Raw genomic sequence first — 55,579 nt, 5'->3', positions numbered from 1 at the left:
TATGGAAGTTGGTGGCCTGGCTGTACTGGTAGAAGATCGACCAGGCCTGGTGGCTGATGTGTTCTTTGCCGATGGTGGTCTGCTCGACGTATTTCGGCGGGCGGATGCCATAGCGTTCTAGGTCCTTGAACAACGCGCCGCCAGCCTGTTCGAAGTACACCTCCCAGGCCTCGGCCCACGACATCACTTTGTTCGGCAGCATGTAGTCCATCATCATCCCGACCAGGGTCAGCAGCCGGTAGCCACGCCAGAACCATTTGTCGATCCAGCGCTGGACGATCGGCACGTTGTCCTCGTGCTGCTCGAGCAAAAACTTGATCACCTCAAGGCCCAGGGTCATGTGCCGGGCTTCGTCCGACTGCGCCGAGAAGCCGAAGGTGACGGTGGCCATGTCGCCGTTGAACGCGGCGCCGGACATGAACGGCACGAACAGCAGGTTGGTCAGCACGTACTCGAAGGAGAACGAGATGGCCGTGAGGAACTCGAACGGGCCAGCCGTGCGGGCGTCCTCGAAAAACGACTTGGGCACCGAGAGGAACCACACCCGGTCGTGCATGTGGGCAAAGTCATGCAGGCCGTTGAAGTGCTTGTTGTAGTGGCTCATCGCATGCACTTGGGTCTGCACGTGGCGCAGTTCGTCTATCGCCTGCATCTGGCAGGCCACCCGCGCACCGGCACCGCCAAAATGCCGGCCGACGCGGGCGAAGCCTTGGTAGGCCTGGTATTCCAGGGGCGTGACACCACTCAAAAACAGCTTCAACGCGTTGACGTAACGGGCATCGGAGATGTTCTGGTGGCCATTGTTCTGGGCGAAGGCGTCGAAGATCGCGTACAGCTTTTTCTCTTTTTCGGCCTGGTATTTCCAGTAGGCGTCCATGGTCAGGCGGAAGGGGTCTTCCCACTTGTCCCAGTCGGTGATCTTGATGCCCTCGAAGCGTTCGTAGGGGTAGATCGCGTCCTTGCTCTGGTAGCTCGGTTCCCAGCCCAGGTCACGGGTCAGGCAACGGTATTTGTCTTTCTGGTTGAGGCGCTTGGCGGCCATGGTGGCTCTCCGAATGCTGGTCGTTGGGTGGGTCAGTTCCAGTGCAGGGCGAAGCAGTCTTCGTCTTCCTCGACGTTGCCGCCGAGGGTGATGACGTCGATCAGCATTTCCTGCACGTCCCATTCACGGCCGGTCTTTTCCTCCACTGTGGCGCGGTGAATCTCCAGGCGCCCTTCGGCCTGCACGCGGATCATCGCGGGCTGGTGCTGGACGACTGCGTGCGGGTTGTCCTGGGTGATTGCCTCGACGATGTAGCGGGCGCTGTCGTTGTCCTGGAAGGCGATGTAGACGAGGGAAGTCATGCGGCGTCTCCACTGAGGCCGAGTTTTTTCAGGCGTGCGCCAAAGGCGCTGTCGATGGCATCGAGGGCTTCGCGCCCAGGGCCGACCTCGGCCAGCGGCAGCAGCGCCTCCCGTGCGCGCACGCGCCACTGGGCCACCCAGCCGTCGACCAGCTGGCGGTTGTGTGCGCTCTCCCCGACCACGGTCTTGACCAGCGCATCGACCCACCGCTGGCTCTCGGCAAACCACAAGCGCATGAACTCGGTGAGCATGCCGACCTGCCCTGCCCCGTCCGCCACCAGTTGTGCATCGAAGTGCTCGAACAGCAGCGGGTACAACAGCCCATCACTGACCAGGTTTTGCGCCAGGGTCAGCTCGAACCAGTCCTGCACCACCAGGCTGTCTTCGACATAGCGGCGCAGCCCTTGCCAGGCCGGTTCGTCCAGCCAGCGCTGCTTGGCTTCGGCCAGCAATGCCAGGCCGTCGTCTTCGAGTAGCAGGCCGATGCGCGACAGGTACTGGGCAATGGCCAGGCGGTCCATGGCCTGGAACATGTGCATCTGGGTGACGCTGGTACCGAAGGCGTCCGCGGCAATGCCGCTGTTGTTCATGTTGGCGCCCAGTTCGGCATGGCGTAGCGGCAGCAGTACGCGGGCGATCAGGGCACGGGTTGCGACGGGCAGGCTGGCCAGCAGTTCGCGCTTTTCGCAGAAGGCGAAGCTGTGCTCGGCGTTTTCCTGCATGCGTGCCCGGGCCTGCACGTAGGTGCCGTAGTAGTACTGGCGCGGGTCGCTGACGGCGTACCAGTCGGCCATGCACACGGCGGTGCGGCTGGGGTCGTTGAGCAGCTTGTCGGGCTGCCACAGCGGGCGGTAGTGGAAGTTGCTGGCGGCTTCGATGTCGAAGCTGGCTTCCTGGTAGCGGCTGGCAGGTTTATCGCCGAACCGCCGGCGGGTGTGGCTGAAGGTCTGGCGGATCGGCTCGACCGTGGCCGTCTTGATCTCGATACTCATGCAAGGCGTCCTGTACTTGTTGTTGTGGGGAAGCAATGCGCCGGCAAACGGCGCGTCAGTCGTTGTCGTCGTGGCGCTCGCCGTAACGCCACTTCTGCATGTCGGCATCGACGGCAGCGGCCATTGCGGCGTCCATGTGAAGCACCCGGTTGCTTTCGCAGAAGCGCGCGAAAGCAGCGCGTGGCAAAACCAGTTCGACGAACAGGTCCGGGTAGGCGATGGCAAAGTCGAACTCGACAAAGGCGGCGTCCGGCGCGCTGCGTACTCGGACGTAGCGCGGCATCTGCTCGAAGGGCGTGGTGGTTGGGGTCATCGGTTGTGCTCCGGTAAGGCTTGCAAGGGCTAGAGCAACCGCTGTGCCAGGCCTGCTTCCAGAGCAGTAAAAACAATTCAATCCATTGATTTAAAATGACTTTTGCACCAATCAAAGATAAGCCGAGACGCGATCAAGCGGCCGCCGCAGCCCGCCCGATTGATCATTTGCTCAATCGCGCAACGGCACTTCGAGCAAATGACCAACGCGTGCTGCGATTGACTTTTGCGCAGGTTTCAGGCGGTTTAGAAAGAAGAGATGACCCGAGCCTTGCCTGAGCCGCCGAGGTCGTCCCGGCGCGACCAACCACCCGCCCATGCCTGAGCGGAACGCGCCGATTCCCCATACAACTACAAGCAAGGGGCGCACGCGAATGATTACCCAGTACAGGGCGCCGGAACCTGCGCCGGCGCTGAAGGACCTCACCGAACGGGTGCGTTTCCTCGGCACCGAAGGCAAGATCTGGCTCGACGAACAACGCATGCTGCTGGTGCAGGCGGCGATGATGGCCGGCATGCGCCGCGAGCTGATCGAAATGCTCGGCGTCGAACGCGCCAAGGGGTTTTTCCTGCGCCTGGGCTACCAGTCCGGCCTCAAGGATGCCGAGCTCGCCCGCAAACTGCGCCCCAACGGCAACCCGGTGGAGATGTTTTTCATCGGCCCCCAGTTGCACTCGCTCAAAGGCATGGTCAAGGTCCGCCCGCTGCAGCTGGAGATCGACCTCGACAACGGCCATTTCTACGCCGACATCGAATGGCAAGACTCTTTCGAGGTGGAAAACTGCCAGCAAGAAAACCTTCAGTCCGAGCAGCCAATCTGCTGGATGCTGCTGGGCTACGCGATCAGTTACAGCTCGTTCTTCCTCGGCCGCCAGGTGCTGTACAAAGAGGTCAGCTGCCGCGGTTGTGGCGGCAGCGAATGCCGCATCATCGGCAAGCCGGTGGAGCAATGGGAAGACGCCGAAACGTTCATGCGCTACTTCCAGAGCGACCCGGTGATCGACGAGTTGCAGTCCTTGCAAGTGCAGGTGGCCAACCTGCGCCAGCGCCTGCAGTACGAATCGGGGCAGTTCTACGGCATCGGCCAGTCGGCGGTGTACCGGCGCTGCTGCGCGCTCACCGACAAAGTCGCCTCGGGCAAGGCCTCGGTGTTGCTGCTGGGTGAAACCGGCGTCGGCAAAGAAGTCATCGCCCGCAGCCTGCACCTGCGCAGCGAGCGCGCCGGCGCGGCGTTCGTCGCCCTGAACTGCGCGACGATACCGCCCGACCTGATCGAGGCCGAACTGTTCGGTGTCGAGAAAGGCGCCTACACCGGCGCCCAGCAGGCCCGCATGGGCCGTTTCGAGCGGGCCAATGGCGGCACCCTGTTCCTCGACGAAATCGTCGAGCTTACGCCACGCGCCCAGGCCAGCCTGCTGCGGGTGTTGCAGGAAGGCGAACTGGAGCGGGTGGGCGACAGCCGCACACGCCAGGTGGATGTGCGGGTGATCGCTGCCACCCATGAAGACCTGGAGCAGGCTGTCAAGGACGGGCGTTTTCGCGCCGACCTGTTCTACCGGCTGAACGTGTTCCCGGTACGCATCCCCGCACTGCGCGAGCGCCGCGAGGACATCCCGCTGCTGATCGAGCACTTCCTCGGGCGCCTGCATGAAAGCTACGGCAAGAAAACCCGCGGCCTCAGCGACCGGGCCATGGAGGTGTGCCTGCATTACGACTGGCCGGGCAACATCCGCGAGCTGGAAAACCTCATGGAGCGCGGCGTGATCATCACCGACGAAAACCAGAGTATCGGCCTGGATGCGTTGTTCCCGCATGCACCGCCCGCCATCGACAGCATCGGCCTTGGCAGCGATGGCCGGCTGGTGGCCGACAGCGACCTGCAAACGCCGGGCTGGGTGGCGCAGATCTTCGACAGCGGCACCGGCCTGGATGCCGTCGAGGAGGCGCTCATGCAAGAGGCCATGGCACGCTGCCGGCAAAACGTTTCGGAAGCGGCGCGGCTGCTCGGCATGACCCGCCCTGCCCTGGCCTATCGGCTGAAAAAGGCACCCGGCGAGAGCGTGGCCGGTAAGCCTTGAGCATTTGGGGCTGCTTTGCAGCCCATCGCGACGCAAGGCCGCTCCTACAACAGAACGCATCCCCCTGTAGGAGCGGCCTTGCGTCGCGATGGGCCGCAAAGCGGCCCCACCATTTCAGCGCCCACGCAAATACCGCAAGCGCATTGGCGCCATTCGCTGCCCTGCACTAGCGTTGTGCTATCCAGCCAGCCACTTGCCGTTCATGCGGAGCGAACACACAACATGCCGGATCTGCGCCCGAACCCGACGCTGAGCCTTGATTACCGTGCCGAACAGCCGATTTTCCAGGCCTTTGTGGAGCAGGCGAGTCGCTCGCCCGAGGCAACCGCGATCATTGCCCACGAAGCCACCTGCAGCTATCGACAACTTGAGCAGATCAGCCAGGGTATCGCCACGTACCTGCTCGAAAATGGCGCCATCGGTGCCGATCGGGTAGTGATTGTCGCAAGCCGCGGCGCGGCGCTGGTCTATGCCATGCTCGGCGCCTTGCGCGCCGGGCTGACCTTCACCGTCGCCGACGCCGCGTACCCGGCTGCGCGTATCGGCCAGATCATCCGCACACTCGAACCTGCCTTTGTAGTGCGCTGTGGCGACGCCGAGGTCGAACCTGGCCGTGCGCACTGCGTGAACGTGCCGCACGCCCCCGCCGATGCCCTGCAACACTTCGCCAGCCAGCCAGCGCCCCTGCCCGCAGTCAGCCCTGCTCAGCCGGCCTACATTACCTTCACCTCGGGCAGCACTGGCGAACCGAAGGGCATCGTCACCCATCATGCGCCGCTGGTGCACTTCGTCGACTGGCACGTGCAGCAGCATGGTTTTACCCAGGATGACCGCTTTTCGCTGCTATCCGGCTTGGGCCACGACCCGGTTTACCGCGATGTGTTCACGCCGCTGTCGATTGGCGCCACCATCCTCTGCCCGGCCCAGTCCACCCTGACTGACCCGTCGCGCCTGGCTGCGTGGATACACGACCACGGCGTGTCCGTCATCCACCTGACGCCGCCTTTGGGCAAACTGATCGAAACCGGCGCACGGATGAACGGGCTGCTGTTCGAACGCCTGCGTTACCTGTTCTGGGGCGGCGATGCGCTCAGCCCTACGCTGTACCAGCAGATGTGTGCGATTGCGCCACACGCCACCAGCGTGAACTTCTACGGCACCACCGAAACGCCACAGGCCATGGCCTTCCACGTGCTTGACCCGCACGCAGACAACAGCAAAATCCCGTTGGGCAAAGGCATAGGCGGCGCGCAACTGTTGCTCGTCAACGAGGCCAACCACCTGGTCGAAGCCGGCGAAGTCGGGGAAATCCTGATCCGCAGCCCCTACCTGTCGCTGGGGTATTGGGGCGACCCGGCTCTGACCCAGGAAAAGTTCGTGGTAAACCCGTTCACCGGCGCCCCGGCCGACCGCTGCTACCGCACCGGCGACCTGGGCACGTACCTGGCCGATGGCAGCGCCACTTTTCTGGGGCGCGGCGACAGCCAGGTGAAAATCCGCGGCCATCGCATCGAACTGGCGGAGATCGAAAACGCCATCACTCGACTGCCGCGCATCAAGCAATGCGTGGTGCTGGCCAACCATGACAACGCAAGTGTCAGGCTGGTCGCCTATTGCGTCGCCGATCAGCCCATAGCGACCGCTGAACTGCGCCAGGCCATCGCAGGCATGCTGCCAGACTACATGGTGCCGGCGATGTTCCTGTTCGTGCCGAGCATTCCACTCACGCCCAACGGCAAGATCGACAAGCGCGCCTTGCCTGCGGCTTTCGATGACAGCGCCTCCAGCACCCCACAGGCGCTGTCACCGCTGGCGTTGAAACTGACCGAGGCCTGGGCGCAGATACTGCAGGCTCCGCACATCGATGCCCGCCTCACCTTCGTGGAGCTCGGCGGCGACTCGCTGTCCTTCGTCCGCGCCTCGATGGTGCTCGAAGCGCTGATTGGCCACTTGCCGGATCGCTGGGAAATGATCCCGGTACAGGACCTGGCCGACCTGGCCGAACCAGGCACCCCGGCCAACACCTGGTCGATGCGGGTCATGGAAGTGCCGGTGTTCCTGCGCATGGTCGCCATTTTGCTGATTGTCGTCGGGCATTTGAATGTGTTCTCGGAATGGCGCATTGCTGGCGAGACGTCGGTGCTGTTCCTGATCTCCGGCATCAGCCTGGCCAGGTTCCAGTTCAAGGCCATCGATGAGCGCGGCGATGCGCGCATGCTGCTCAAGTCGCTAGCCGCCATCGCGGTGCCGACGATTCTGTACACAGTACTGGTGCAGGCGGTGTTCGACCGAGTCCACTGGCAATCACTGCTGTTGATCTCCAACTGGTTCCCGCCCGACAAGGTCGGCGTGTTCAATTACTGGTACATCGAAGTGCTGGTGCAGATGCTGCTGATCCTCGGTGTCGTGTTGTCGATCAAGCGTGTGCGCAAGGCGATCATCGCCAACCCGTTCCCCTGCCTCATCCTTGCCTCGTGCGCACTGGTGGTGGCCGATGTGCTGCTCAGCCGCTTCGTGTTCGACACCACAGCCCTGCTCAACCGGGTACCTCAGCATTACTTGGCCGTGATGGTACTGGGCATGGCCATTCACTACGCCGATACGTCGCTGCGCAAAGCGGTCGCCAGTGCGGTGGCGCTGCTGCTGATTGCCGAGCTCGACCTGGTGGCCCTTGCCGGCCTCGGCTGGCAGGCGTTTGCCCGTTACATCGATATCGCCCTGCCGGCGATGCTGGCCTTGATCTGGTTCCGGTCCGTGCCCGTGCCGGGCGTGGTCGCCAGAGCGGGCGCGATGATCGCCTCGTCCACCTTGTTCATCTACCTGACGCACTTCCAGTTCCAGTCGCTGGCACGGCGCATCGTCGATCAGCCGTTGTTCGCGGTGGCCCTGGCCCTTGTTGGTGGCGTGCTGGTGACGTACTGCTGGAACACGCTGACCCGGCGAGTCATTACACGCGTTAGCGGGCGGCGCAAGACGCGTGGGACACAGGCCGTGGAACGCGCGACCTCCCCTTGAAGCGGTAACGCTGTCGGCCCGCTGGTCATTGCCAAGCCTGAAACAGTTTGCATAAAATGCGAACCATTAACATTTGCAACTCTTTCAGGCGGCATGGATGAGCACCCCGGACGTAGCCTTCAATACCCAAGTCACCCAGCTCTACCGCGCGCAGAGCAAGTGGCTGCACGGTTGGCTGACGCCCCGGGTCAACTGCACCCACCTGGCCGCGGACCTGGTGCAGGACGTGTTCGTTCGGGTGATGTCGGCCGCCGACGCTGCGGCCAAGCTCGAAGCGGTACGTGAGCCCAAGGGCTACTTGGCCACCATCGCCCGTCGCCTGATGATCGACCACCTGCGCCGCGTGCACCTGGAACGGGCCTGGTTGCAGGTACTGGCCGAGCAACCCGAAGCGTTGGACATCTCGGCAGAACAGCGTGTTGCCCTGCTGCAGACCTTGTTCGAGCTCGATGCGATGCTGGCAGCGCTTGGCACCAAGGTGCGTGAGGCGTTCTTGCTTTCGCAGGTCGATGGCCTGCCCTATAAACACATCGCCACCCAGTTGGGCATCTCTGAAGTGACGGTGCGCCGCTACGTTGCCAAGGCGGCCGAGCACTGCATGATCTACAGCCTGACGCACGGCCAGTGAGCATGGCGCTGAGTACCGAGCAACTCGCGGCCCTGCGCCAGGCCGCGCACTGGTACAGCCAGCTCAACAGCGGTGAAGCGCAGCCCAGCGAGTACAGTGCCTGGCAGGCGTGGCTGAACGCTACCCCGGTCAATGCCTGGGCCTGGCAGCAAGCCGAGCGCTTGCAGACACGCATGAGCACCCCCCATGCCCCGGCAACCACGCGGGTGTTGGCCGTGGCCGCACACGGCCGCCACGCCTCCCGCCGCCGTGTGGTCAAAGCCGGCCTGGTGTTGCTTGGGGGCAGTGCCCTGGGCTTGGGCAGCAATCGCGAAATGCAGCACGCGCCGCTGTTGCCAGACGTGCGCAGTGGCGTGGGCGAACAGCGCTGGCTGACCTTGAAAAACGGCAGCACGGTGCTGCTCAACACCGCCTCCTCCGTTGACATCGACGAGACCCGCGAACAGCCGTCGGTGCGGCTGCGCCAAGGCGAAATCATGGTCGAGGTGCCCGCGCAGCAACGCTGCAGCGTGGTGACCCGGCACGGCAGCGTAGAGGCTGGCCACAGCCGCTTTTCCGTGCGGCTGCTGGACGACGCCGGCAAGCTCGAGGTGTTTGGCCAACAAGCACGCGTGGCGCTTGCCTCTGGCCAGGCGATGTCGCTGAACAGCGGCCAGGGCTGCCAGTTCAATGGCCAGGGCTTTTCTGCCGTGCAGGCCTTGGCCAGTGCCGCAGACGCCTGGAGCCGCGGCTTGCTGATCGTGAACGACCAGCGCCTCGACACCTTCATCAACGACCTCGCGCGCTATCGGCCCGGTTGGCTGCGCTGCGCGCCCTCGGTGGCCGGCCTGCGCATCAGCGGCACCTACCGGCTCAATGACACCGATCAGATACTGCGGGCGCTGACCACGTCCCTGCCGGTGCAGGTGCAGGCCCGCACCCGCTACTGGGTCACCGTCACCGCCGCATAAAAAAATGGCCAAGGCCTGATCACTTTGCTGCGGCTCATCCGACTCATAGGTAACCCCAGCCCTGGCTGACTCTTTACCTTTCAGAGAACAACGACGATGACCTGCCGCTTCACTCTCAGGCCGTTCAGCGCGCCAGACCTGCGCACCTGCCTGTTGCTGACTGCATTGCTCGGTGGGCCAGGCGCAGCCTGTGCCGCGCAAGTGCATGACTACCACCTGCCGCAGGGCGACCTGGGCGAGACACTGACCCGGTTTGCCGCAGCGTCTGGCATCGTCTTGTCGTTCGACACCCAATGGACGCGCGGCAAACGCTCCCCCGCCTTGAATGGCCAGTACCCGGTGGACCAGGCTCTGCAGATGCTGCTGAGCGGCACCGGCCTGCAGGCCGTACAGGAAAGCGACGGCCGCTACTCGCTGCTGCAAACCCACCAACAGGGTGACGTGGTGGAGCTGGCCCCCAGCCGCATCGACGGCCAGGGCCTGGGCAACATCACCGAAGGCACTGGCGCCTACACCACCGGCGGTTCGACCACCGCGACCAAGCTGCCGCTGACCCTGCGCGAAACGCCGCAGTCCGTCAGCGTGATCACCCGCCAGGCGATCGACGATCACGGCTCGCAAGACATCGGCGAAGTGCTGCGCAATACGCCCGGGGTGTCGGTGCAGGCATATGACAGCGAACGCATGGAATACTCCGCACGCGGCTTTGCCATCACCAACTACCAGTACGATGGCGTCAACACCATCTATGACGGGGTCTATGACGAAGGTGCGACCCACGTCGACATGGCCGCCTACGACCGCGTCGAGGTCATCAAGGGCGCGACCGGGCTAATGACCGGCTCCGGTGACCCCTCCGCCACGGTCAACTTGATACGCAAGAAGCCCACCCACGACTTCAAGGCCTCGATCACCGCCAGCGCCGGTTCCTGGGACAACTACCGCACCGAAGGTGATATCGCCGGCCCGCTCAACGCCAGCGGCAGCGTGCGCGGCCGCTTGGTCGGCGCGTACCAGGACCGCAAGTCTTACCTGGATCACTACAAACAGAAGAAGGACGTCTACTACGGCATTCTCGAAGCCGACCTGACGCCCGACACCCTGCTGACCTTCGGCATCGACAACCAGACCACCACGCCGCGTGGCGCTTCCTGGACTGGCAACCCGACCTACTTTGCCGACGGCAGCCGCACCGACTTTTCGCGGTCGCACAACCCAGGTGCCGACTGGAGCCGCCGCGACTTTCAGTCCACCACCTACTTCGGCTCGCTGGAGCAGGCCCTGGCCAATGACTGGAAGGTCAAGCTCAGCCTCAACCACATGATCAGCGACCATGACACCCGCCTGGCCTCGGCCAGCGGCGGCAACCCCAACCCTACAACCGGCGAAGACATGTTCTTCTACTGGGGGCGCTGGGAAGGCCACCGTGTGCAGAACACAGCCGACCTGAATGTGTCCGGGCCCTTCACCCTGTTCGGCCGCCAGAATGACCTGGTCGCAGGCTTCATGACCTCGCATTCGCGCCAGACCGGCGACACCTTCGACGGCAGTGCCTTCGCCCAGGTACCGGGCTCGATCTTCGACTGGAACGGTAAGATTGCGGTACAGGACTTCCCGAAAAACGGCGACTACACCACCACCCAGAGCCAGAACGGCGCTTACGTGGCCACGCGCCTGAGGCCAACTGACAACCTGTCGCTGATCCTCGGTACCCGGGTCAGCACCTTCAAATACAACGACGACCAGGATTACTACCCGACCTCGTCCCTGGATGACACCCACGCCAGCTACAAGCAACACGGCGTCGTCACCCCGTATGCCGGCGTGGTCTATGACCTGGACGATACTTACTCGGTGTACGCCAGCTACACCTCGATCTACCAGCCGCAGGTGTACAAGGACGTCAATGGCGCCACCCTCGACCCGGTGGAAGGCGATGGTTATGAAGCGGGCCTGAAGGCGGCCTATTTCGATGGTCGGCTCAACGCTACCCTGGCGTTTTTCCGGATCGAACAAGACAACGTCGCCTCCTCCGTCGGCACCAACCCGGTCACCAACGAGGGCATCTACAAAGCGATCGACGGCGCCACGACCCAGGGCGTCGAACTGGAGCTGGCCGGTGAACTGGCCCCAGGCTGGAACATCACCGCCGGCTACACCTACGCCCGTACCCGCGACGCCGACGACAACCGCCTGTTCGGCTTCCCGCTGGCGACCACCAAGCCTGAGCATGTGGCGCGGCTGTTCAACACCTACCGGCTGCCCGGCGCGCTGGACCGTGTCACCGTCGGTGGTGGGCTACGTTGGCAGAGCGCGTTCTACGGCACTATCTACAGCCCGACGGCTGGCGACTACACGCGCATCAAGCAAGGGGGTTACACCTTGGTGGACCTGATGACCCGCTACCAGTACAGCGAGCACCTGAGCTTCACGGTCAATGCCAACAACGTGTTCGACAAGGTGTACCTGACCGGGCTGGGCAACTTCGACACCACCTACTACGGCGAGCCACGCAACTTGATGGTCACGACCCGCTGGGATTTCTGAGGCTGCTGGTGGTGTAGGAGCAGCCTTGTGCTGCGAAGAGGCCGGTGCATAAGGCCTAGATGTGAGGGGCCTGCACCGGCCTCTTCGCAGCGCAAGGCTGCTCCTACAAACAGCCCTAGGCCTGTCAGTTAGGGCCTAGGCCTGGGTGCTGACCATCCCACCCGCGCTGCTGCCACCGCTCTCTTGAAGCGCTTCGAGCAGTTGCGCGGTCGCCTGCATGATTTGCCCAGTCAGGGTGGCGATGCTGGCCTGCTTAGCGCTCACCGCAGCGGCCTTGGCAGTCTCTTCCATCTTCGATGCCATCAATGCGGCCAACTGCTTCTGCTCTTCAGCCAGCTGCTTTTGCAGTTCCTTGATCATCTGCCGCAACTGCTGCACCGCTGCCGACTCGTCGCTGCTCTCGCTGCCTTGGGCCGACTCCGCCTGGCCACCGCCACCCACCTTCAAGGTGTCGCCACTGATGCTCAAAGGCCCGCCTTTTTCGCTCTGCGCGGCCTGCTTGGCCTGCTCGCGCTCGGCGGCCGCCGCGGCGCTCATCGCCTGGGCGGAAACACCGTTGATGTGGAGGTTACTCAAAGATATTGCTGTCATGCCGATTCCCTGCCTTCAGGTGAGTCCTTGCCTTGACCCCCTATCGGCCGCCGGACGCAGTTCTTTAGCCAGCGGTGACAAAACCCTGTAACCCCACCAGTAAATTCCCCCTCGTGTGGCTCGTTCCAACACATGTACTTGCGCAGGAGCCGGAGCCCCGGCGGGCGTCCACATTCGACCATTCAGGGAATCGCAGCCATGAGCCAGTCCTCACAGCAGGAAACAATCAAAGATCTGATCGGCGTGGGCTTCGGCCCTTCCAACCTGGCCTTGGCCATCGCCCTGGAGGAGCTCGCTCAGTCCCAGGGCCATGCCCTGGACGCGCTGTTCATCGACAAGCAAAAAGACTACCGCTGGCACGGCGAGACCCTGGCGACCCAAAGCGAGCTGCAGATTTCGTTCCTCAAGGACCTGGTCTCGCTGCGCAACCCCACCAGCCCTTACAGCTTCGTCAATTACCTGCACCAGAAGCAGCGCCTGGCCGACTTCATCAACCTCGGCACCTTCTACCCCTGCCGCCTGGAGTACAACGATTACCTGCGCTGGGCTGCCGAGCACTTCGCCACCCAAGCCGTGTACGGCGAAGAAGTGGTGCGCATCGAGCCCGAAGTGACGGCCGGCCGGGTCGAGCACCTGCGCTTGGTCTCGCGTGACCAACAAGGCCGCGAATACAGCCGCCGCACGCGCTCGGTAGTGGTCGGCAGCGGCGGTACGCCGAAAATTCCGGAAAAGTTCGGCGCCTTCAAAGATGACCCACGCGTCTTCCACCACTCCCAGTACCTCAGCAGCCTGAACAAACTGCCGTGCACTGAAGGCAAGCCGATGCGCATCGCGGTGATCGGCTCTGGCCAGAGCGCCGCCGAGGCCTTCATCGACCTCAACGACAGCTACCCGTCGGTCAAGGTCGACATGATCCTGCGCGGCTCGGCACTCAAGCCGGCCGACGACAGCCCGTTCGTCAACGAGATCTTCTCCCCAGGCTATACCGACCTGGTCTACAACGAGCCGGCCGACCAACGCAGCAAGCTGCTGGGCGAGTACCACAACACCAACTACTCGGTGGTCGACCTGAACCTGATCGAACGCATCTACGGCATCCTCTACCGCCAGAAGGTCGCCCACCAGTTCCGCCACAACGTGCTGTGCCGGCGCCAGGTGGAAGCGGTGGTGGCCACCCGCGAAGGCCTGGAACTGACCCTGCGCGACCTCGCCACTGGCCAGCACCAGACCCACCGCTACGACGCGGTGATCCTGGCTACCGGCTACGAGCGCCGCTCGCACCGCGACCTGCTGGCACCACTGGCGGGTTACCTGGACGACTTCAGCGTCGACCGCAACTACCGGGTACTGGCCAGCCCAGACCTGCAGGCGTCGGTTTACCTGCAAGGTTTCTGCGAGAACAGCCACGGCCTGAGCGACACCTTGCTCTCGGTGCTGCCCGCCCGCGCCGCCGAGATCGGCCAGGCGCTGTACCAGGACCTGTCGCGCCTCAATGGCCGTTCGCAACCGGCTGTCGCCCTGACCAGCGCCTGATTCCCGCCTTTACTCGCCGGCCTGTCGCCCTGCGCGAAGGCCGGCTTGTGCTTTCTGAAACATTTGCTTGCATTTAAAACGGCAGGATTTCCATTCTCATTCGTCTTTATAAGTGCAGCCCTCTTGGTTGGGCATAAGCTCGACTACACATTTCAGAAGACGATCAGATGGCCAAATCCCCGAAAAAATCCAAATCCAAGTTGTGGTTCCTGGTCCACAGCTGGCTCGCCCTCCCGATCTGGTTCTTCGTGCTGATCGTCTGCTTTACCGGCATGCTCGCCGTGGTCAGCCAGGAGATTGTCTGGCTGGCCAACCCGGACGTGCGCGCCAGCAAGCCTGACGGCGATGCCGAACGCCTGAGTTACCAGCAGGTGCTCGATGCCCTGCACAAGGCCGAGCCGGACATGGCCGTGGAGTCGCTGAGGCAGCCGGATGGCTCGCACTTCGCCCTGACCGCCGATGTGACCTTCCCCGACGGCACCAGCCCAACGCTCTACGTCAACCCGTACACCGGGGCCATCCAGGGCAAGAGCCCGGACTTCAACTTCGAAGGCTTCACCCGCGCCTTGCATGGCTGGTGGCTGGTGCCCTTCACCAATGGCTTCAGCTGGGGTTGGTACCTGGTCTCGATACTCGGCCTGCCGATGCTGGCCTCGCTGGTCACAGGCCTGGTGGTCTACAAGAAATTCTGGAAGGGCTTCTTCAAGCCCGTTCGCACCGGCCATGGCTCACGCATCTTCTGGGGTGACCTGCACCGGCTGGCCGGGGTTTGGTCGATCTGGTTCATCGCGGTCATTTCCATTACCGGTACCTGGTTCCTGATCCAAGCGATTTTGTTCGACAACAACATCAGCATCTCCAGCCGACCTATCGTGCCGGTCATCGCCCGTGAGGATGTGCCGCAGACAGCCGATGGCAGCCAGGCACCGCGCATCGATGTGGATGAAGCGGCGCGCATCGCCGGCTTGGCGATCCCGGGCCTGGAGATCAGCTCCGTCTCACTGCCGGCTACTGCCTACAGCCATGTCACCCTGGGTGGCCGCGGCTGGTACCCGCTGATGTTCCAGTCGGCCGCCGTCAACCCCTACACCAGCAACGTCGACAGCCAGTTCCTGATCAGCGACCGCTCTGCCCTGGAGTTCGTCACCGAGTCCATGCGCCCCCTGCACACCGGCGACTTTGGCGGCCTGGCGATCAAGCTGATCTGGTTCTTCTTTGGCCTGGTCCTCACCCTGATGGTGTTCAGCGGCCTGTTGATCTGGACCAAACGCACCGCCCAGGCGACCGCCGCCGCCCTCAAGCGCAGCGAGCGTGCGCCACGCGCGGCCAGCCGTGAAACCACCGTGGAGATCCGCCCATGAGCCAGGCCAAGACCCTGCCCGCCAGCCCGCTCAAGCAGTGGTGGCTGAAATGGCGCTTCCACCTGAACATCCTGCTGATCCTCATCCCGCTGGGTTTCATGCCCAAGTACTTCGAAAACGCCAGGCTGTTCCGTGGCGACGCCGGGCTGGGGGCGAACGTGATCAGCGACATCCAGGTCGGCCCCTACAGCCTGAACTTGGCCGAACTGCGCGACGAGGCACCACGCGCCGACGGCCCGGCCGGCCATTTCAAGTCGTTCAGCGCCTCGCTGTGCAAGGCCTGCATCAATGACGTCAAGGCCGTCTACCTGCGCATCGGAAAACCGCGCAGCCTGCGCGCTGCTGGCACCATTTTCTTCGGCGCGCCGTACCGCATGGGCACCAACCTGCTGATACCGCCGCGTACCCAGCCTGATGCACAGATCTGGATCACCCTCGAAGGCTGGGACGGCAGCATGCACCAGGCTTCGGTCCCCCTGGCCAAGGCATCGCCCGCCACCGTGGCCTGGCTCGAGAAACAAGGAGGCAAGAAATGAAACACCTGATGCGCAAGCTCGCCCTGCCCTTGCTGGTACTGGCCGCCGGCCCTGCCCTGGCCCACAACCCGATGTGCGAATGCGAAGAAGTGGCCAGCGGCCAGGTCAAATGCACCGGCGGTTTCTCGGATGGCAGCGGCGCCCCTGGGGTGACCCTGGATGTGATCGGCTATGACGAGCAGGTGCTGGTCGGCGGCAAGCTCGGCGACGACTCGACCCTCACCTTCAAACGCCCCGACGGTGAGTTCTACGTGCTGTTCGATGCAGGCCCTGGGCATGTCGTCGAAGTCGACTACGCCGACATTGCCCAACCATGAACAGCCCGGCCATGAATAGCCCAGCCATGAATAGCCCAGCCATGAACCGCGCCCAGGTAGTCCGCCCGGCCGGCGCCGGCCACGAAACCCTGTACGTGCTGCTGGTCAGCCTGCTGATCGTGGTGCTTGCCGCCACGGTGGTGATGCTGCGTGGCGAACGCGAGGACGAACAGACCATCGCCAGCCACCAGATCGACGCCCGCCGCGACCTGACCCCCGCCGAACAAGGCCTGTACACCGACCTGCGCGTGGCCTTCGACGAGATCCAGTTGCTGCGCGAGGAAACCGCCGCCGTGCCCAGCGTACAAGCCCTGGCCGACGACGGCTTGCCACCTTTTGTGGTCGATGCGGGCAGCCAGAGCCGCGGTGGCCACCAGTGGTCGTGGCTGGCAACTGGCGCCTACCTGGGCCGCAGCCAGGCCCCTCAGGTGGCCGGCAGCCTGCTGCTGATTCTGCCTGACGACAGCACTGGCCAGCCGGATGTGTGGCTACGCCGCGACAGCGCCGCCGTTACGCCGGACGACCTGGGCCACGCCGCCCTGATCGCCGCCGGCTGGCAACAGGTGGTCAGCCACTACGACGCCGGGGTCACCCGCGAACACCGTCACTGAACCCAAGGACTCCCCCATGTTCCGCTCCGCCCTCGCCCTGCTCCTGGCCCTTGCCCTGCCGGCACTGGCCCTGGCCGATAACGGCAAGCCACTGCGCATCGGCATTACCCTGCACCCGTACTACAGCTACGTCAGCAACATTGTCGGTGACAAGGCCGAAGTGGTGCCGCTGATCCCGGCGGGCTTCAACCCGCATGCCTACGAGCCGCGCGCGGAGGACATCAAACGCATCGGCACGTTGGACGTGGTGGTGCTCAACGGTGTGGGCCATGACGACTTCGCCGACCGCATGATCGCGGCCAGCGAAAAGCCCGGCATCGCCACCATCGAGGCCAACCAGAATGTGCCGTTGCTAGCCGCCACCGGCATCGCCGCGCGTGGCGCCGGCAAGGTGGTCAACCCGCACACTTTCCTGTCGATCAGCACCACCATCGCCCAGGTCAACAACATTGCCCGCGAACTGGGCAAGCTCGACCCGGACAACGCCAAGTTCTACACGCAAAATGCCCGCGCCTATGCCAAACGCCTGCGCGCCCTGCGCGCCGAGGCCCTGGCCAAGGTCACCGAAGCGCCCAGCGCGACCTTCCGCGTGGCGACCATCCATGCGGCCTACGACTACCTGGTGCGTGACTTTGGCCTGGAGGTCACTGCAGTGGTCGAACCGGCGCACGGCATCGAGCCAAGCCCGGCCCAGCTGAAAAAGACCATCGACCAGCTCAAGGCGCTGGACGTGAAAGTGATCTTCTCGGAGATGGACTTCCCGTCCGCCTACGTCGAGACCATTCAGCGCGAATCGGGCGTGCGCCTGTACCCGCTGACGCACATTTCCTACGGTGACTACACCAAGGAAAAGTACGAAGTGGAGATGAAGCGCAACCTCGATACCGTGGTCCGCGCCATCCAGGAGAACCGCGCATGACCGCCGCCGCCCACCTCGCCGCGGCCAATGGCCCGCGCATCGAGTTTGCCGGCATCGACCTGACCTTGGGCCGCACCCGCATTCTCGAACAGGTCAGCTTCAGCGTGGCGGCCGGCAGCGTGCATGCGATCGTCGGCCCCAACGGCGGCGGCAAAAGCTCGCTGATCAAGACCCTGCTCGGGCAGATGCCGCACCAGGGCCAACTGACCCTGCACTGGCCGAGCCCCCACGAAGTGATCGGCTACGTGCCCCAGGCGCTAGAGTTCGACCGTGGCCTGCCGATGACCGTGGACGACTTCATGGCCGCCATGTGCCAGCGCCGGCCCGCCTTCCTCGGCCTGTCACGCCGCGTGCAACCGGCCATCGATGCCGCGTTGGCCCGGGTCGGCATGCTCGACAAGCGCAAGCGGCGCATGGGCGCGCTGTCCGGCGGTGAACGCCAGCGCGTGCTGCTGGCACAGGGGTTGATTCCCGAGCCGCAACTACTGGTGCTGGATGAACCCATGTCGGCCCTCGACGAAGCGGGCATTCAGGTGTTCGAGCAGCTGCTGCACGGCTGGCGCCAGGCTGGCACCACCGTGTTGTGGATCGAGCACGACCTGGAGGCCGTGCTGCGCCTGGCCGACCGGGTCACTGGCCTGAGCCGCCAGGTGCTGTTCGACGCCCCACCCGCACAGGCCCTGACCCCAGAGCGCCTGCTTGGCCTGTTCTCCGTTCACCCGCGCAGCGAGAGCCTTGCCTCATGAGTTTTGAAGCATTTCGCCAACTGGTCCAGGAATGGGCCAACACCGGCTACCTGCCCGAGGCGCTGGCCTACGGGTTTGTGGTCAATGCCCTGTTGGCCGGCCTGATGATCGGCCCGGTGCTGGGCGGCTTGGGCACCCTGGTGGTGGTCAAGCGCTTTGCCTTCTTCTCCGAGGCGGTCGGCCATGCCGCACTTACGGGGGTTGCCATTGGCATCCTGCTGGGCGAGCCGTATACCGGCCCTTACGGCAGCCTGTTCGGTTACTGCCTGCTGTTCGGCATCTTGCTCAACTTCCTGCGTAACCGCACCGGGTTGTCACCGGATACGCTGATCGGCGTGTTCCTGTCGGTGTCCCTGGCACTGGGTGCGAGCCTGCTGCTGATGCTGGCGGGCAAGATCAACGTGCACATCCTCGAAAACGTGCTGTTCGGCTCGGTACTGACGGTCAGCGCCCAGGACCTGGTGGTGTTGGGTATCGTCGCGGTGCTGGTGCTGGCGCTGGCCTTGCCGCTGTACAACCGCATCATGCTGGCCAGTTTCAACCCGCAACTGGCGGCGGTACGCGGGGTGGCGGTGAAGACCCTGGACTACCTGTTCGTGGTGCTGGTGACCCTGGTCACGGTGGCGTCGGTGAAGGTGATCGGGGCGATTCTGGTCGGTGCGCTGCTGGTGATTCCGGCGGCTGCGGCACGCCTGGTCAGCCAGTCGCTCAAGGGCTTTTTCTTCATTTCGGTGCTGATCGCCACGCTGAGCACCCTGCTCGGCATCTTGTTGCCGATCGTTTGCGACCTGCCGGTACCTTCCGGCGCTGCGATCATTCTGGTCGCCGGCATTTGCTTCGCCTTGGCCGCACTGGCCCGCGCGCTTGTTCCACGCCTGCAAGGAAACCCGGCATGAACCTGAAACAGCTGACCTTGGCACTGACCCTGGCGGGCCTGCCTTCGCTCTCTTTTGCCACGCAAGTGCTCACCACCTTGCCCGTGACTCACAGCCTGGCCACGGCCCTGCTCGACGGCACTTCGGTGCAGCTCAAGCGCGCAGCGCCTGCCAACCTGCCGGCCAGCCGCCAACCTTCGTACTTCAGCAGCCGCGGCGGCGAAAGCCTGGCAAACGCCGCGCAACAGGCCGACGCAGTCATCGGGGTGCGCTCGATCTGGCGTGACGACCCGCTCTACCCGATGGCCCGGCGCAGCAATATCCGCATCGTCGAAATTGATGCAGCGCGCCCGGTGGACGGCGCCTTGCCAGGGATTGCGGTGACCGGCGACGACGCCTACGGCGCCTACCCGTGGCTGAACCCGACCAACCTTGGGCGCATGGCCGATGTGGTGGCCAATGACCTGGAACGGTTGTCGCCGGCCGACAAGGCGAAGATCCAGGGCAACCTGGCCGGCCTCAAGCGCCAGCTGCTGGAGCTGACGGCCAGCAGCCAGACCCAGCTGGCCGAGGTAGACAACTTGACCGTGGTCAGCCTGTCCGAGCGCTTGGGCTACCTGGCCAGCGGGTTGAACCTGGATGTGGTGGAGCAGGCGCTGCCGGCCGAGGGCAAGTGGGATGCGGCGGCGCTCAAGGCGCTGGGGGAAAACCTGAAAAGTCAGGACGTGGCATTGGTGCTGGACCATCGCCAGCCGGAGCCAGCGGTGGCTGAGGTGATCAAGGCTGCAGGGGCTCGGTTGGTGGTGGTGAACAGTGATGCCGATGATGCGGTGGCCGGGTTGAAGGCCAGTGTTGACCAAGTGGTTGGCGCCTTGAGCGAAAGCTGATGCCGCCTGTACTGGCCTCTTCGCGGGTAAACCCGCTCCCACAGGTCTCTGTCGGTGAGGGGCTTGGCCGGGAAGAGGCCTGTACAGGCCATCGACATTCAGCGCTTCATGCACCGCTGATATCGCTCATCCACCCTGCCCGCAAACCACGCGGTGGTGAGCTTGCGGGTAATCTTCGGGCTCTTCAGCTCGATCCCCGGCAAGATCGCACGCGCCACCGGTTTGCCTGCCGCCGCATCCGCCAGCTCGAACACACCGCTGTACAGCTTGCTGTCTTCAAAGGCCAGGCTGTCACCCGACTCCAGCTGGCTGCGAATCTGTGGGTTGCGCAAACCGAGCTTCACCCCCAATTTGCGCGCCGCCAGCTCGGTGGTACCGGGCATGATCGCGCCCGGGGCAATCAGGTCGCCATCCAGCGCCAGGCTGGTGCCCGTCACCTTGCTCAGCGCCGCCTGGAACGCCGCATTGCGGCTGGCGTACCAGCCTGCATTGAAATCAGCGAAGCGGTACAGCTGGCGATCGTAATGCGCCGGGTAGCCTAGCAGGTGAGCAATGCCGAAATACAGGCCGCCACGGCGGCTGAACACTTCCTGGCGGATCGTGCCGTCATAGCTGTAGGGGTAGTCCTTGGCGTGCTTTTCGGCGAAGTCGATGCTGACCTGCATCGGCCCGCCGGTGTGCACCGGGTTGAGCCCGCCCAGCAAGGTCTTACCCAGTGGCAGGCGGGCGATGACTTCGTCGTACAGCGCACTCAGTTGCTTCTCGCTGCGCACGGCCAGCAGCCGCTGCTGGTAGCTCTGGCCGTTGCCGGAAGGCGTCTTTAGCGCGCCATCCACCAGCAGGCGGGGAATGTGCAGGCGCGCGGCGCGGCGGTCGATTTCGTCGCGGGCGATGCGCCCGAGGTTGGGCACCTGTGGGTCGGCGTTGAAGGTCGACTCCTGCTCGGTCACCGCCAGTACCGCGCACAGGTTGCTTTTGCTAGGCGCAATGCGCTGGGCTTCGAAGGCCTGTTGAATGTCCTTGGCCCAGCCTGCACGGTCTTTGGCTTGCGCGGGTAATAAGCGCATCAGTTGGGCGCGCACCTTGGCAGGGTCCGCTTCAGGCTCTTCTTCACGACGCCCCGCGCAGCCTTGCAGCAGCGCCAGGGCCATCAGGGCCGTCGCCAGTAACCGCGCGTTCAGGGCTGCTCACCGACCAGGTAGGTCTTGCTGATATGGCGGAACTGCGGGTGGCTGGCACTGCCCATCAGTTCGAACAGCACCATCTCACGGGTGACGATGTGCGCCCCGGCTGCGCGCATGCGCGCCAGGCCCGCGGCCTTGCTGGCTGCGGTGCGGCTGTCACAGGCATCCTCGACCACGAACACCTGCTTACCCAACGCCAGCAGGCCGAGCACGGTTTGCAGCACACAGACGTGGGTCTCCATACCGCAGACGATCACCTGCTCACGTGCCATCAAACTGGCCGGCAAGCACTCGGCGGCCACACAGGAGAAATGGCTTTTTTCCACTACCTGGGCAGCAGGCGCTGCAGCGGTCAGTTCCGCCACGGTAGGGCCAAGCCCTTTGGGGTACTGTTCGGAAATGACCGTCGGCAGTTCCAGCTCCGCAGTCGCCGCCAGCAACCAGCGCGCTCGCGCCCGAGTGCCTTCGGGGTCGCTCATGGCGCCGATGAGTTTTTCCTGGATGTCGACGACCAGCAGCGTGGCCTTGTGTGGATCGATCAGCATTGTCTGCCCCTTGCCTGGGAAAAGGCCTAGCCTCCCCCAGGCAAGCGGTGACGTCAATCAGGCCGAAAGCCGATGTGGCTCAAGCGACGCGGCCAGCACGCCGAGCACACGGTCTTCGTGTTCGTGGATGAAGAAGTGGCTGCCGGGGAATATTTCCAACGAAAAGTCGCCCAGGGTTTCCTTGCGCCAGGCCAGCAGTTGCTCCTCGCTGGCCCGGTCGTCTTCGCCGCCCAGCACGTGCAGCGGGCATTGCAACGCTGGCCGCTGACGATAGGCATAGCGGCCGCACAGCAAAAAGTCGGCGCGCAGGATCGGCAAGGTCAGGCTCATCAACTCGGCATTGCCCAGCACTTCCTCTGGCGTACCGTTGAGTTCGCGCAATTCGCTGATCAGCTCATCGTCGCGCTTTGGGTCGCGCCAATTCTTACCATCGTAGTCTTCGCGCCGGGTGGGGGCGGCGGTGCCGCAGGCGAACAACGCCAACGGCGGCGCACACCCCAGCGCCTGTAGCTCATGGGCCAGCTCGAAGGCCAGCAGCGCGCCCAGGCTATGACCGAGCAAGGCATACGGCGCGCTGGCGGCCAGGCGTTGCTCGGCCGCCAATTGCCGGGCGAGCGCCTGCATGTCGGTCTGCAGCGGTTCGCCCATGCGCGCACCGCGCCCAGGCAGTTCCACCGGCCGCACCTGCAGCCAGGCCGGCAGCTTGCGCCGCCAGCGGCTGTAAACCATGGCGCTGGCCCCGGAATACGGCAGGCACAGCAGGTTCAGTGAGGTCACTGCGCTGCGGCTTCGGCCATCTTCTGGCGCAGGCTCAGCGGGCGCATGTCGGTCCAGACCTCGTCGATGTAGGCCAGGCAGTCTTTCTTCAGGCCGCTCTTGCCTACTGCTCGCCAGCCATTGGGGATTGCCTTGTAGTCGGGCCAGATCGAGTACTGCTCTTCGTGGTTGACCACTACCTGGAACTGGATATCGTCGCGGTCGAATACGGAAGTCATTGCCTGTCTCCTTGAGTGATAGGTGCCGGTACGCGCTTGGCGTAGGACGGTTCTCAAGTAGACGTAAGGCGGTGCGGGAAAATTAGGGGGTGATTGAAAGGGGCATGGCGTTGTTTTTGCTGCGCCTGGGAGATCGAGCGCCGCCCGCGCGGCGCATCGCGAGCAACGCTCGCTCCTACGTTTGTTTCGGGCCAGTTATTCCTGGGGCAAACGCGCGCGACCGCCTTGGCGCATGACGCGATATCGCGTCGAACAAACAAGGCGGTCGCGCGCGCCTGTCACAGGCGTTATTGGCCAAAAACAAACGTAGGAGCGAGCGTTGCTCGCGATGCGCCGCGCGGGCGGCGCTCGATCTCACAGGCGCCAAAGCAATAAAGACATGCCCTGTAACCCATCCCCTCACGCCCCCCGCAGCAAGTCATGGTCATCCAACAGCCGATAAGCCACCTGCGGATTACGCTCCAACCCCCGCCGAATCGCCGCCGGTATCAACTGCCGGGTCTTGCGGCAAAGCCCCGGTTGTTCATCCAGCTCGATGACGATCCCGCGCATGGTCCGCACCTCATTGAACCCCGGGGCAATGTGCACGCGGATGCCAAGGTTTTCATACATTCGCTGTTGCAGACGCTGCAGGTCTTCCAGGTCCTTGAGGTTCTCCAATCGCTCGAGCAGGCGCTTCTCCTCCTGCCGCGTGAGCAGGAGGATGCGCTGCGCCGCTGACGGCTGCTCGGCCATGTGCTCGCGGCCGCAGTTACAGGCGCCAGGGGGGCACGGTTGGCGAAGGTTGGGTGGTGTGCTCATGGGGCAAGCATAGCCTTCTTCGCCATCAAGCCCCAATTCGAACCTGTTAGGGCCAAAAGGGCCGCTGCGCGCCCCATCGCCGGCAAGCCAGCTCCCACGAGAATGCGCGGTTCTTGTGGGAGCCGGCTTGCCGGCGATGGGCTGCACAGCAGCCCCAGTGCCTCAAAATCCAATTTATTTCCTGCCAGGCAAAAAAATTTCACAAAGCGCTAGACCTGAACCCATCACTTCGCCTATAAATCGCCTAAAGGAAATTTATATTCCTACGAAGAAACACTCTTCGCCATCCCGCGAACCCCTTTGCCCTTGTGCCCGACCTGCCCCACTCCACCACGAGGCCCCGACATGCATCCCGCTCCCGATCATTTCATCCTGCGCGTCAGTTGCCCGGCCGTGTCCGGCATCGTCGCCGCGGTGACCACCTACCTGGCCGAGCAAGGTTGCTACATCAGCGAGATGGCGCAGTTCGACGACGAGGACAATGGCCGCTTCTTCATGCGCGCCGTGTTCCGCTACAACACCGGTGTCAGCGGTGACACGCCGCAACTGGAAGCGGGCTTTGCCGACGTCGCCCAGCGCTTCGACATGCAATGGAGCCTGCACAGCAGCGCCCGGCCAATGCGTGTGTTGCTGATGGTCAGCAAGTTCGACCACTGCCTGTCCGACCTGCTCTACCGCCACGCCAAGGGCGAACTGGACATGCACATCACTGCCGTGGTTTCCAACCACCTGGACCTGCGCCCCATGGCCGAACGCCAGGGCATCCGTTTCGTCTACCTGCCGGTAAGCAAAGAAACCAAGGCCGAGCAGGAGGCCGCACTGATGCGCATCGTCGAGGACACCGGCACCGAGCTGGTGGTGCTGGCGCGCTACATGCAGATCCTCTCCGACGACCTGTGCCGGCAACTGTCGGGCCGGGCGATCAATATTCACCATTCGTTCCTGCCCGGTTTCAAAGGGGCCAAGCCTTACCACCAGGCTTACCAACGCGGGGTCAAGCTGATCGGCGCCACCGCACACTACGTCACCAGCGACCTCGACGAAGGGCCGATCATCGAGCAGGAAGTGCAGCGCGTGGACCACGCCTACGCCCCCGACAACCTGGTAGCCATAGGCCGTGACACCGAGACCATCGCCCTGTCGCGTGCGGTGAAGTACCACCTGGAACACCGGGTGTTCCTCAACCACGACCGCACGGTGATCTTCAAATGAACGCCCTCCCCAGCGTCAAGCTGATCGACGGCAAGGCAACGGCGGCGCGGGTGCTGGCCGAGGTCCGTGAGCAGGTGCACACCCTGCGCCAGGGCGGTGTGCAACCAGGCTTGGCCGTGGTGCTGGTAGGCGCCGACGCCGCCAGCCAGGTGTATGTACGCAACAAGGTGCTGCGCGCCGAGGAAGTGGGCATCCGCTCCCTGGAACATCGCCTGCCGGCAGACACGTCTCAAGCCCACCTGCTGACCCTGATCGACCGGCTCAACCGTGACAACGCGGTCAACGGCATCCTCGTGCAACTGCCCTTGCCGGCACACATCGACGCGCACCGCGTGCTGCAAGCCATCAGCCCGCTCAAGGACGTGGACGGCTTCCACAGCGAGAACGTCGGCGGCCTGGCCCAGGGCCGCGACGTGCTCACCCCCTGCACCCCCAGTGGCTGCATGCGCCTGTTGCGCGATGCTTGCGGTGAGTTGCGCGGCAAGCATGCGGTGGTGGTGGGGCGTTCGAACATTGTCGGCAAACCCATGGCCGCCCTGCTGCTGCAAGCCGACTGCACGGTGACCGTGGTGCACTCGCGCAGCCACGACCTGCCGGCGATGTGCCGCCAGGCCGACATCCTGGTTGCTGCGGTGGGCAAGCCGCGCCTGATCGGCGCCGACTGGCTCAAGCCCGGCGCAGTGGTGATCGACGTCGGCATCAACCGCATCGATGAAGACGGCCGCAGCCGCCTGGTCGGCGATGTCGATTTCGCCGCTGCCCTGCCCCAGGTCGCCGGCATCACCCCAGTGCCCGGTGGCGTCGGCCCGATGACCATCGCCTACCTGATGAAAAACACCCTGCTCGCCCTCGACCTGCAACAACAGGCCGCCCACCAGGAGCGCACCGCATGCCTTTCGCCCTGCTGAAATACGGCCTGAGCGCCGACTACCCGGTGGAGGTCGACCTGCCGCCACCCTGCGAACTCAAACCGCGCTACGACGTAGTGATCATCGGCGGCGGCGGCCACGGCCTGGCCATCGCCTACTACCTGGCCAAGTACCACGGCATCACCAACGTCGCGGTGCTGGAAAAGGCCTACCTGGGTGGCGGTAATACCGCACGCAACACGGCGGTGATTCGCTCCAACTACCTCACCAGTGAAGGCGTGCGCTTTTACGCAGAATCGGTGCGGATGTTCCAGAACCTGTCCAACGAGTTCGACTTCAACATCATGTACTCCGAGCGCGGCCAGCTGACCCTGGCGCACACCGACGCCACCGTGCGCGCCTTCCGCCAGCGTGCCGAGGTCAACAAGCACTTTGGCGGGCGCACCGAGATGATCGACCGCCAGCAGATCCGCGAACTGGTGCCGAGCCTGAACCTCGACCCCGGCCACCTGCCGGTGCTGGCCGGGCTGTGGCACATCGACGGCGCCACCGCACGCCACGACGCGGTGGCCTGGGGCTACGCCAAGCAGGCCGCCAAGCGCGGGGTCGAGATTCATCAACTGACCGAGGTGCAGGACCTGCTGATTCGCAATGGCCGCATCGAAGCGGTGAAGACCAACCGTGGCACGGTGCAGTGCGGCTGCGTGGTGCAGGCCGTGGCCGGGGCCAGTTCGCTGTTGATGGCCAAGGCCGGCATCCGTGCGCCGATCCATACCTACCCGCTGCAGGCCATGGTCACCCAGCCGTTCAAGCCATTTCTCGATCCGCTGGTCAGCTCGTCGGCGCTGCACTGCTACGTGCAGCAGACCAGCCGTGGCGAGATCGTCTTCGGCGGCGGGTCCGACCCGTACCCGCTGTACAACACCCGCTCCACCCTCGATTTGAAGGAAAGCCTGCTGGCCCACGCCATCGAGATGTTCCCGTTCATGGCCAACGCCAAGCTGATGCGCCAATGGGCCGGGATGACCGACATGACGCCGGACTACAGCCCGATCATGGGCCTGTCGCCGGTCGACAACTACTACCTGGACGCCGGCTGGGGTACCTGGGGTTTCAAGGCCACGCCGATTTGCGGCAAAACCATGGCCGAGCTGGTCGCCAGTGGCGGCAAGGTGCCAGAGATGATCGCGCCCTTCGCCCTGGAGCGCTTCAGCCGCTTCCAGCAAGTCAACGAAATGGGCGCGACCGCCGCCAGCCACTAAAAGGAACGCACGATGAAGATCCTGACCTGCCCCTTGAACGGCCCGCGCAACATCAGCGAATTCACCTACGGCGGCGAGTTCAAGCACATGCCCGACCCGGCCGCCTGCAGCGATGCCGAATGGGCCGACTACGTATTCAACAGCGACAACCACGCCGGTGTAGTCATCGAGTGGTGGCTGCACAACGCCTCCAGCTACTGGTTCCTGGCCGAGCGCCACACCGTCAGCGACCAGGTGCTGCGCACCTTCGATCCAAAAGAACTGTTCGACCGCCGCGTCGACTTCACCCCCGCCGCCACCCCGGAGATCGCCGGATGAACAGCCACACTCGCCTCCCCGCGCCCATGGGCCTGCTGATCGACCGCGAGCGGCCCCTGCGTTTCAACTTCGATGGCCAGGCCTGCCAGGGCTTTGCCGGCGACAGCATCGCCAGTGCCCTGCTCGGCAACGGCCGCTGGTTGCTGTCGCGTTCGTTCAAGTACCACCGCCCGCGAGGCCCGCTGAGCCTGGCCGGGCAGGATGCCAACACCTTGGTGCAACTGCCCGACGAACCCAACGTGCTGGCCGACATGGAGGCGGCGCGTGATGGGCAGGTGGTCGAGGGGCAGAACTTCAACGGCAGCCTGGAACACGACCGTGACGCCTACCTGGGCACGTTTTCGCGGTTCATGCCGGTAGGCTTCTATTACCGCTCGTTCTACAAGCCCAAGGGCATGTGGAAGGTCTGGGAGCCGCTGATTCGCAAGAAGGCCGGCCTCGGCGTGCTGGACCTCGGCTTCAAGCCGCAGTACTACGACAAGGCCTATCTGTTCGTCGATGTGGCGGTGATCGGCGGTGGCCCTGCCGGCTTGCGCGCGGCGCTGGACGCGGCCAACGCCGGGGCCAAGGTGCTGCTGATCGAGCAGCAACCGGTGCTGGGAGGCTCGCTGACCTACGCCCGCTTCGACATCGCCGGCACCCGCGCGGCCAGCCTGCGCCAGGAGCTGCTGGCGGCTGTCGAGGGCCACCCGAATATCCACGTGCTGCTCGAGGCCACCTGCAACGGCTGGTTCACCGACAACTACCTGCCGGTGATTCAGCACAAGCGCCTGTATAAGGTACGCGCCACGCGCTGCCTGGTGGCGGCGGGTTCATTCGACCAGCCGGTGGTGTTTCGCAACAACGACTTGCCCGGGGTGATGCTGACCAGCGCCGCGCAACGGCTGATGAAGCTGTACGCGGTCAAGCCGGGGCAACGGGCGGTGATCCTCACCGGCCACGATGACGGCTACCTGGCTGCGCTCGACCTGCAGGAGCAAGGTGTGGCCATTGCCGCCCTGGTGGACATGCGCGCCGCGCCCGCCGATGCCGCGCTGGCTGCAGAATTGAAACGGCGCGATATCCCCATTCATCTGGGCAGCACCGTCTATGAAGCCCTGCACGACAAGGGCATGCGCCATGTGACTGGCGTCGATATCCGCCCGATCACCGGCCAGGGCAAGGTCGGCGACCATGGCCTGCGCCTGGCTTGCGACCTGCTGTGCATGTCGGCCGGCTACATGCCGGTGTACCAACTGCTGTGCCAGGCTGGCGGCAAGCTGGCCTATGACGTCAACCGCGACGAGTTCGCCATCAGCAACCTACCGGCGGGGCTGGATATCGCAGGCTCGGTGAACGGCCGGCATGTGCTGAGCAATGTGCTCACGGACGCCACCCGCGCAGCTAGCGAGGCCCTGGCGGCGCTTGGCCTGGAGGCCCCTGCGCAGGCAAGCTTCGTTGCTGAGGCCAAGGTCAATCATCCGTGGCCGATCTTCCCGCACCCCAAGGGCAAGGATTTCGTCGACTTCGACGAAGACTTGCAGGTGCGCGATATCGTCAACGCCACCCGCAGCGGCTACCGCGACGTGCAACTGGTCAAGCGCTTTTCCACGGTCGGCATGGGCCCATCGCAGGGGCGTCACTCGGCCTTGCCGACGGCTCGGCTCGTAGCGCTGGCGACCGGCCGCAGCATCAGCGAAACCGGCGTGACCACGGCGCGCCCCCCGTTCCAGGCGGAAAAGCTGGCGCATGTCGCCGGCCGCGCTTTCGACCCGTACCGGCAGACACCGATGCACCGCCGCCACCTGCAAGCAGGCGCGAAAATGATGCCTGCTGGCATCTGGCAGCGCCCGGCCTACTACGGCAAGCCCGAGGACCGCGAACGCTGCATGCAGGAAGAAGCGCGGCATGTGCGCGAGAAGGTCGGGCTGATCGACGTCTCCACCCTCGGCGGCCTCGACGTGCGCGGCCCGGACGCGGCAGAGCTGCTCGAGCGCCTGTACACCTTCGGCTTCGCCAAACTGGCGATCGGCCGCACCCGCTATGCACTGATGACCAACGAGCACGGCGTGGTGATCGATGACGGCGTCTGCGCACGGCTGGCCGAGCAGCACTTCTATGTCAGCGCCACCACCAGTGGCGTCGACCGTATCTACCAGCAGATGCTCAAGTGGAACGCGCAGTGGCGCCTGGACGTCGACATCACCAACGTCACCGCCGCCCTGGCCGCCGTCAACCTGGCCGGCCCCTTGTCGCGCCAGGTGCTGGCCACGCTGTGCGAAGGCGTGGAACTGTCGGCCGCGGCCTTCCCTTACCTGGGCGTGCGCCTGGGCAAGGTGGCGGGCATTTCGGCGCGCATCCTGCGGGTCGGTTTCGTCGGCGAGCTGGGCTATGAAATCCATGTGCCGGCACGCCATGCCGAACGCCTGTGGGACGCCTTGATGCAAGCAGGCGCCGGGCTGGGCATTCGCCCGTTCGGTGTCGAGACCCAGCGCCTGCTGCGGCTGGAAAAAGGCCATGTGATCATCAGCCAGGACACCGATGGCATGACCCACCCCGCCGAAATCGACATGCAGTGGGCGATCGGCCGCAAGAAACCGTTCTTCGTCGGCAAGCGCTCGATCGAGATCCTCGAAGCGCAGCCACTCAAGCGCAAGCTGGTTGGGTTCACGCTGCCCAAGGGCAGCCCGCAGCCACTGGAAGGCCACCTGGTGCTGGACGGCCCGGACATCAGCGGCAACGTCACCTCGTGCGAGTACTCGCAAACCCTGGGGCAGATCATCGGCCTGGCTTACGCCGGCGCCCACCAGGCCACCCCCGGCATGCACATCCCGATCCGCGTGGAGGGCGGTGTGATGGTCAATGCCAAGGTGGTGCAACTGCCCTTCCATGATCCCGACAACCTGCGCCAGGAGCTGTGAGCCATGACTAGCCTGAAGACAGAACAGTGCTTCTCTCCCCAGCCACAAGCCGAGCAACTGCTGGCCTGCGCGCTGACCGACCTGACCGACCTGGCGCGGGTGGGTTTTCGTGGCGCCGACAGCGCGGCCTACCTGCACGCCCGCGGCTATCGTTTGCCGCCACAGCCCAACCAGGCGCTGCGCCAGGACGACGGTAGCTGGGTGGCGCGGCTGTCGGCCACCGAATACCTGCTGCTGGGCAGTTTCGCCGACCAAGGGTCGCGGATTGCCGCCGAAGAGGCCGACTGGGTGCAGGACGCACAGCGCAACTACCTGCTGCCGCGCCAGGACAGCCACGCCTGGCTGCAGCTGTCGGGGCAGCATTGCAGCGCGGTGATGGCCAAGCTATGCGGGGTTGACCTGCGTGCCCAGGCGTTCCCGGTCGGGGCCGTGGCGCAGACATCGGCGGCGCGGATCAATGTGATCGTGATGAATGTCGGGCGTGAAGCAGTGCCGGCCTTGCAGCTGCTGTTTGACCGGGCTTCGTGGGCGTATTTTTGCGAAGCGATGCGGGATGCGATGGCGGAATTTGAAGGGGTGGAGATTGCACTGGACGCTGCGTACTAGCGGCAGGCGCGATTGAGGTAGGAGCAGCCTTGTGCTGCGAAGAGGCCCGTACCCGCAGCGAAGATTCACGGTGTTGCCACCGGCCTCTTCGCAGCGCAAGGCTGCTCCTACACCCTTAAAGCGTGGCCAGCGGTGAGGCATGGACGGCCCGCGAGCGCCAGGCAAACAGCAACACCATCACCAGGCCCAACCACGCCATCAACGCACCCGCCAGGGCCGCGCCACCCAGTGCGGCACCGATCGCATTGCCTAGATTGGGCGCCTCCTTGGCGGCCTCCATCACTGGCAGCGCCCCACACCAGCGGCAACGCCTTGCCCGCACACCTTGCGTAATACCAAGGCCAGGCGCGATTGAGGTAGGAGCAGCCTTGTGCTGCGAAGAGGCCCGTACCCGCAGCGAAGATCCACGGTGTTGCCACCGGCCTCTTCGCAGCACAAGGCTGCTCCTACACCCTTAAAGCGTGGCCAGCGGTGAGGCCTGGACGGCCCGCGAGCGCCAGGCAAACAGCAACACCATCACCAGGCCCAACCCCGCCATCAACGCACCCGCCAGGGAAATCGCCGGGTAGCCCAGCCCTGCATTGATCACCGCGCCACCCAGCGCGGCACCGATCGCATTGCCCAGGTTGAACGCCCCGATATTCACCGCAGACGCCAGGTTGGGCGCCTCCTTGGCGGCCTCCATCACGCGCATCTGCAGCGGCGGTACCAGGGCAAAACTGGCAGCGCCCCACACCAGCACCGCCAGTGCGGTAGGCAGTGCCCAGGGCATCAACAGCGGGAACACCAGCAACACGGCAATCAGCACCGCCAACGAGACGATCAGCGTGCGGTCAACCGAACGGTCCGCCGCCTTGCCACCCCACACGTTGCCCAGCGTCAGGCCAATACCGAACAACACCAGCATGGCGGTGATGAACGGTGTGGAGGCCTGGGCTTCACTGTGCAGGATTGGCGCAATGTAGGTAAAGACGGTAAACATCGCACTGGAACCCACCACGGTCAGTGCCAGCGCCGCCAGTACCGGGCCACGGCCTAGCACGCGGATCTCGGCCATCACCCCGTCGCTTTTCGGCAGCGGCACATTAGGCAGTGCGTACCACAGCGTCGTCATCGCAATCAGCCCCAGGCCCGCAATGCCCCAGAAGGCCGTACGCCACCCCAGCAATTCGCCAAACCAGGTGGCCAGCGGCACACCGCCGATGGTCGCCAGCGTCAGCCCCATAAACATGGCCGCCACGGCCCCTGCCCGTTTTTCAGGCGGCACCACGCTGGCCGCGACGATCGAGCCAATGCCAAAGAACGCGCCATGGTTGAGCGAGGTCACCACGCGGGCAACCATCAGGCTGGCGTAGTCAGTCGCCAGGGCCGACATCAGGTTACCCAGGGTGAAAATGGCCATCAGCCCGATCAGCAGGTAACGCCGTGGCACCCTGCCGGTGGCCAAGGTCATCAGCGGGGCGCCGATCAGCACGCCGAGGGCGTAGGCACTGACCAGCAGCCCGGCTGCGGGGATCGACACGCCAAGGTCGGTGGCAATACTGGGCAACATGCCCATGGGGGCGAACTCGGTGACGCCGATGCCAAAGGCACCGATGGCGAGTGCGACGAGGGGTGGATTGATGCGCATGAAACGGCTCCTTATCTGTGCCTGAAATGCTACGATCCGTTTCATGCGGACACTAGACTGCATTTTTGCCAACCACCTTTGCGCACGAGGCACAAATGGACTTCACCGGAAGGTCTGGAGAGATGGAGATTTTTGCCAAGGTGGCGCAAGAAGGCAGCTTGTCTGCGGCGGCACGTGCGCTGGGGCTGACGCCGTCGGCTGTCAGCCGGATCATCGCGCGTACCGAACAGCGCCTGGGTACTCGCCTGCTGTTGCGCACCACGCGCGCCATCACGCTGACTCCAGAGGGCGACGCCTACCTGCGCGGCGCACGGCGCATCCTGGCCGACCTGGATGAGGTCGAGGATGCCATCACCGACCAAGGTGTACCGCGGGGCCGGCTGCGGGTCAGTGCCGCACTGGGCCATGCGCGGCTGACGGTGGTGCCTTTGCTGGCGCAGTTCAGCGCCTTGTACCCGCAAGTGCTGGTCGACCTTACCTTAAGCGACGAAGTGGTCGACATCGCCGGCGGCCAGGCCGATGTCGCGCTGCGTTTCGGCCACCTGCCGGACAGCTCGCTGAGCGCCCGCTACATTGGCGACACCGGTCAAGTGATCGTCGCCTCGCCCGACTACCTGCAACGCTGCGGTACCCCGGTGGAACCTGAAGACCTGGCCCGCCACAACTGTTTGCGCTTCAACTTCCGCCGCGCTGAAGCCGACTGGCCGTTTCGCCGGGACGGGCACGCCTTTGCCCTGAAAGTGACCGGTAACCTGGAGTGCAGCAGCGGCGAGGCACTGGCCCAATTTGCCAGGCTGGGGGCCGGTATCGCGCGCATCGGCACCTTCACAGTGGCCGATGACCTCAACAACGGGCAACTGGTGCCCGTGCTGGAAGCCTACAACCCCGGTGACCGCGAGCCGATACACGCCGTATTCGTCGGTGGCCCGGCGATGCCGGCACGGGTGCGGGTGTTCGTGGACTTCCTGGTCCAGCATCACCAGGGCTGGCCAACCCGCCACGAACCGCCACGATTCACACCCTGAGCGCAATTCATGCGCATATTTCTGCGTTGCACGCGAACACTTAGCAACCCCGCCTGAACGCCTTGCGATAGCATTGGATCCAATCGTTACCCCTGCTCGCCACACACGGCCCGAGGAGATTGGCATGCAAGCTTTGGGAATGGACTACCGACACGGCGAAGTGGTTGCCAGCCACTGCCATGCCGAAGATCAACTGATGTATGCCGCCAACGGCGTGATGCGCGTGTGCAGCGATGGCGGCAACTGGGTGATACCGCGCGGGCAGGCGCTGTGGATACCTGCCGGCATGAGCCACGAAGTGCGCATGCAAGGCGAAGTGTCGATGCGCACCTTGCTGCTGGGGTCGCACGTGACTCGCTGCCATGTGATCGCGGTCTCCGGCCTGCTGCGCGAGTTGATCCTGGCGGGGTCACGGATGTTGCAACGCGACGAGCCGCTGGGCGAGCACGCTCGGGCACTGATCCAGCGTGAACTGGAGACGGCCGAGCGCATCGACGCTTATGTGCCGGTACCGCAGCATGCGCGGCTGCGCGCCTGGTGCGAGGGGTTTCTCGAAGACCCGGCCCAGGACCTGACGCTGGAGCAGTGTGGCGCGCAGTTGAACATGAGTGCCCGCACCCTGGCGCGGTTGTTTCAGCGTGAGGTGGGGATGTCGTATGGCGAGTGGCGGGCCCGCACCCGCATGATCCTCAGCCAGCAGTGCCTGGCCGATGGCAAGCCAATCCTGAACGTGGCGCTGGAGCACGGCTACCAAAGCGCCAGCGCATTCGCCGCAATGTTCAAGCGCATCCTTGGCTACAACCCCAGCGCCTGGCAAATCAGCGTGCTGGGCACCGGCACCGCGCCCACGCACTGACCGCCGAGGCTGAGGTTGTCCCAGTTGCGCGCACGGTTGTCCCGCTTGCGGCAGCGGGGCCGCCCTGCCCCTCGATAAGCTGGCTTCACGACCCCTCATACGACTTTGCGTGATGCCAATACGATCCCTTTCCTGCCCTGCCGGGCGCGCCGCCGCCCTCGGCTTGTTCGGCGTGCTGACGGCTTGCACCGGGCACCCCACAAACGCCGTGCCCCCCACTGTATTCCAGGCAACCCCTGCACTGCACCTGCCTGCCGGCGTCAGCGACCAGGCGCTGCCCGCGCGCTGGTGGGCGCTGTACCACGACCCGCAGCTCAATGCCTGGGTGCTGCAAGCCTTGGCGCACAACCAGGACTTGGCGCAGGCCGAAGCCAACGTGCAGGCCATGCTCGCCGGCATTGGCGAGTTCGATGCCCGGCGCTGGCCGTCCACCTCCATTGGCATGGGCGCGAGCTATGGCAAGAGCGCCGATGACCAGACCCTGGCCGAGGCGACCGACAGCCATGCGCCCTCGCAATGGGCCTTCAACCCGGCCATCGAGCTGGCTTACCAGGTCGATGTCTGGGGCCAGGTGCGCGCCGCCATCGAGCGGGCGCGAGTGCAGGCCGAGGCCAGCCGCGATGCCCTGGACCTGGTGCAGCTGCACGTGGTCAGCCAGACCACCCGGGCCTACATCGACCAGTGCGTGTACAGTGCCCGCATCGCCGCGGCCAGGCAGTCCCTGAGCACCTTGGAGCGCAGTGTGCAGCTCAGCGACCGCCAGCGGCAGGCCGGGATCGCTACGGAGCTCGATAGCGTGCGCCTGCTGGGGTTGCGCGAGCAGGTGCGGGCGCAGCTGCCGATGCTGGAGGCACGCCGGCAGATGGCGCTGTACGAACTGAGCATGCTCAGTGGCCAGGACCCGACAACGCTCACGGACGACACTGACACCTGCCAGCGCATCCCGACCCTCGCCGCGCCGTTGCCCGCTGGCGACGCCTGGCGCCTGCTCGAACGCCGGCCCGACATGCGCAAGGCCGAGCGCGAACTGCAGGCTGCCGCCCTGGAAGTCGATATCGTCAAGGCCGACCTGTATCCGAAAGTCAGCTTCGGTGCCTCGTTGACCTCGTCGGACCACCACCTTGCCAACCTGGGTGACAGCCGCGCGGTGATGTTTGCCATCGGGCCGTTGATCAGCTGGGAATTCCCCAATATCAAAGCCAACCGCGCACGGGTGAACAAGGCCCAGGCCTTGCAAAACGCGCAGGTCGCCCATTACCGCGGGGTAGCGCTGGCGGCACTCAAGGATGTGCGCCAGGCACTGGCGCGCCTTGAGGGTGAGCGCCAACGGGCACTGGCCCTGGGTGCGGCCCTGGCGCAAGGCGAGCGTGGCTTTGCCCTCGCGCAACGCAACTATCAGGCAGGCACCGTTGATGCATTGGCGTTGCTCGACAGCGAGCGCGACCTGATCCAGGTCAGGGCCAGCCACGTCGTGGCCCAAGGCCGCCTGGCGCGTGCCCAGATCAACCTGTTCCGCGCCCTGGGCGGGCGCTGGCAGTCGTCACCAGCACCGGCCCCAAGCCAGGTGCACCGCTCCACCCCCGAGACTGGAAGCCAATCATGAATGTTGCCGTTAGCAAGAACCCGCTGCCCGATGACCAGGCCCAGGCAGTTGCCACCGCCCCCAGGCCTACCCGTCGCCGCCTGGCGCTGTACGCCGGTGGTGGCCTGACGGTGCTGGCAGCGCTGGCATTCAGCGGGTACTGGTTGACCACGGGGCGCTACCTGGAAACAACCGATGACGCTTACGTGCGTGCCGACTGGGTAGCCTTGAGCGCGCGCGTGGCCGGTTATGTGGCCAAAGTGGAAGTAGAGGACGACCAGGCCGTCAAAGCCGGCGATGTGCTGGTACGCCTGCAGCACCGCGACTACCGCGCCCGCCTCGACCAGGCCACTGCCGGCGTGGCCGAAGCGCACGCCGCGTTGGCCGCCGCCCAGGCACGCCAGCAAGTGGCCGCCGAACGCATCAACCAGCAGCAGCAGGCCATCGTCCAGGCTGAAGCGGCCGTGCACAGTGCCAGCGCCGAGCGCCAGCGCAGCGAGCTGGACATGCAGCGCTACCGTGGCTTGGTGCGCGATGACGCAGCCACCGTGCAGCGCCTGGAAGCCGCCCACGCCAACGCCGTGCAAGCCGCTGCCGCGCTGCAAGGCGCGCAGGCACATTTGCGTGAACAGCGCTCGCAGCTGGCGATGGCCAAGGCACAGGCGCTGGCGGCCGATGCCGAGATCAAGCAACGGGCAGCAGGCCTGAGCCGTGCCCAGGCCCGGCAGGCGCTGGCCGACCAGGACGCACAGGACACCGTCCTGCGCGCGCCCATCGACGGCGTGGTCGGCCAGCGCCGTGTGCGCGCCGGGCAGTACGTGGTGCCTGGGCAGCCGCTGCTGGCGGTGGTGCCGTTGCAGCAGACCTACGTGGTTGCCAACTACAAGGAAACCCAGCTGGCACACATGCGCCCAGGGCAACCGGTGCAGGTCCGTGTCGACAGCTTTTCCAGCCAGCCTGTGCAAGGCCACGTGGCCAGCTTCTCGCCGGCGTCCGGTAACGTCTTCGCACTGCTGCCATCGGACAACGCCACTGGCAACTTCACCAAGATCGTCCAGCGTTTTCCGGTGCGCATCGTCCTCGACCGGCCGGCAGACGGCCTGCAGATACTGCCCGGCATGTCGGTGGTGACCACGGTCGACACACGCCCCGTGGAGCCTGCCGATGAGCAATGAGCAACGCGTACCGTTACGCGCCTGGGTGGCCGTATTCGGCGGCCTGCTCGGCTGCTTCATGGCTGGCATGAACGTGCACGTCACCAGCGCGGCGCTGCCCGAGATCCGCGGCTCGCTGGGCGCGAGCTTCGAGGAAGGCTCGTGGATTTCCACCGCCTACCTGGTGGCGGAAATCGTCATGATTCCGCTGACGGCCTGGCTGGTCGAAGTGTTTTCCATGCGCCGGGTGATGTGGACGGGTTCGTTCATCTTCCTGCTGGCGTCGATCGCCTGCTCGTGGGCCCCCAACCTTGAGGCGATGATCACCCTCAGGGTGATTCAGGGCGCTGCCGGCGCCGTGCTGATCCCCCTCTCCTTCCAGCTGATCATCACCGAACTGCCCGCCAGCAAGATGGCCATGGGCATGGCCTTGTTCAGCCTGGCCAACAGCGTGGCCCAGGCGGCCGGACCTTCCATTGGCGGCTGGTTGACCGATGTCTATTCGTGGCGCTGGATCTTCTACCTGCAGCTGTTCCCCGGTATCGCCTTGCTGCTCGCCATCGCCTGGTCGATCGAGGCCAAACCCATGCAACTGACCCTGTTGCGCCGTGGCGACTGGCTGGGCATCACGGCCATGGTCGTTGGCCTGGGCGGGCTGCAGATCGTGCTGGAAGAAGGCGGCCGGCTGGACTGGTTCGGTTCGACATTCATCGTCGGCATGTCAATCATCGCCGGCCTGGCGCTGGCGGTGTTCGTCTACACGCAGCTGTACGGCCAACGCGCGTTCATCAACTTGCGCTTGCTGGGGCGGTACAACTTCGGGGTGGCCAGCGTTGCCATGTTCATCTTTGGCGGGGCTACCTTTGGCCTGGTGTTCCTGGTGCCCAACTACCTCTCCCAACTGCAGGGTTACAGCGCCCGCGACGTGGGGGTGGCGCTGATCGCCTATGGCGTGGTGCAACTGCTGCTGGCGCCATTGATGCCACGGCTGATGGCCTGGACCAGCGCCAAGTTCATGGTGGCCAGCGGTTTTCTGATCATGGCCGCCGGCTGCTGGCTGGGTGCAAGCCTGACAGTCGACAGCGCCGACAACGTCATCATCCCATCCACGGTGGTACGCGGCATTGGCCAGCCGTTCATCATGGTGGCGCTGTCGGTACTGGCGGTGGCGGGGTTGGAAAAGCGAGAAGCGGGCTCCGCTTCGGCGGTGTTTTCCATGCTGCGCAACCTCGGGGGCGCCATCGGCACTGCCGCGCTGACGCAGATCGTGGCCACGCGCGAGCGTTACCACAGCGAGCGCATTCACGAGCATGTCACGGTGTTCGCGCCCAGCGTTCAGGAGCGTATAAGCCAAACTGTGCAGAGCTGGCTGCCGGCCCAGCAGCAGGCGCTGGAGGGGGTGGCGGCGACCATTCGGCGCGAGGCCTACCTGATGGCTTACAGCGATGCGTTCTACCTGGCGTGCCTGGCGCTGATAGGCTGCGCGGTGGCGGCGTTACTGTTGCGGACCCAGCGATCGGCTTGAACCCACCCTGAAAACGGCCCGCACACGCGGGCCGGCTTCACCTGGGCAGGCAGCAGCCTTCAATCGGCGAAGTGGATCACCATGCGGCCTTTGATCTTGCCCGCTTGCATCTCTTCGAAGATGTCATTGATGTCTTCGATCGGGCGCAGGGTCACCTTCGGCACCACCTTGCCTTGGGCAGCAAACTCGAAGGCTTCGTGCAGGTCCTGGCGGGTGCCGACCAGCGAACCGACGACCTCGATACCGTCGAGTACCAGGCGTGGAATATCCAGGCTCATGGCTTCTGGCGGTAGCCCCACAGCGACGAGGCGACCGCCCGCGCGCAGTGCATCCACTGCAGAGTTGAACGCGCTCTTGGCCACTGCCGTGACCATGGCAGCATGGGCGCCCCCGGTCTTGGCCTGGATGACTTTCGCGGCGTCTTCGTCGCGCGGGTTGACCACCAGGTCGGCGCCCATTTCGCGGGCGAAGGCCAGTTGATCATCGTTGACGTCGATGGCAATGACCCGGGCGTTGAAGACGTTTTTAGCGTACTGCAGGGCGAGGTTGCCCAGGCCGCCAAGGCCGTAGATGGCCAGCCATTGCCCAGGGCGGATATTCGATGATTTCACCGCCTTGTAGGTGGTCACGCCGGCGCAGGTGATGCTGCTGGCGGCCGCTGAATCCAGCCCATCCGGCACTTTAACCGCATAGTCGGCCACCACGATGCACGCCTCGGCCATGCCACCGTCGACCGTGTAGCCAGAGTTTTTCACCTCACGGCACAGCGTTTCGTTGCCGCTGTTGCAATATTCGCAGTGCCCGCAGCCCTGGAAGAACCACGCCACACTGGCCCGGTCACCCGGCTTGAGCGACGTGACACCCGGCCCCACTTCCACGACCACGCCAATCCCTTCGTGGCCCAGAATCACACCCGTCTTGTCGCCGAAATCGCCATTCTTGACATGCAGGTCGGTATGGCAAACGCCACAGCACTGCATCTTCAGCAACGCTTCACCGTGCGCCAGCGGCCGCAGTGTTTTCTCCACCACGTCCACGCGACGCCCTTTGGCAACGACAGCAGCTTTCATAAACACCTCCGTGTCTGTCTGAGTGAGCTTGAGAGAATGCCCGGATCAGCATAGTGGCGGATGGAGGAAGAGGCGTTGCTTCAGGTCAGGTTTTGAACGGGGGAGCGGGTTTACCCTAATGCCAGTCAGTTAGGCCCAATGGGTCCGCTGCGCGGCCCATCGCTGGCTTGCCAGCGATGGGCTGCGCAGCAGCCCCAATGAAGGCCGGTAAAGCTTAACCTTTGCCTGTAAACAGCGACGATGGGCCGCAGAGCGGCCCGGTAGGGTCAGTCGACGCGCACGAACACTTGCTTGGCCATGTTGTTGCCACCAATCGACTCAAGACGCTTGCCGCCGTCCAGCACGCGGACGTTGATCAGCGCGACACCGTTGGCATCACGGGCCACTACCACGTCGTCCTTGCGCTCCCACTCGTCGACCTTGATCTTGTTGCCTGCCGCAATGATGTAGTCGCTGGAGAACTCGACCGTCTGCTTGCCTGCGCTGTAGCCCATCACGCTGGTCGTGGCCTCGTAGGTGCCATCCAGCGCGTCGTTGCCGCAGCCAGCCAGTACACAGAACGGCAGTGCTGCCAGCACGTATTTGAAGTGACGCATAGGTAATCCTTGTCTGTAGATCCTGAAAGAAACAATCAACCCTTGGCGGTGCCCACCAGGGAGTCGATCAACATCGCCGAGGCCGTGTCGCCGTTTTCCAGCACCAGCTGGCGAATCGATTTGCCGAACGCCGCCAGCGGCGTGTCGAAGGTGAAGTCGGACTTGCCCTGGTAGCTGGCAGCGAAGCGGATCACGTTCTCGGACCAGCCCACCCGCTGCCCGGCTGCCGCCAGGTTGTAGCTGTTGAAGAAGGCCGCGGCCACCGGCGTGGTGCCATCGACATCGGCTGCATTCAGGTCAGCGCCCGCCGCGACCAGCGCTTCGGCGTAGCTGTGGTTACGCTGGGCCATGCAGGCATGCAAGGCCGTCTCGCCGCCGTAGGCCTTGGCGTTGACGTCGCTGCCCTTGAGCAGTGCCTGGAACAGCGCTTCAGGCTGCTGGCCGGCGCCATGGCGGCGTTGCAGGCTGCCGGCTTTCTGGCAGAACACCGACAGCGCGGTGTCGCCGTAGACGTTGTGCGCCTTCAGGTCTTCCTTGCCCGCCAGGGTGATCATGTGCGCGAAGCTGCACGAGCTGTAGTCGCTGCCCGCCAGGCAGTTCATCAGGCGCGTGTTGCCGTTGATATCCCGCCCCATCGGGTCGGCGCCAACCGAGATCAGGTAGTCGTAGGCGTTATCGGCGACCACGGTGATCAGCGGCTTGTTCTCGTAATGCAGGCGTTGATTGACATTGATGCCGGCGCTTTTCAGCAGGTAGGCGAAGGCGTCGAGGTCCTTGATCTCTTTTGCCCAGTCCGACGTACGCGCCTGGCCCTGGGCGGCGTCCCACAGGCGCATGGCCATGGGCGAGGTGTCTGGCGGGCTGTCGACATCACGTACCTGGGCCGAGCCAGGCTGATAGTTGACCCACACGCCAGCCTGCTTGTCGTCCTTGTAGCTGCCCTTTTCGGAGACCGTGCCAGCAGGCCAGCCGCGAATGAAGTACACCTCGTACAGGCCGTTTTTTTTGCCTGCGCTGTACTCGACCTTTGTGGCCGGCACCGACGTGCCATCCGTGAACGACGTCCAGGTCTCACGCACGCCATCGAGCTCGCCAGCCTTGTAGGTAGCGCGGTCCTTCAATGTGCCCTGGTAGTCATAGTGCTCCACCAGGCCATCGAGCTTGCCGGAGCCATCGCTGGCGAAGGTCTCCAGCAGGGTGAGCTTCTGCTGGCCATCGATCACCTTCCACTCGCGCTGGGTGCCGACACGGATCGCGCGCTTGCGGAAATCAACGGTCGGGATCTCTGTGCTGTCACTGACCTGCAGGCCTGTGGCGCAGTCGTAGTGCTGCTCGCTGCGGCGCCCGCCTTCGAGGGTGATGACGTTGTCCAGGTGCTCGGCGAACTCGCCCTTGCACCAGGTCTTCTTGGGCCCGACAAACGCACCGTCCTGCAACTGGCCTTCTACCAGCAGCTTGCCGTCCTGGTCGAACTCCTTCCATTCGCCGACCACTTTGCCGTCTTCGACCTTGAACGCCTGCAGCACCCGGTCACCCACTTTGTGCACCACGGTGCCGTTCAGCCGCTCGCCCGACTTGCGCTCGAGGTACAGCGCATGCGGCGACCCGACAGTGCCGGTGTAGCTGGTGACTTCGTCGAAGTTGTATTCGGAGTTGCAACCTGCCAAGGCGGAGGCCAGGGCACAGAGAACGAAACGCTTTTTCATGAATATCCTTGTTGAAATGCGTGCAGCCTGTTGCGGGGCATGGCTTCGCCAACGCCCAGCAATGGCCTGGATGCAACGGAGTAAATGCAATGCGTAAAATGGCGGGCAGTGCCGCTGGAGGGCATCGGCTAGAAACGCATCAAGAAACTTGCCTTTCCATGGTTAACCGCTCTGGAATGCGGGTTTCGGCGGGATTATACATAGTAGCCTAACGATGGCAACGCTAATGATCTGTGCCGCGTTTGCCAGCATGCGCCTTCCCTGTGGGCTTGCCCGCGAAGGGGCGCGGAGCGGCCCCAATTAACCATCACCCGCCTGCATACCCGTATACTCGTCACCTGCACCCCTCAAGGAGCACGTTCAATGCCCTACCCCATCGAACACAAGCTGGTCATTGGCGTGGCCTCCAGTGCACTTTTCGACCTCACCGTGTCTGACGACATCTACAAGGCCGACGGCGTCGAGGCTTACCGCCAGCACCAGGAGCAAAACCTGGATGAGCCCTTCCCGAGGGGCGTTGCGTTCCCGTTCATTCGCCGCTTCCTCAGCATCAACCAGGCCTTCCCCGACCAACTCCCCGTGGAAGTGGTGTTGCTCTCGCGCAACTCGCCCGAAACCGGCTTGCGCGTGTTCCGCTCCATCAGCCATTACCAACTGGACATCACCCGCGCCGCCTTCATGTCCGGCCGCTCGCCCCACGAGTACATCCCGGCCTTCAACGCCTCGTTGTTTCTCAGCGCCAACGAAGACGACGTGCAGCGTGCCATCGACGCCAGCTACCCCGCTGGCCTGGTGCTGCCGACGCGCATCTACGACGATGAGATCGACACCGAGCTGCGCGTGGCCTTCGACTTTGACGGCGTGATCGCCGATGACGAAGCGGAAAGCGTGTACAAGCAGAACGACAACCTGGACGACTTCCAGGCCCACGAGCGGGCCCGCAAGGCCATCCCCCACCAGCCCGGGCCACTGGCAGACCTGTACCGCAAGCTCTCCCACATTCGCACGCTCGAAGACCAGAAGCTGGCACAAGACCCGAACTACAAACGCATCTTGCGCATCGCCATCGTGACCGCGCGCAACGCGCCGTCGCACGAGCGGGTGGTGACCACGTTGAAGGATTGGGGCGTGTCGCCGGATGAGTGCTTCTTCCTTGGCGGGATGGAAAAGCCCCGGGTGTTGTCGATTCTCAAACCCCACGTGTTCTTCGATGATCAACGCAGCCACCTGCAATCACCGGCCGGCGACCTGCCGATGGTGCATGTGCCGTTTGGGGTGGCAAACAGAAGTGGGCCGAAGCGATTTTCGAAACAGCCGGTGGAAACACCACAAAGCAACGCACTGGAGAAACTTGATTAGCCCCAGCAGGCAAGCGAGTTGGTAAACTCCAGCGGCAGTATTTGCCGATAACAGGAGTTTACGGATGCCATTTCCACTGACGGAACACACAGCATTGCTGGCCCTCAAGGGCGTAGGGCCAACCGTTATCGCTCGCCTAGAGCAGATGGGGATTGATTCGCTGGCGATGCTTAGCGAAGCGAATGTCGATGACATTTTGGCCCAGGCATCAGCGGCCGTTGGCTCCACATGCTGGAAAAACAGCCCCCAGGCACGGGCTGCGATCAATGCGGCTATTCAGTTGGCGAAGGAAACCCAGTTGAGTGCATCGGGGGCGCGAGAGTGAGTTGCCCTATTCGCTTGGCGAATGCAGACGATGCCGAGGGCATAAGCCGAGTCGTGATAGCGGCCTTACGCGGGTCGAACGCGGCTGACTATGATGCCGAGACTATCTCGCGCATCGAGGCGTCTTTCAGTGCGGCGGCCATTCTTGAGATGCTGACTCGGCGGTTGGTGTTTGTGGCATTGATTGAGGATGAGGTGATTGCCACGGCCAGTCTTGACGGGGATGTGGTCAGAAGTGTGTTTGTCGAACCCCAGCATCAAGGGCTTGGGGTCGGGAAACAGATGCTGGCAGTGATCGAAGAGGAAGCGATTGCGCGTGGGCTGAAGGTGTTGCGTGTGCCCTCCTCCATTACGGCGGAAGGGTTTTATGCAGGGTTGGGCTTTTGCACAGTGCGGGATGCGTTTTATGGGGAGGAGCGGACGGTTGTCATGCAGAAAACGCTTCCAGCCTTTGACCCTTCAGGCGGATCGCGTTTTGTGTGAAATCACCTAGACCTTGCGCTGGTATTTGCCGATCGCAAGCGAGTCATTAACCCTGCCTTTCAGTTAGTCTTGGTGCGGCTGTGATTGGGGCTGCTGTGCAGCCCATCGCAGGGGCCCCTTGGCCATACAGCCACCGTTATCCCTTGACCTGGCAAACACCATTGGCTCTGTTCTTGCCGGTGTACGAGACATCCGCCGAGCCGTCAGGGTTGATGGACAACGAAATGGTCACCCCACTGCCTTTAGCTTCGAAGTAGTTCTCGTTGAACGTCTTCAGCTTTCCTTCCTTGCCATTGATATAAATCGGACCGCCCTTGTCGGCATGGACCTCGATATTACCCGGGCATGTCGCATTCAGTAACGGAATGCCCGCCTGGGCTGCGCCAGATGCTGCCAGTAGTAAAGCCAGAATCACACGCCTCATCACCCGACTCCTGTTCGGTTGTGTTCGGTTTTGCCGGAATAGGCAGTAACTGCCCACTTCAACGACTCTTGTCATTCTAGCAAGTGGGCTGGGTCGCTGATTCATGGCCTCCCGGTGCAATTCGATGACTGAAGCCGGAGACGGGTCGACCCTGTCCTTGAGCCAAGTCAGGCACATCCGCGATAGCGAACAACTATTGCCCCCACCCAGAACATCACATCAAGATCGCTGGGGCTGTCGTCCCTAGAGATGAGCGTCCAGCACCTAATCAACGAATTCGCCCGCCAGTCCGCGGGAGTGAGGCCACATTCCCAGATGCTGCATTTAGTCAACAACGATGATCCACGAAAACAAGGCCAGGTTCTACGGCTTTGTACTGCAAGGTAAAGGAATTCCTGATCGTGAACCCTCGCCTCCACCGGCACTCGCCAACCCTATGGCTTCACTTTCAATCGGTTTATAAACTCCGTACCAAGGTGAACTCTCTTCGTCAGAGCCCTGTGAATAAACAAAACCATTTATGCAAACTACACCACCCCGTAGGCCAGCAACCGACGAAATTTTGAAAGCTGCAGGCTCAGCCGTCTGACCTATAGTTGGGAAAAACCAGATGACCACGCCAAACAAAAAACCAGCGACACCCACCAAGAACCCACCGAATGTGTAAAAACGTTGCCTCCGGTTGATAGCGTCGTGTATCTGCAACAACTCTCTGAAGTGGCTCGTTAAGGAACGGAGTGCAGAAGCTTCGCCCCCCAAGTCCTGACGCAGCCTCTCAAGAGATATCCGGGTATTGCTAGGAAGCCCTTCAAATGGCTCCTCTACCCGATATTCAGCTAGATATCCCTCTAGTAGTTTACGATGAGGCTTCACGTCATTTCCTTCCTCACGACCAACAATCACATCGCGAAGTACTTTCTTTACTTCCTGGAACGCTACCTGTTTTCCAACGTTACGGAGTTCTGCGATGTCGCAAATTTCGGCCCATGTTGGCTGACCCGCTTTAAGGGCACCTTTCAGGTCTTTACAAAACCCAAGCCGTCTAAAATGATCTTCAAGATCATCTATAAAGCGAATAAAAAACCACACACACCACGCCACAACCGCAACAAAAACACCCGCAAACACACCATCCAGCACCGTCACTTTGTGAAACTCCCTTCACTGTTTATCCCAACTACAATTTACCAACCGCGAATCCATTCATACTACTTTATGTGATCAGCCAGTCTTCACCCGGCATGATACGGCACATAAACTCGTCAAACAGCGGCACCGTAAACGCCGTATCACCATGACTCGGACTATATATCATCCCTTTTTCAATCAACGCGCTACGCAACGGTGCAAGCGTTGAAACTTTGCGTTCCAGCCTGGCCGCGATATCACCAGAGCGATGCGGGCCTGGCCCCATGTCTGCCATGCCTCGCAGATACTTTTTTTCGGCCGGTGTGAGGCGATCGAATCGAACCCGGAAAAAACTCTCATCCAATGTGGCGATGGCCTGTGCGGATGCAGCTTCAACATCGGCCTTGGTAATGGGGCTCTTCGTGGCCACATCCCACGAGTGCTTACCCCATTCCTGAAGAAAGTACGGGTAACCCAGAGTGTGTGCCAGTACACTCTCAACAGCGTCCGCCTCAAAGGCGACCCCTTCATTTTCTGCTGGCTTGACCACCGCGCGCCCTGCAGCATCCGCAGCAAGCGGGCCGATCTCAGGAAAATCAAAAAGCCGCTCTGCATAGGATTTGGCGTTTCCACACCGTCCACGTAACTGAGGAAGCCCCGCCCCCACCAGCGTGACAGGCAACTGCAATTGCGCGCATCGATGCAAGGCAGAAATCAGCGCGGCCAACTGCTCCTCGGGTACATATTGAAGTTCATCAATGAACATCACCAGGGCAGTATCAGCGCGTTGAGCAGCCTTGCCGGCCTCCTCAAGCAATGTCGCCAAGTCGCCTTCAAGATCTCCGTTATCAGCCAGACCGGGTTCCGGCTCAAAATCCAGCCCCACTTCAATGTCGGCGTGCGTAACCTTCAAAGACTTTGCAAAGCCGGCTAACGCGCGAAGCCCACGTTGTGCCAAGTCCCGAGCCGCTTCAACTCGGCTTAAACGCAACAACGCCAAACGCAGCTGAGGCGCCAACAGCGCGGGTAGCGAGCGATTTTCCGGCGCTTCCATACGTATGGCGTGAGCCCCAGCAGCCTCCGCTTCACTACGCATCTTCTCTAGCAATACAGTCTTTCCTACACCACGCAAACCCACCATGAGGATGCTCTTCGCTGCCCGTCCACGACGAATACGCGCGATAGCAACGCTCACCTGCGTTCGCAATGCATCCCGGCCGGCTAGCTCAGAAGGCGGCGCACCTGCTCCAGGAGAGTATGGATTTGCGACTGGGTCCATGATTTATACCGAGATTACTGAAGTTATCTTAATTCGATAACTTAGCTAACTTCGCTTGATTCGGCAATAGCTTTCCAAGGACAGCATCCTAGCTATGCGGTGCAGCTGCCCCGGCTCAAGATCGGCGCCCTGATCCGAGCCTGGATTGCTAGGTGGAGGGTTGCAATCCAACCGCCGCTTCTCGGATCATTTTCGCCAACACCTTTCTCGAGTTTGGATTCGGCCTTTTCCAGCCCAGGACTGGGCAGTTCAAATATAGGGGCGCAGCACCACGGCGGTGGAATGCCGATAAACGCATTACCTCATGGCCGCATCAAAGGCTCGATACCGATCCATTTCTTCACAGGTTGGTAGCAGAGTTTGATCGGGGGAATCGGCAGTTTCTGGCCTTGAGCCTCTAGCGCGCCCAGGTGGATGGTCCACTTGGAATTGGCATCGAACTTGTCCGTCTGGAAAATCACATAAGCGGAGCCGTAGCGTTTGTTGTTGGTGATCTTGGGGATGTTGCGGTGTACTTCGTCGCTGTTGATGTCGTAGGGCGATGGGCGCGCGGCGGTTGGGTAAACGAGCGGATAGTCGTAGGTTTTGTCGATGCCTAGGTACACCTCGGGCCGCGCCTGCAGGCGTGAGCCATCTTCGAAGGTGATAGAGGCCTGGCGGCTGTCGTAGAGGATCGGGATCGGCGGCTCGCCGCGGGTGGAGCTGGACGACGGACGCTGGCGGTTTTTGTTGTAGGCGATCAGTTGCACATAGAATTCACGCCGCGCGTACTTCTCGCCGGGGTACTCGACGTGCAGGACTTGCTCGATTGGCCGGTCGCTCCAGTGGGCGGCGTGGTCGTAGAGGTAGGTTTCCAGGTAGAGGGTAGTCTCCCCCTGCAGGCCTGGCACTTTGAATTGAAATTCGGATTGGCAAAGGTCTGCGTAGGCGGGGCGCTCGCGCTTCCAGGGGACGCAGGCGGCGAGTGTGGCCGCTGCCAGCAATACCATAAGCGATTGGGTGCATTTCACGTTGGACATACCCCTCCTTGGTTCGCGTTTTCTGTACGCTAGGACCCCCGATCTGGCTTAGGGGTTCAGGCCTCTGACCTGAGCGCAGCTTTAATCAGAAGGCAATCGTTTTCAAGTGACACTCATGCAGGGAACCCGGCAGGAAAGCCCCTCGATGGAACGTAAAACAGCCCACGCAGCCACCTCCGACTGGGTCATACGCAGCGCTCAACCCGGCAGCGTAGAGCGGATCGAAGCATGGTTCGGTAGCCATGGCTACGATCCGCATCGTCACGACACCTATTCGATCGGCCGCACCCTCGCCGGCGTGCAGAGCTTTCACTACAAGGGGGCACTGTGCCACGGCGTACCCGGCAATACGCTGGTCCTGCACCCTGATGAAGTGCATGACGGCATGGCCGGCACGGATGCGGGCTTTCGCTACCGCATGGCTTACATCGACCCAGCGTTGATCCAAAACGTGCTCAGCGGTGAGCCGTTACCCTTCATTGCTGGCGGGCTGTCCAGCGACCCGCGCCTGTACCGCGCCAGTGAAGCCTTCGTGCAGGCACTGGACCACCCCCTGGAAACACTGGAAGAGCAGGACGCCGTCTATGACTTGGCCATGGCCTTGCGTGCAGTCGGCGGCAAGCCACGCGGTCGCAAACGCCTGGACTACCGCTCGGCCGAGCGCGCCCGGGCATTCATCATGGAGCACCTGCACCTGGGCATCACCCTGGAAATGCTCGAACAGGCCAGCGGGCGCGAGCAGTGGAGCTTGTCACGGGACTTCCGCGCCCTTTACGGCACCAGCCCCTACCGCTTTGTCACGCTGCGGCGCCTGGACACTGTTCGGCGGCTGATGCTGGATGGCTTCACGCTGGTCGATGCAGCCCTGGCTGCGGGCTTTCACGATCAAAGCCACATGACCCGGCACTTCACCCGCAGCTATGGCGTGTCGCCGTTGCGCTGGCTGGAACGGCTGCGGCCTACGCGCTGACTTGCAGGATCGTACAAGCGCCGCGCGCTTTGGGTTCGATAGGCTGACTACCTCAACTACAGAGGATCCGTCATGTCCGACACCAACTTGCAACCTGTAAACCTGGCCCAAAAGGCTTCGCTGATCGATCGACAGTGGAGCCCGAGGGTGGTCGCCGAAATGAACGACTACCAGTTCAAGGTCGTGCGAATCGAGGGTGAATTCATCTGGCACTCGCACCCTGAGACCGACGAAGCGTTTCTTGTGCTTGAAGGCACGTTGCGCATCGACCTGCCCGAGGGCTGCGTCTATGTGAACCCGGGCGAACTGTATGTGGTGCCACGTGGGGTGGAGCACAGGACAGCGGCCCAGGGGGAGGCGAAACTGATGATGATCGAGCCACGCGGCGTGCTGAATACCGGCCATGAAGGGGGTGAGCGCACAGCCTTGAACGACGTGTGGATCTGAGTCGGCGCTGCTTCAGGGCGGCATTATTCAGGGCGCTTCAAGCGCAGCTCCATGGGTTGGGATGTCAAAGCCGAGCCCGGCCGCAAAGGTTCTGGCTCACCGACTGGGCAGAAGCCACTTGATTGGTACAGGTGCATTGCCGGGCTGTCTGCGCGGGTCACGCCCAAGCAGACACGCTCTGCATTGCGTGTTACAGCCCAGGCGATGGCGGCATCGAGTAATGCTCTGCCGGCGCCTGTTCCGCGAGATGAAGGACTCACCCACATCTGGAAAAGCTCAACGACAGGGGGTTCAGCGTCCAAGGATTTACACCACACCAAGCCACAGGGTTCAGTGTGCTGAAAGGCAATCAAGACGTGGGCGCTGGCGGACGCAGCAGCTGTAGAGACACGTGCTGCCCACGCTGAATCGTCTCTGGCAGCCTCATCTTCGTATTGGCTTGCGAAGGCATCGGGTGAGTCGATCAGTGCCTGTAAACGCAGGTCCCGGTAGACTCGCCATTCATTCGCCGCTAGTGGGTGTATCGACACCATGCTCCCTCCGGTTGATTTCCATATGCAATGAGTGACTTGTACATGAGGACCGGCGAGCTTGTCGAAGTGCGTACGCTTTTGCGCGATCTATACCGTTACGCGTAACGGCAGAATGACAGGCCCAACGCCGCCCCCTGTAGCGGCCCGATCGATCCAAGCAAAGGCCCGCGGTAGTAAGGCCGCTCCAGTTCCGCCACAATCGGCCACTCAGTTCAAGCTGGGACGCCCCACATGCTCACCACCCTCGCCATCGGCAACTACCGCTCGATCAACCACCTTGTGTTGCCATTAGGCCAACTCAACTTGGTGACCGGTGCCAACGGCAGCGGCAAATCCAACCTGTACAAAGCCCTGCGCCTGCTCGCCGAAACCGCCCAGGGCGGCGTGATCGAAGCGCTGGCTCGCGAAGGCGGGCTGGATTCGACCTGGTGGGCGGGGCCTGAGATGAGCGCACGCATGAAGCGCGGTGAAGTACCCATCCAAGGCCAGCACCCGAGCGACGCCAAACGCCTGCGGCTCGGCTTCGCCACCGAGGATTTCGGCTTTGCCATCTCACTCGGCCTGCCGATTCCCCTGCCCTATCCCAGCGCATTCATGCTCGACCCCGAGATCAAAACCGAAGCCATCTGGGCCGCCGGCGCGTACCGGCCATCGTCCTTGCTGGTTGAACGTAAAAACGCGATGGTTCGTGCCCGGGAGGGAAACAGTTGGACGGTACTCGATCAACATGCCGACAGCTGTGAGAGCTTTTTCAACATCGTTGGCCGGCCACGTCAGGCACCCGAGATCGGGGAGCTGCGGGCGTTCATCAACAGCTGGCGGTTCTACGATCACTTCCGTATCGACCGTGACGCGCCTTGCCGTCAACCACAGCTCGGGACTCGCTCGCCGGTTCTGCATCACGATGGGCGCAACCTTGCCTCGGCATTGCAGACCATCATCGAGATTGGTGAGGTTGAAGACCTGGTAGCGGCACTGGATGACGCGTTTCCCGGGAGTCGCCTGGCGATCGATGCGCCGCCTGGTGGGCTGTTCAGCGTACAGCTCCATCAGCACGGGCTTTTGCGCCCGCTGGGGGGTGCTGAATTGTCGGATGGGACCCTGCGTTATCTGCTGTTGATGGCAGCACTGTTGACGCCACGGCCGCCGTCTTTGATGGTGCTGAACGAGCCGGAAACCAGCTTGCATGCTGACCTGCTTCCTGCGCTAGCGCGGTTGATCATTCGCGCTTCGCGTCGTAGCCAAGTTTGGGTCGTATCCCACAGCGCCCCGTTGATCGAGGCGCTGTCGGCCTGTGACGGCTGCAATGTGCTGGAGCTGGAGAAAATCCAGGGGCAAACGCAGCTGCGCGGTGTTGGGCTGTTAGATGAGCCGCTGTGGCGCTGGGTGGATTGATCGCGACCTGAATGCTCTTTCGGGACTGTCAGATTCTTGGTGTGCAGGCCGGTAACGGCCTGCCGTCAGGTAGCCGTGGCTGTAAGCCTGGAATGCCCCTTCGCTGGGTCAATTTTTTGTAAATTTTCAGTAAATTATTTTTAACATTTTCTTTTAAACAATTCTCATTTGCGTTAGTGTCCTGCCCCGATTGCATTCTGCCCCTGGAATCCAACCGCTCGACAAGGACTGTTTCACGATGCCATGCCCACCTTTTTCCCGTGCCCTGCTCACCGTCGCGCTGCTCACCGCGACTGCCGTCCAGGCCGAGGAAGCCTATGAGCTTGAACCGCTCCCCGCCACCGAACTGGAAGCTTCGTTCGTCACCGCCACGGGCGGCGGCACTGATGTGCGCGACGCGCCGGCCAGTGTCAGCGTCATTACCCGGGAAGAGATCGAGCGACAGCCGGTCTACGACCTGAACACCCTGCTACGCCGCATACCCGGCGTCACCGGGGGCTACGGCCCGGTGGGCGAGCAGTCGAAAATCAAGCTGCGCGGCCTCGACGACAAATACACCTTGATCCTGGTGGACGGTAAACGCGTCGGCAGTTCCGCCGACACGAATTACCGCCGTGATCTGGGTCGCCAGGACATCAACTGGATCTCGCCGAACATGATTGAGCGAATCGAGATCGTGCGCGGGCCGATGTCATCGTTGTATGGGTCAGACGCCATGGGCGGCGTAATCAATATCATCACCCGTAAAGTGTCCCGTGAGTGGAGCGGCTCGCTCAACGTCAACACCACGATCCCGGAAGATTCCGACCGTGGTCAGACCAACCAGACCAGCATTAACCTTTCTGGCCCTGTCACCGACTCCCTGGGGCTGCGCCTGGGCGCCAACCTGACTCGGCGCGCTGCCGACGAAGCCGCGCCACGCCTCGATGCACTGGGTGACTTCGTTTACAACGACGGCGCCGGCGGTGCCAAAGACCACAGCGTCAACGCGTTGCTTAATTGGCAGATCAACGAAAACCATGAGTTGTCCTTCGAAGCGATCCAAGGCGTCGAGCGTTCGTGGTCGTCGAAGAAAACCTACGGCGACTGGGGTGACACGGTAGGTGAAGCCTTCGGTGCCGGACGCCTCACCCGTGATAGCTTCGTAGTCTCCCACCACGGCGACTGGGGCTTTGGCACCTCGCGTATCGACGCTTACCTGAACAAGTTCAACAACGACCTCAGCGAGGGCAAGGCTAACTCGGAAGAAAAAATCGTCGAGGGTAGCCTTAACATCCCGTTTGACCTGTTGGTAAACCAGCGCCTCACCGTTGGCGGCCAGTGGAAGCGTGAGCAACTGACCAACACCGACACGCTGGGCACCGTACCCGTTGATTACCAAGGGGCAGCGGTGGGCGGCGCGGACCTTGAGGGCGACTACTCTGCGCTGTTCGTCGAGGACGAGCTGTTTCTGCTCGATAACCTATCGCTGACGTTGGGGAACCGCTTCGACCACAGCGACGAATACGGCAACCATAACAGCCCACGTGCTTACCTGGTCTATCACCCTCACCCTGACTGGACGGTGCGCGGTGGCGTGTCTCGAGGTTTCCGTGCCCCCAGCCTGAAAGAAGGCAGTGCTGGCGCGGCGACCAACTCGGGCGGTCGCGGTTGTACATCGCTACGCCCGCTGGGTTACGTCACCGGCAGTTGCTGGATGGCCGGCAACCCGAACCTGCGCCCAGAAATCAGCACCAACAAGGAGATTGGTGTCTCCTTCGACCGCGACGGTTGGGAGGCCAGCCTCACTTACTTCCACACCGACTTCGAGGACAAAATCGAGTACGCGCCGCTGGGGTATTTCCAGGGCCGTTGGTGGACCATGCTTGAAAATGCTGAGGAAGCCCGCACCCGCGGCTGGGAAGGCAGCACCAAAGTGCCGTTGTGGGAAAATGCCAGCTGGCGCACCAACGCTACCTACATGCTCGAAAGCCGCAACCTGTCGACCGGTGAAGACCTGATCAGCTCGCCGAAACTGTCGTTGTTCAGCGCCATCGACTGGCAGATCACCGAACGGATCGGCACAGAATTGTCAGCTCAGCACGTGGGCAAGCAACGCGGCCTGGGCACCGACTTCGTCAAGTCGTACACCACGTACGATCTGACCGCCAACTGGTCAGCCACCCGCTGGCTGACCCTGAACGTCGGCGTGCAGAACCTGCTGGATGAAGACCCACGTGATGACTCGACCAGCTTTTACGTACCCGGTCGGGCGTACTTTGCCGGGGTAACTACCTACTTCTAATTGGCAGCGGACAACCCAGAATTCGCACTTTTACGCGAATTCTGGGTGACTTGTGTGAGGCGCCGTCGGCGCTCAAGCAGCAGCGACCCGTTCGCCATCACCGCTGACCTCGAACTGCCCCACCAGCTTCTGCAGCTTGCCGGCATCCACCTTTACCTTCTGCGCGCTGTTTTGCAGCACCACTGCGGTTTGGCGCATCTCGCTGGAGGAGTGGTTAACCTGCTCGATGGTCTTGCCGTACTCGATGCTGCGGCGGTTGAGCTGCTGGATGATGGCGAACATGCCCTCCACCGCCTGATGAAGTTGCACGTTCTCCGACGACGCATCCTCTGCCAGGCGCAAACTATCATCGACGTTCTGCACGCCCTCCTCCATAAAGCTCACCGCTTGCTGCGTTTCGTTCTGCAGGCCTTCAACCATGTGCCGGATATCGTCGGCCGCCCGTGCGGTGCGGGCCGCCAGGCTGCGCACTTCATCGGCCACCACCGCAAACCCACGGCCATGCTCGCCCGCCCGTGCCGCCTCAATGGCGGCATTCAGCGCCAGTAGGTTGGTCTGGTTGGTGATGTCGCTGATCAGCCCGGTGATATTGCCAATCTGCGCCATGCGGCTGTCGAGCAGCTGCACACTGGAGGCCGAGCGGGCCACCACATCGCGAATCGATTGGGTGCCAGCCTGCACAGCCAGGTACTGCTCGCGGGCGCGGCTGACCACCTCGTCCATGGCCTGCTTCATCTGTTCGGCGCTGACCGACGCCTGCTGCAGCTCACCGAGCTGCTCCTCCATGATGATCATCATCTGGTGCACCGCATCGGCCACCTCGACAGAGCTCACGCTCGCTTCCTGGCTGCGCCCGAGCATCATCTGGTTGGTGCTGCCAACCGTGCGGCTGGCCTTGACCACCTGCCCCACCACGGCATCCAGGCGGTCGATGAAACTGTTGATCCAGCGCGCCATGTCGCCACTCTCGTCATTGGCCAGGGCGCCCGTGTCCAGGCGCTGGCGCAGGTTGCCCTCACCCTCGGCGATGGTACGCAGCACACCGCTCATGCCGTTCAACCTGGCCGCCAGGCGCCTGGGCCCGAGCACGCCGAACAGCAGCGTAGCGACGAGCATGCTGAGGGCCTGGATGGCGTCGTTCACCCCCTGTGGCAATCCGGCGTAATGCTGCACCAGGTAATTACAGCCGAACAGCCCAACCATGCTCGCCACGTAGGGTTTCATTAACCGGTAGCTCAGCGAACGGCGGCGGTAGACCTCCTCCAAGTCTGCCTCGCACATCATGCCCCAGCGGTCGAGCGACCCTGGTAACTGGAAGGTCACGCCCTTGCCGACCACAGGCACATGGCGGTAGTCCGAATAACCCGGGTACGTCACGAACAGGTTGGCGCCACGCCGGATGGTTTCCCGCACGCCGGGGTGCAGCTCACGCGTCGCGGGGTCGGTGAAGCGCAACTCCAACTCGGTATGGCGCTGCACCTGCACAGTGCTCCAGGGCGTACGCACGCCGCTCTTGAGGTTTTCACCATGGGTAAACGTCCCGTCTTCGAAGCGCGAACGGGACAAGGCGGTGCCTGGCTGCACGGTCGGGTCGAAGCGTGACTGCACCATGAACAGGTAATTGTCGCCCGACTCGGCATAGATATGCCCGGCCTCGCGTTGGATCAGGTCGCCCAGCACATCATTGGGGGCCCGACCACACAGGCAGCCAAGGACTTTGCCCGCGTGCCTGATCGGCTGATAGAACATCAGCGTCACCTCATCGTGAAAACGCGACGAGGATGGGCCGATCTGCAAGGTCAACGGGTCGCTGTAAGGCCCGTGAAGAAACGGCGCTTTCAAACCATGGGCCAACG

Annotated in this window: 53 protein-coding genes (1 of these 53 only partly in view); 32 read left to right on the top strand and 21 right to left on the bottom strand. The window is 63.2% G+C overall.

The annotated features are described in order from the left end of the window. The 4 genes in view from AB7M33_RS20065 to AB7M33_RS20050 are tightly spaced (at most 55 nt apart) and all read right to left on the bottom strand, a layout consistent with a single transcriptional unit that may run on beyond the window. On the bottom strand, nt 1-1,042 hold the 5' portion of the coding sequence (locus AB7M33_RS20065) for an aromatic/alkene/methane monooxygenase hydroxylase/oxygenase subunit alpha (protein WP_454243412.1). 473 nt of this gene lie to the left of the window's left edge; only the first 1,042 of its 1,515 coding nucleotides appear in the window; its start codon is at nt 1,040-1,042; its stop codon lies off the left edge, out of view. A gap of 32 nt (nt 1,043-1,074) precedes the next feature. After that, nucleotides 1,075-1,344, bottom strand: coding sequence for an MmoB/DmpM family protein (locus AB7M33_RS20060; protein ID WP_099428932.1), 270 nt, complete (start codon nt 1,342-1,344; stop codon nt 1,075-1,077). Further along, nucleotides 1,341-2,336 carry an aromatic/alkene monooxygenase hydroxylase subunit beta gene (locus AB7M33_RS20055; RefSeq protein ID WP_454243411.1) on the bottom strand — a complete coding sequence of 332 codons (996 nt, stop codon included), beginning with the start codon at nt 2,334-2,336 and terminating at the stop codon, nt 1,341-1,343. The genes AB7M33_RS20060 and AB7M33_RS20055 overlap by 4 nt, the downstream gene beginning before the upstream one ends. Before the next feature lie 55 nt (nt 2,337-2,391). After that, on the bottom strand, nt 2,392-2,649 hold the full coding sequence (locus AB7M33_RS20050; protein WP_265969703.1) for a phenol hydroxylase subunit: 258 nt from the start codon (nt 2,647-2,649) through the stop codon (nt 2,392-2,394). Between the two features lie 373 nt (nt 2,650-3,022). Between AB7M33_RS20050 and AB7M33_RS20045 the strand changes: the two genes are divergently transcribed. The 5 genes from AB7M33_RS20045 (at nt 3,023) to AB7M33_RS20025 (ending at nt 11,866) form a co-directional block, all read left to right on the top strand. Further along, complete coding sequence (locus tag AB7M33_RS20045) at nt 3,023-4,726, top strand: sigma-54-dependent Fis family transcriptional regulator (protein ID WP_265969702.1); 1,704 nt, start codon at nt 3,023-3,025, stop codon at nt 4,724-4,726. 222 nt (nt 4,727-4,948) lie between these two features. After that, nucleotides 4,949-7,741: an amino acid adenylation domain-containing protein gene (locus AB7M33_RS20040; RefSeq protein ID WP_454243410.1), complete on the top strand. Its 2,793-nt coding sequence runs from the start codon at nt 4,949-4,951 to the stop codon at nt 7,739-7,741. A gap of 97 nt (nt 7,742-7,838) precedes the next feature. Further along, on the top strand, nt 7,839-8,369 hold the full coding sequence (locus AB7M33_RS20035) for a sigma-70 family RNA polymerase sigma factor (protein WP_454243409.1): 531 nt from the start codon (nt 7,839-7,841) through the stop codon (nt 8,367-8,369). 2 nt (nt 8,370-8,371) lie between these two features. Beyond that, entirely contained in the window at nt 8,372-9,319 is a 948-nt protein-coding gene (locus AB7M33_RS20030) for a FecR domain-containing protein (protein ID WP_454243408.1), read from the top strand. A 96-nt stretch (nt 9,320-9,415) separates the two neighbouring features. Next, nucleotides 9,416-11,866, top strand: coding sequence for a TonB-dependent siderophore receptor (locus tag AB7M33_RS20025; protein WP_454243407.1), 2,451 nt, complete (start codon nt 9,416-9,418; stop codon nt 11,864-11,866). Between the two features lie 135 nt (nt 11,867-12,001). Here the strand turns inward: AB7M33_RS20025 and AB7M33_RS20020 are convergent, their stop codons facing one another. Beyond that, entirely contained in the window at nt 12,002-12,457 is a 456-nt protein-coding gene (locus AB7M33_RS20020) for a hypothetical protein (protein ID WP_027596198.1), read from the bottom strand. Between the two features lie 198 nt (nt 12,458-12,655). Between AB7M33_RS20020 and AB7M33_RS20015 the strand changes: the two genes are divergently transcribed. From AB7M33_RS20015 to AB7M33_RS19975, 9 genes are all read left to right on the top strand, one after another. Further along, nucleotides 12,656-13,990 carry a lysine N(6)-hydroxylase/L-ornithine N(5)-oxygenase family protein gene (locus AB7M33_RS20015; RefSeq protein WP_027596197.1) on the top strand — a complete coding sequence of 445 codons (1,335 nt, stop codon included), beginning with the start codon at nt 12,656-12,658 and terminating at the stop codon, nt 13,988-13,990. Nucleotides 13,991-14,157: 167 nt separating this feature from the next. Continuing rightward, nucleotides 14,158-15,351 (top strand): PepSY-associated TM helix domain-containing protein, encoded by a 1,194-nt coding sequence (locus tag AB7M33_RS20010; RefSeq protein ID WP_027596196.1) that lies wholly within the window; start codon nt 14,158-14,160, stop codon nt 15,349-15,351. Then, nucleotides 15,348-15,887 (top strand): hypothetical protein, encoded by a 540-nt coding sequence (locus AB7M33_RS20005; protein ID WP_027596195.1) that lies wholly within the window; start codon nt 15,348-15,350, stop codon nt 15,885-15,887. Before AB7M33_RS20010 ends, AB7M33_RS20005 begins: the two co-directional genes overlap by 4 nt. Then, nucleotides 15,884-16,204 carry a hypothetical protein gene (locus tag AB7M33_RS20000; RefSeq protein ID WP_027596194.1) on the top strand — a complete coding sequence of 107 codons (321 nt, stop codon included), beginning with the start codon at nt 15,884-15,886 and terminating at the stop codon, nt 16,202-16,204. Before AB7M33_RS20005 ends, AB7M33_RS20000 begins: the two co-directional genes overlap by 4 nt. Before the next feature lie 41 nt (nt 16,205-16,245). Continuing rightward, nucleotides 16,246-16,815 carry a DUF6162 family protein gene (locus tag AB7M33_RS19995; RefSeq protein WP_099428923.1) on the top strand — a complete coding sequence of 190 codons (570 nt, stop codon included), beginning with the start codon at nt 16,246-16,248 and terminating at the stop codon, nt 16,813-16,815. Nucleotides 16,816-16,831: 16 nt separating this feature from the next. After that, nucleotides 16,832-17,734, top strand: coding sequence for a metal ABC transporter substrate-binding protein (locus AB7M33_RS19990; protein ID WP_027596192.1), 903 nt, complete (start codon nt 16,832-16,834; stop codon nt 17,732-17,734). After that, nucleotides 17,731-18,480 (top strand): metal ABC transporter ATP-binding protein, encoded by a 750-nt coding sequence (locus AB7M33_RS19985; protein ID WP_027596191.1) that lies wholly within the window; start codon nt 17,731-17,733, stop codon nt 18,478-18,480. The genes AB7M33_RS19990 and AB7M33_RS19985 overlap by 4 nt, the downstream gene beginning before the upstream one ends. Continuing rightward, the gene (locus AB7M33_RS19980; protein WP_027596190.1) at nt 18,477-19,376 is read left to right on the top strand and encodes a metal ABC transporter permease; all 900 of its coding nucleotides are present in this window, start codon (nt 18,477-18,479) and stop codon (nt 19,374-19,376) included. Before AB7M33_RS19985 ends, AB7M33_RS19980 begins: the two co-directional genes overlap by 4 nt. Then, complete coding sequence (locus tag AB7M33_RS19975; protein ID WP_027596189.1) at nt 19,373-20,242, top strand: metal ABC transporter substrate-binding protein; 870 nt, start codon at nt 19,373-19,375, stop codon at nt 20,240-20,242. Before AB7M33_RS19980 ends, AB7M33_RS19975 begins: the two co-directional genes overlap by 4 nt. A 98-nt stretch (nt 20,243-20,340) precedes the next feature. Here the strand turns inward: AB7M33_RS19975 and AB7M33_RS19970 are convergent, their stop codons facing one another. From AB7M33_RS19970 to AB7M33_RS19950, 5 genes are all read right to left on the bottom strand, one after another. Further along, nucleotides 20,341-21,393, bottom strand: coding sequence for a DUF1615 domain-containing protein (locus tag AB7M33_RS19970; RefSeq protein WP_454243406.1), 1,053 nt, complete (start codon nt 21,391-21,393; stop codon nt 20,341-20,343). Nucleotides 21,394-21,419: 26 nt separating this feature from the next. Then, complete coding sequence (locus tag AB7M33_RS19965) at nt 21,420-21,971, bottom strand: hydrolase (RefSeq protein ID WP_265967845.1); 552 nt, start codon at nt 21,969-21,971, stop codon at nt 21,420-21,422. Between the two features lie 57 nt (nt 21,972-22,028). Then, nucleotides 22,029-22,748 (bottom strand): thioesterase II family protein, encoded by a 720-nt coding sequence (locus AB7M33_RS19960; protein ID WP_099428917.1) that lies wholly within the window; start codon nt 22,746-22,748, stop codon nt 22,029-22,031. Then, complete coding sequence (locus AB7M33_RS19955; RefSeq protein WP_003256222.1) at nt 22,745-22,966, bottom strand: MbtH family protein; 222 nt, start codon at nt 22,964-22,966, stop codon at nt 22,745-22,747. The genes AB7M33_RS19960 and AB7M33_RS19955 overlap by 4 nt, the downstream gene beginning before the upstream one ends. 399 nt (nt 22,967-23,365) lie before the next feature. Beyond that, entirely contained in the window at nt 23,366-23,767 is a 402-nt protein-coding gene (locus tag AB7M33_RS19950; RefSeq protein WP_454243405.1) for a hypothetical protein, read from the bottom strand. Nucleotides 23,768-24,112: 345 nt separating this feature from the next. Between AB7M33_RS19950 and purU the strand changes: the two genes are divergently transcribed. The 6 genes from purU to AB7M33_RS19920 are packed head-to-tail and all read left to right on the top strand — an operon-like array spanning nt 24,113 to nt 30,934. Then, nucleotides 24,113-24,979 carry a formyltetrahydrofolate deformylase gene (gene purU / locus AB7M33_RS19945; protein ID WP_238211228.1) on the top strand — a complete coding sequence of 289 codons (867 nt, stop codon included), beginning with the start codon at nt 24,113-24,115 and terminating at the stop codon, nt 24,977-24,979. Further along, nucleotides 24,976-25,887, top strand: coding sequence for a bifunctional methylenetetrahydrofolate dehydrogenase/methenyltetrahydrofolate cyclohydrolase FolD (gene folD, locus AB7M33_RS19940; protein ID WP_454243404.1), 912 nt, complete (start codon nt 24,976-24,978; stop codon nt 25,885-25,887). The genes purU and folD overlap by 4 nt, the downstream gene beginning before the upstream one ends. Then, the gene (locus AB7M33_RS19935; RefSeq protein WP_019099481.1) at nt 25,869-27,110 is read left to right on the top strand and encodes an FAD-dependent oxidoreductase; all 1,242 of its coding nucleotides are present in this window, start codon (nt 25,869-25,871) and stop codon (nt 27,108-27,110) included. Before folD ends, AB7M33_RS19935 begins: the two co-directional genes overlap by 19 nt. Before the next feature lie 12 nt (nt 27,111-27,122). After that, nucleotides 27,123-27,428 (top strand): sarcosine oxidase subunit delta, encoded by a 306-nt coding sequence (locus AB7M33_RS19930; RefSeq protein ID WP_265967842.1) that lies wholly within the window; start codon nt 27,123-27,125, stop codon nt 27,426-27,428. After that, a complete protein-coding gene (locus tag AB7M33_RS19925; RefSeq protein WP_454243403.1) occupies nt 27,425-30,328 on the top strand; it encodes a 2Fe-2S iron-sulfur cluster-binding protein in 2,904 nt (967 codons plus the stop codon). Before AB7M33_RS19930 ends, AB7M33_RS19925 begins: the two co-directional genes overlap by 4 nt. Nucleotides 30,329-30,331: 3 nt before the next feature. Continuing rightward, a complete protein-coding gene (locus AB7M33_RS19920; RefSeq protein WP_454243402.1) occupies nt 30,332-30,934 on the top strand; it encodes a sarcosine oxidase subunit gamma in 603 nt (200 codons plus the stop codon). Nucleotides 30,935-31,049: 115 nt separating this feature from the next. Here AB7M33_RS19920 and AB7M33_RS19915 read toward each other — a convergent pair whose 3' ends face one another. Both AB7M33_RS19915 and AB7M33_RS19910 read right to left on the bottom strand, forming a co-directional pair. Then, nucleotides 31,050-31,214, bottom strand: coding sequence for a hypothetical protein (locus AB7M33_RS19915; protein WP_454243401.1), 165 nt, complete (start codon nt 31,212-31,214; stop codon nt 31,050-31,052). A 174-nt stretch (nt 31,215-31,388) separates the two neighbouring features. Beyond that, a complete protein-coding gene (locus AB7M33_RS19910; RefSeq protein ID WP_099428912.1) occupies nt 31,389-32,564 on the bottom strand; it encodes an MFS transporter in 1,176 nt (391 codons plus the stop codon). 95 nt (nt 32,565-32,659) lie between these two features. On the opposite strand from AB7M33_RS19910, the gene AB7M33_RS19905 reads away from it, so the two are divergent. The 5 genes from AB7M33_RS19905 (at nt 32,660) to AB7M33_RS19885 (ending at nt 38,706) form a co-directional block, all read left to right on the top strand. Continuing rightward, nucleotides 32,660-33,589, top strand: a complete 930-nt coding sequence (locus tag AB7M33_RS19905) for a LysR family transcriptional regulator (protein ID WP_454243400.1) — start codon at nt 32,660-32,662, stop codon at nt 33,587-33,589. A 124-nt stretch (nt 33,590-33,713) separates the two neighbouring features. Further along, nucleotides 33,714-34,445, top strand: coding sequence for an AraC family transcriptional regulator (locus AB7M33_RS19900; protein ID WP_238211205.1), 732 nt, complete (start codon nt 33,714-33,716; stop codon nt 34,443-34,445). A 112-nt stretch (nt 34,446-34,557) separates the two neighbouring features. Continuing rightward, nucleotides 34,558-36,048, top strand: coding sequence for an efflux transporter outer membrane subunit (locus AB7M33_RS19895; protein ID WP_454243399.1), 1,491 nt, complete (start codon nt 34,558-34,560; stop codon nt 36,046-36,048). After that, nucleotides 36,045-37,202, top strand: coding sequence for an HlyD family secretion protein (locus AB7M33_RS19890; protein WP_454243398.1), 1,158 nt, complete (start codon nt 36,045-36,047; stop codon nt 37,200-37,202). Before AB7M33_RS19895 ends, AB7M33_RS19890 begins: the two co-directional genes overlap by 4 nt. Further along, entirely contained in the window at nt 37,192-38,706 is a 1,515-nt protein-coding gene (locus tag AB7M33_RS19885) for a DHA2 family efflux MFS transporter permease subunit (protein WP_454243397.1), read from the top strand. The genes AB7M33_RS19890 and AB7M33_RS19885 overlap by 11 nt, the downstream gene beginning before the upstream one ends. A gap of 59 nt (nt 38,707-38,765) precedes the next feature. Here the strand turns inward: AB7M33_RS19885 and adhP are convergent, their stop codons facing one another. The 3 genes from adhP to AB7M33_RS19870 all read right to left on the bottom strand — a co-directional run bounded on the left by adhP (nt 38,766) and on the right by AB7M33_RS19870 (nt 42,078). Then, nucleotides 38,766-39,776, bottom strand: a complete 1,011-nt coding sequence (gene adhP, locus AB7M33_RS19880) for an alcohol dehydrogenase AdhP (RefSeq protein WP_454243396.1) — start codon at nt 39,774-39,776, stop codon at nt 38,766-38,768. 266 nt (nt 39,777-40,042) lie between these two features. Beyond that, the gene (locus AB7M33_RS19875) at nt 40,043-40,372 is read right to left on the bottom strand and encodes a hypothetical protein (RefSeq protein ID WP_027596171.1); all 330 of its coding nucleotides are present in this window, start codon (nt 40,370-40,372) and stop codon (nt 40,043-40,045) included. Between the two features lie 35 nt (nt 40,373-40,407). After that, on the bottom strand, nt 40,408-42,078 hold the full coding sequence (locus tag AB7M33_RS19870) for a hypothetical protein (protein WP_265967831.1): 1,671 nt from the start codon (nt 42,076-42,078) through the stop codon (nt 40,408-40,410). Between the two features lie 363 nt (nt 42,079-42,441). On the opposite strand from AB7M33_RS19870, the gene AB7M33_RS19865 reads away from it, so the two are divergent. The 3 genes from AB7M33_RS19865 to AB7M33_RS19855 all read left to right on the top strand — a co-directional run bounded on the left by AB7M33_RS19865 (nt 42,442) and on the right by AB7M33_RS19855 (nt 44,244). Then, on the top strand, nt 42,442-43,437 hold the full coding sequence (locus AB7M33_RS19865) for a 5'-nucleotidase (RefSeq protein ID WP_099428903.1): 996 nt from the start codon (nt 42,442-42,444) through the stop codon (nt 43,435-43,437). 64 nt (nt 43,438-43,501) lie between these two features. After that, on the top strand, nt 43,502-43,762 hold the full coding sequence (locus AB7M33_RS19860) for a helix-hairpin-helix domain-containing protein (protein ID WP_454243395.1): 261 nt from the start codon (nt 43,502-43,504) through the stop codon (nt 43,760-43,762). Continuing rightward, nucleotides 43,759-44,244, top strand: a complete 486-nt coding sequence (locus AB7M33_RS19855) for an N-acetyltransferase family protein (RefSeq protein ID WP_454243394.1) — start codon at nt 43,759-43,761, stop codon at nt 44,242-44,244. Before AB7M33_RS19860 ends, AB7M33_RS19855 begins: the two co-directional genes overlap by 4 nt. 136 nt (nt 44,245-44,380) lie before the next feature. On the opposite strand, the gene AB7M33_RS19850 is transcribed toward AB7M33_RS19855, so the two are convergent. The 4 genes from AB7M33_RS19850 to AB7M33_RS19835 all read right to left on the bottom strand — a co-directional run bounded on the left by AB7M33_RS19850 (nt 44,381) and on the right by AB7M33_RS19835 (nt 48,064). After that, nucleotides 44,381-44,668: a hypothetical protein gene (locus AB7M33_RS19850; protein WP_265967828.1), complete on the bottom strand. Its 288-nt coding sequence runs from the start codon at nt 44,666-44,668 to the stop codon at nt 44,381-44,383. Between the two features lie 363 nt (nt 44,669-45,031). Continuing rightward, on the bottom strand, nt 45,032-45,814 hold the full coding sequence (locus AB7M33_RS19845) for a hypothetical protein (protein ID WP_454243393.1): 783 nt from the start codon (nt 45,812-45,814) through the stop codon (nt 45,032-45,034). A gap of 67 nt (nt 45,815-45,881) precedes the next feature. After that, nucleotides 45,882-47,075: an ATP-binding protein gene (locus AB7M33_RS19840; RefSeq protein ID WP_265967826.1), complete on the bottom strand. Its 1,194-nt coding sequence runs from the start codon at nt 47,073-47,075 to the stop codon at nt 45,882-45,884. Between the two features lie 302 nt (nt 47,076-47,377). Then, nucleotides 47,378-48,064, bottom strand: coding sequence for a hypothetical protein (locus AB7M33_RS19835; protein WP_454244238.1), 687 nt, complete (start codon nt 48,062-48,064; stop codon nt 47,378-47,380). Between the two features lie 175 nt (nt 48,065-48,239). Here AB7M33_RS19835 and AB7M33_RS19830 point away from each other — a divergent pair, with 175 nt between their 5' ends. Both AB7M33_RS19830 and AB7M33_RS19825 read left to right on the top strand, forming a co-directional pair. Further along, on the top strand, nt 48,240-49,064 hold the full coding sequence (locus tag AB7M33_RS19830) for an AraC family transcriptional regulator (RefSeq protein WP_085273110.1): 825 nt from the start codon (nt 48,240-48,242) through the stop codon (nt 49,062-49,064). A gap of 72 nt (nt 49,065-49,136) precedes the next feature. Beyond that, nucleotides 49,137-49,511 (top strand): cupin domain-containing protein, encoded by a 375-nt coding sequence (locus AB7M33_RS19825; protein ID WP_027596163.1) that lies wholly within the window; start codon nt 49,137-49,139, stop codon nt 49,509-49,511. 23 nt (nt 49,512-49,534) lie between these two features. Here the strand turns inward: AB7M33_RS19825 and AB7M33_RS19820 are convergent, their stop codons facing one another. Continuing rightward, nucleotides 49,535-50,044, bottom strand: a complete 510-nt coding sequence (locus AB7M33_RS19820; RefSeq protein WP_454243392.1) for a GNAT family N-acetyltransferase — start codon at nt 50,042-50,044, stop codon at nt 49,535-49,537. Nucleotides 50,045-50,275: 231 nt separating this feature from the next. Here AB7M33_RS19820 and AB7M33_RS19815 point away from each other — a divergent pair, with 231 nt between their 5' ends. After that, entirely contained in the window at nt 50,276-51,439 is a 1,164-nt protein-coding gene (locus AB7M33_RS19815) for an AAA family ATPase (RefSeq protein WP_186679892.1), read from the top strand. A gap of 238 nt (nt 51,440-51,677) precedes the next feature. Then, on the top strand, nt 51,678-53,723 hold the full coding sequence (locus tag AB7M33_RS19810; RefSeq protein WP_454243391.1) for a TonB-dependent receptor domain-containing protein: 2,046 nt from the start codon (nt 51,678-51,680) through the stop codon (nt 53,721-53,723). Between the two features lie 72 nt (nt 53,724-53,795). Here AB7M33_RS19810 and AB7M33_RS19805 read toward each other — a convergent pair whose 3' ends face one another. Further along, the gene (locus AB7M33_RS19805) at nt 53,796-54,446 is read right to left on the bottom strand and encodes a methyl-accepting chemotaxis protein (protein WP_371925411.1); all 651 of its coding nucleotides are present in this window, start codon (nt 54,444-54,446) and stop codon (nt 53,796-53,798) included. Nucleotides 54,447-55,579: the final 1,133 nt, after the last annotated feature.

The organism is Pseudomonas sp. Y3 TE3536, assembly GCF_053629175.1.
This window is presented reverse-complemented; position numbering and strand designations above follow the sequence as displayed.

What these genes read in the sequence shown, in the direction of transcription:
- AB7M33_RS20060 (WP_099428932.1), bottom strand. Translation starts at nt 1,344, where the DNA reads ATGACTTCCCTCGTCTACATCGCCTTCCAGGACAACGACAGCGCCCGC.
- AB7M33_RS20055 (WP_454243411.1), bottom strand. Translation starts at nt 2,336, where the DNA reads ATGAGTATCGAGATCAAGACGGCCACGGTCGAGCCGATCCGCCAGACC.
- AB7M33_RS20050 (WP_265969703.1), bottom strand. Translation starts at nt 2,649, where the DNA reads ATGACCCCAACCACCACGCCCTTCGAGCAGATGCCGCGCTACGTCCGA.
- AB7M33_RS20045 (WP_265969702.1), top strand. Translation starts at nt 3,023, where the DNA reads ATGATTACCCAGTACAGGGCGCCGGAACCTGCGCCGGCGCTGAAGGAC.
- AB7M33_RS20040 (WP_454243410.1), top strand. Translation starts at nt 4,949, where the DNA reads ATGCCGGATCTGCGCCCGAACCCGACGCTGAGCCTTGATTACCGTGCC.
- AB7M33_RS20035 (WP_454243409.1), top strand. Translation starts at nt 7,839, where the DNA reads ATGAGCACCCCGGACGTAGCCTTCAATACCCAAGTCACCCAGCTCTAC.
- AB7M33_RS20030 (WP_454243408.1), top strand. Translation starts at nt 8,372, where the DNA reads ATGGCGCTGAGTACCGAGCAACTCGCGGCCCTGCGCCAGGCCGCGCAC.
- AB7M33_RS20025 (WP_454243407.1), top strand. Translation starts at nt 9,416, where the DNA reads ATGACCTGCCGCTTCACTCTCAGGCCGTTCAGCGCGCCAGACCTGCGC.
- AB7M33_RS20020 (WP_027596198.1), bottom strand. Translation starts at nt 12,457, where the DNA reads ATGACAGCAATATCTTTGAGTAACCTCCACATCAACGGTGTTTCCGCC.
- AB7M33_RS20015 (WP_027596197.1), top strand. Translation starts at nt 12,656, where the DNA reads ATGAGCCAGTCCTCACAGCAGGAAACAATCAAAGATCTGATCGGCGTG.
- AB7M33_RS20010 (WP_027596196.1), top strand. Translation starts at nt 14,158, where the DNA reads ATGGCCAAATCCCCGAAAAAATCCAAATCCAAGTTGTGGTTCCTGGTC.
- AB7M33_RS20005 (WP_027596195.1), top strand. Translation starts at nt 15,348, where the DNA reads ATGAGCCAGGCCAAGACCCTGCCCGCCAGCCCGCTCAAGCAGTGGTGG.
- AB7M33_RS20000 (WP_027596194.1), top strand. Translation starts at nt 15,884, where the DNA reads ATGAAACACCTGATGCGCAAGCTCGCCCTGCCCTTGCTGGTACTGGCC.
- AB7M33_RS19995 (WP_099428923.1), top strand. Translation starts at nt 16,246, where the DNA reads ATGAACCGCGCCCAGGTAGTCCGCCCGGCCGGCGCCGGCCACGAAACC.
- AB7M33_RS19990 (WP_027596192.1), top strand. Translation starts at nt 16,832, where the DNA reads ATGTTCCGCTCCGCCCTCGCCCTGCTCCTGGCCCTTGCCCTGCCGGCA.
- AB7M33_RS19985 (WP_027596191.1), top strand. Translation starts at nt 17,731, where the DNA reads ATGACCGCCGCCGCCCACCTCGCCGCGGCCAATGGCCCGCGCATCGAG.
- AB7M33_RS19980 (WP_027596190.1), top strand. Translation starts at nt 18,477, where the DNA reads ATGAGTTTTGAAGCATTTCGCCAACTGGTCCAGGAATGGGCCAACACC.
- AB7M33_RS19975 (WP_027596189.1), top strand. Translation starts at nt 19,373, where the DNA reads ATGAACCTGAAACAGCTGACCTTGGCACTGACCCTGGCGGGCCTGCCT.
- AB7M33_RS19970 (WP_454243406.1), bottom strand. Translation starts at nt 21,393, where the DNA reads ATGGCCCTGGCGCTGCTGCAAGGCTGCGCGGGGCGTCGTGAAGAAGAG.
- AB7M33_RS19965 (WP_265967845.1), bottom strand. Translation starts at nt 21,971, where the DNA reads ATGCTGATCGATCCACACAAGGCCACGCTGCTGGTCGTCGACATCCAG.
- AB7M33_RS19955 (WP_003256222.1), bottom strand. Translation starts at nt 22,966, where the DNA reads ATGACTTCCGTATTCGACCGCGACGATATCCAGTTCCAGGTAGTGGTC.
- AB7M33_RS19950 (WP_454243405.1), bottom strand. Translation starts at nt 23,767, where the DNA reads ATGAGCACACCACCCAACCTTCGCCAACCGTGCCCCCCTGGCGCCTGT.
- purU (WP_238211228.1), top strand. Translation starts at nt 24,113, where the DNA reads ATGCATCCCGCTCCCGATCATTTCATCCTGCGCGTCAGTTGCCCGGCC.
- folD (WP_454243404.1), top strand. Translation starts at nt 24,976, where the DNA reads ATGAACGCCCTCCCCAGCGTCAAGCTGATCGACGGCAAGGCAACGGCG.
- AB7M33_RS19935 (WP_019099481.1), top strand. Translation starts at nt 25,869, where the DNA reads ATGCCTTTCGCCCTGCTGAAATACGGCCTGAGCGCCGACTACCCGGTG.
- AB7M33_RS19930 (WP_265967842.1), top strand. Translation starts at nt 27,123, where the DNA reads ATGAAGATCCTGACCTGCCCCTTGAACGGCCCGCGCAACATCAGCGAA.
- AB7M33_RS19925 (WP_454243403.1), top strand. Translation starts at nt 27,425, where the DNA reads ATGAACAGCCACACTCGCCTCCCCGCGCCCATGGGCCTGCTGATCGAC.
- AB7M33_RS19920 (WP_454243402.1), top strand. Translation starts at nt 30,332, where the DNA reads ATGACTAGCCTGAAGACAGAACAGTGCTTCTCTCCCCAGCCACAAGCC.
- AB7M33_RS19915 (WP_454243401.1), bottom strand. Translation starts at nt 31,214, where the DNA reads ATGGAGGCCGCCAAGGAGGCGCCCAATCTAGGCAATGCGATCGGTGCC.
- AB7M33_RS19910 (WP_099428912.1), bottom strand. Translation starts at nt 32,564, where the DNA reads ATGCGCATCAATCCACCCCTCGTCGCACTCGCCATCGGTGCCTTTGGC.
- AB7M33_RS19905 (WP_454243400.1), top strand. Translation starts at nt 32,660, where the DNA reads ATGGACTTCACCGGAAGGTCTGGAGAGATGGAGATTTTTGCCAAGGTG.
- AB7M33_RS19900 (WP_238211205.1), top strand. Translation starts at nt 33,714, where the DNA reads ATGCAAGCTTTGGGAATGGACTACCGACACGGCGAAGTGGTTGCCAGC.
- AB7M33_RS19895 (WP_454243399.1), top strand. Translation starts at nt 34,558, where the DNA reads ATGCCAATACGATCCCTTTCCTGCCCTGCCGGGCGCGCCGCCGCCCTC.
- AB7M33_RS19890 (WP_454243398.1), top strand. Translation starts at nt 36,045, where the DNA reads ATGAATGTTGCCGTTAGCAAGAACCCGCTGCCCGATGACCAGGCCCAG.
- AB7M33_RS19885 (WP_454243397.1), top strand. Translation starts at nt 37,192, where the DNA reads ATGAGCAATGAGCAACGCGTACCGTTACGCGCCTGGGTGGCCGTATTC.
- adhP (WP_454243396.1), bottom strand. Translation starts at nt 39,776, where the DNA reads ATGAAAGCTGCTGTCGTTGCCAAAGGGCGTCGCGTGGACGTGGTGGAG.
- AB7M33_RS19875 (WP_027596171.1), bottom strand. Translation starts at nt 40,372, where the DNA reads ATGCGTCACTTCAAATACGTGCTGGCAGCACTGCCGTTCTGTGTACTG.
- AB7M33_RS19870 (WP_265967831.1), bottom strand. Translation starts at nt 42,078, where the DNA reads ATGAAAAAGCGTTTCGTTCTCTGTGCCCTGGCCTCCGCCTTGGCAGGT.
- AB7M33_RS19865 (WP_099428903.1), top strand. Translation starts at nt 42,442, where the DNA reads ATGCCCTACCCCATCGAACACAAGCTGGTCATTGGCGTGGCCTCCAGT.
- AB7M33_RS19860 (WP_454243395.1), top strand. Translation starts at nt 43,502, where the DNA reads ATGCCATTTCCACTGACGGAACACACAGCATTGCTGGCCCTCAAGGGC.
- AB7M33_RS19850 (WP_265967828.1), bottom strand. Translation starts at nt 44,668, where the DNA reads ATGAGGCGTGTGATTCTGGCTTTACTACTGGCAGCATCTGGCGCAGCC.
- AB7M33_RS19840 (WP_265967826.1), bottom strand. Translation starts at nt 47,075, where the DNA reads ATGGACCCAGTCGCAAATCCATACTCTCCTGGAGCAGGTGCGCCGCCT.
- AB7M33_RS19835 (WP_454244238.1), bottom strand. Translation starts at nt 48,064, where the DNA reads ATGGTATTGCTGGCAGCGGCCACACTCGCCGCCTGCGTCCCCTGGAAG.
- AB7M33_RS19830 (WP_085273110.1), top strand. Translation starts at nt 48,240, where the DNA reads ATGGAACGTAAAACAGCCCACGCAGCCACCTCCGACTGGGTCATACGC.
- AB7M33_RS19825 (WP_027596163.1), top strand. Translation starts at nt 49,137, where the DNA reads ATGTCCGACACCAACTTGCAACCTGTAAACCTGGCCCAAAAGGCTTCG.
- AB7M33_RS19820 (WP_454243392.1), bottom strand. Translation starts at nt 50,044, where the DNA reads ATGGTGTCGATACACCCACTAGCGGCGAATGAATGGCGAGTCTACCGG.
- AB7M33_RS19815 (WP_186679892.1), top strand. Translation starts at nt 50,276, where the DNA reads ATGCTCACCACCCTCGCCATCGGCAACTACCGCTCGATCAACCACCTT.
- AB7M33_RS19810 (WP_454243391.1), top strand. Translation starts at nt 51,678, where the DNA reads ATGCCATGCCCACCTTTTTCCCGTGCCCTGCTCACCGTCGCGCTGCTC.
- AB7M33_RS19805 (WP_371925411.1), bottom strand. Translation starts at nt 54,446, where the DNA reads ATGGACGAGGTGGTCAGCCGCGCCCGCGAGCAGTACCTGGCTGTGCAG.